The organism is Flavobacterium sp. UBA4197 (genome assembly GCF_002379575.1).
GTDB classification, from domain to species: Bacteria; Bacteroidota; Bacteroidia; order Flavobacteriales; family Flavobacteriaceae; genus Flavobacterium; species Flavobacterium inviolabile.
This window is the reverse complement of the sequence record NZ_DFUB01000001.1, coordinates 115,344-173,014: the sequence shown is the minus strand read 5'-3', so window position 1 is coordinate 173,014 and position 57,671 is coordinate 115,344. Positions and strand designations below refer to the sequence as shown.

The window sequence follows — 57,671 nt, the reverse complement described above, 5'->3', positions numbered from 1 at the left end:
CATTATGTTTCGGTCCAAACGGATATTGACGCCCAAAACATCGAACTGAATATCAACACCGCTATTCCGTTAAGCCTTATTATTAATGAGATTGTCACAAATTGCTTTAAGCATGCTTTTAAGAAAACAACACAGGGCAGCATTAAGGTAACGATTAAAAAAGAGGCCCACGACTATGTGTTATGTGTTCAGGATAACGGTATCGGTTTTCCGGAAAATTTTAATCCGAAAGATTTGCATTCCATCGGTTTTGATCTTATTCAGGGGCTAACCAAACAATTAGACGGCGCATTTCAATGGAAAAGTAATCACGGAACCGAAATTATTATTACATTTAAAGAAATCGTTAACTAAATATCATGAACCAGCCTCTAAACATTCTTATTGTTGAAGACGAATACATCACTCAGAAAACTATTTCCATTTTTTTAAAAGAGATTGGTTACAATGTTATCGGTACTGCAATGAATGCCGAAGAAGCCCTGATATACCTGAAGGAGCATACGGTGGAATTAGCCTTGCTTGATATCACAATACAGGGCGATAAAGACGGAATATGGCTGGCCAATTATATCCAGGAGCATTATCGCATTCCTCATTTGTTCCTGACGGCTTATGTGGACGATACGACTATAAAAAATGCCATTGCAACAAATCCGTACGGTTACCTGGTAAAACCGTTTCAAAAGGCGGAGCTTTTTTCGGCTATTGAAATCGCCATTATGAATTTTAACAAATGTATGCCGTCTGAAAAAACAAAATTGCCGGACTATATTTTTGTCAAGCATCATGAAGTATTTGAAAAGGTAAGTCTTAACACGGTTTTATATGTTGAATGTCAAAAAAATTACCTGCTGCTGGTAACAACCGATAAAGAATACCGTTTCAGAGCTACCATAACCGATTTTCTATGCAAACTTCCGAATCAGTTTATCAAAACCCATAAAGGTTTTATTGTAAATACCCATAAAATCCAAAGCTTTAATTCCAGTACTATTATTGTGAACAATAAGAGTATTCCGGTATCCAAAACCTATAAAGAAGCTGTTTTACGTAAGATAAACATTTCATTTGTAAAAGCTTAGAATCCGATTATTATTTTTCATCCCTAAACAAACTGCTTATATCCCATTTTTTTTAAACAGTAATTGGTTTTAGTAATTTTTGTCCTAACAACTATTAAATATCAATGACTATTATGAAAAAAATACTTTTCGCATTATTGTTTCCAATGATGCTTTTTTCTCAGGTTGGCATTAACACCACTACTCCTCATGCCAGTTCAATACTGGATGTAACCGCAACCGATAAAGGTTTGCTGATTCCCAGAGTTTCCATTCCCAATCTCAATGCTGCCGCGCCGGTGAGCAGTCCGGCAACCAGTTTACTTATTTACAATACGAATGTCACAACCGGTATCGGGTTTCACTATTGGGACAGCAGCAAATGGGTGCCGATAAGCGGTGCGACCAACAGCCACTGGATACTTACCGGAAATGATTTACGCAATGGCAATTCCGGCAATGTTGGTGTGGGCACTACTACTCCAACGGCCAAATTTCATATTGAAAATTCCGCCGGAGCAGGCATTGTTCCTTTTGCAAACGGTTTTGAAAGCGGTATTGCTCCGTTTACCACTTCCGGCAGCGGCGGTTCCTGGACCACCACTACTGTAGCCGGGCAGTTTAATGCCGGTGCCACCGGAATAAAATCCGGTTCCGGAATAGCCAGCAGTACCTCAACACTGGAATTAAATGTATCGATTCCTGCCGGAGGTTCTCCTTATTCCTTTAATTACCGCGTAGATAGTGAGGCGAGTTATGATTATCTCCGATTTTATATAGACGGCGTGCAGACCAGCCAATGGTCCGGTGCGGTTCCCTGGGCAACATATTCCGGAACTTTAACAGCCGGAAATCACACTTTATCCTGGCGTTATGAAAAAGACAGTTCTACCAATACAGGTCTTGATGCTGCTTTTCTTGACCAGGTTTCCATTACCAATACCCAATCTTTATCTCCCGTTATACGAATTGTAGATGGTTCGCAGGGAGCCGGAAAGGTACTGACATCCGATGCCAATGGTTATGCCAGCTGGCAAAGTACCAATTTGCCCAACATTGCAACATTACAGGGTATGGTGATTCCGGTATGCGACAGTTATTCCAACGGGAGCTCCGGTTCCTTCACCATTCCGGTACGAGGAGTAAATACAACCGTTAGCTGGACAATTCTCGCAAAGCAAACCAAGAGTGGTTCGGCAGTTATATCCGGAAGCACCGTTGCGCTTGCTCCCATCACCGCAGAACGGTTACAGGTGCGCTACGATTTTTCGCCGCAATTGCCGTTTAATCCTTTGGGTATTATTTTTAATGCTTATAATTCCAGCGGTTACCCGGATACTTTCGTTTTGAATTATGCCAACAAATCGCAGAGTTCCATTACGGTGAACATTGCCCGTGCCGATCTTTTTGCCAGTCAGACAACCAACTGCTGGACCGGACAGTTTTATTTTGACGTAATGGTCATGAACTAAAATAAAAAAGGGAGCCAAACGCTCCCTTTTCCATTGTGTCTTGTTTCCTTATTTTCTGGCACCGGCAGCTTTTAAAACTTCGATGATATCGTTGTTTTTATACATTTCTGCCAATTTCAATACAGTACTTCCGTTTTGGTCAACAGCAGTAAGGTCTGCTCCTTTTTCAACTAATAATTTTACAACTTCAAGGTTGTTGTAACGTACAGCGAACATTAACGGAGTTAAGTTGTTTGTTCTTTCGTTTACATCTGCACCGTATTCAATAAATTTTTTGATTGTTGCCACATCACCTTTGCTGATTGCTGTGCAAAGTGGTGTAGCGTTTAAAATTGATACTGTCTGAACTTTTGTGTTCACAGTATTTGAAGCAACAGAAACATTTGTAAATGCTACTAAAGCCAGTCCTAAAATAATGATCGATTTTTTCATGATGATTGATTTTTAAATTATTTATTTTGATTGTTACGAGTTAGACGACCCAATCATTATTTCGTTACAGGAAAAATCTTATTATAACATTTTTTTAACATATCCGGCTGTAAGATGGCTGTAACCCATAAAAAAACCGGAGCCATAGCTCCGGTTTTTATTATTCGTGATTCCGAGATTATTTTACTTCTTCGTAATCTACATCTTGTGTCTGATCGCCATTTTGAGCGTCCTGAGGTTGTCCTTGCGGCGCTCCCTGACCATCAGCCTGTGCTTTGTACATTTCTTCCGATGCATTTTTCCAGGCTTCATTAATTTTGTCTAATGCCGGTTGGATCGTTACTACATCTTTTGTTTCGTAAGCTTGTTTCAATTCGTCTAAAGCACCCTGAATAGCTGCTTTATTTCCTTCTGACAATTTATCTCCAAACTCAGACAATTGTTTTTCAGTCTGGAAGATCATTCCGTCAGCTTCGTTAAGCTTATCAACTTTTTCTTTTACTAATTTATCTGCTTCAGCATTTGCTTCTGCTTCTTTACGCATTCTTTCGATTTCTTCCTGTGTTAAACCTGAAGAAGCTTCAATACGAATATCGTGTGATTTTCCGGTTCCTTTATCTGTTGCGGAAACTTTGATAATACCATTCGCATCAATATCGAAAGTTACTTCAATTTGAGGTACTCCTCTTGGTGCTGGCGGGATTCCGTCTAAGTGGAAACGTCCGATCGTTTTGTTATCGTTAGCCATTGGTCTTTCTCCTTGTAAAACGTGGATTTCTACCGATGGTTGGTTGTCTGCTGCTGTAGAGAAAACCTGTGATTTTTTAGTAGGGATTGTTGTATTCGACTCGATTAATTTTGTCATTACGCTACCCATAGTTTCAATACCTAAAGATAGTGGTGTAACGTCTAATAATAATACGTCTTTTACATCACCTGTTAATACACCACCCTGAATCGCTGCACCTACGGCAACAACTTCATCCGGATTTACTCCTTTTGACGGTTTTTTACCGAAGAATTTTTCAACTTCTTCCTGGATTCTCGGCATACGTGTAGATCCACCTACCAAGATTACTTCATCAATTTCTGATTTCGAAATACCAGCATCTTTTAACGCTTTCTCACAAGGAATCATTGAACGACGGATTAATTCATCTGCCAATTGTTCAAATTTAGCTCTTGTTAAGGTTTTTACCAAGTGTTTCGGTCCTGAAGCAGTAGCCGTTACATACGGTAAGTTAATTTCTGTCTGAGCAGATGCCGATAATTCAATTTTAGCTTTTTCAGCAGCTTCTTTCAAACGTTGTAAAGCCATTGGGTCTTTACGTAAATCCACACCTTCTTCGCTGTTGAATTCGTTTGCTAACCAGTCAATAATTACCTGGTCAAAATCGTCACCTCCTAAGTGTGTATCACCGTTTGTAGACAATACTTCGAATACACCGTCTCCTAATTCCAGGATAGAGATATCGAAAGTACCACCACCTAAGTCATAAACCGCAATTTTCTGATCTTTTCCAGCTTTATCCAAACCATACGCTAACGCTGCAGCTGTTGGTTCATTGATAATACGACGTACTTTTAATCCTGCAATTTCTCCGGCTTCTTTAGTAGCCTGACGTTGTGCATCATTAAAGTATGCCGGTACTGTAATAACCGCTTCCGTTACTGTAGTACCTAAATAATCTTCAGCCGTTTTCTTCATTTTCTGAAGTGTCATTGCTGATAATTCCTGTGGTGTATAAAGTCTTCCGTCGATATCCACACGTGGTGTGTCGTTATCACCTTTAACAACTTTGTACGCTACATTTCCTGCTTCTTTTTGGCTTTCTGAGTATTTGTTACCCATAAAACGTTTGATAGAAGCAATTGTTTTCGTTGGATTGGTCACTGCTTGTCTTTTGGCAGGATCTCCTACTTTGATTTCACCACCTTCTACAAAAGCAATTACAGATGGTGTTGTTCTTTTTCCTTCTGCATTAGGAATTACTACCGGCTCATTACCTTCCATTACAGAAACGCAAGAGTTAGTCGTTCCTAAGTCAATTCCAATAATTTTACTCATAACTAAGTTTATTTTATTATATCAATTTTGTCGTTTCGTTTTTTCAACTTGCTTGGTATAAGTCAATCATTGTGCCATTACAAAAAAGACATGAAAATTGTCATAATTCTATTTATTTTGATTTTCAAACACTGACAAGTTGACACTTTACCAGGCATAACAACACTGTCATTCTTTTAAACGATATTGGTATAATGCCGGATATCACACTGTTGCAAGTCTAATGTGTGATCCTTTTTATAGGCATTCCAGGGAGTATTGGCAAAAAAGTATATTTGCTTATCCTGTACTGTCATTAAAACCGGCTCGTTAAATTCCGGTCTGTTACTATCCAGAACTTTACAGCCGGTTATTGTTTTTTCGCCATCATCGAGCGTGTACTGCATCAGCCTGACCGGCTTTATACCATTGTGAATGGCTATTAAGGATTGCTTATAATATGCCAGCCCGTCTATCCCCTTCCCTGTAGTTCCTTCCGGGAAGGATAGCCATTTCCGGTTATTATTCTTTATATCGACAGCCAGTATGCCTTTTAAGTAATCGGCAACAAACAGCTTTGATGCTGCGGTATTGAGCGTTATTCCCTGCAAATTAAACGCTTCCTGTGACAAATCGAGGAAAACGTCCATTGTATTGTTTTCAATTTTATAGAGTACCGGCTGTGCACTATCCGATACATATACCGTTCCTTCCCGGGTAACTGCGAGATCTCCAAACAAATGATTCCCGTTAACCGAAAACCGTGCGGTGATTTTCTTCCCGGCAATATCAATTTTCAGTATTACCGCCTTACCTTCCAGTTCCTTAGTGAACGATTGTGCTTCCGGAATGGCCGCTGTGGCAACCCATAAGTATTTTTCGTTTTTATCCGGTTTCATGGCAAAAACAGCAAATCCCTTGTCGGCTATAAACCAATCCGTACACACTCCTGTCTGGCTGTCGAAAGCAATTATTTTCCCTTTATGGATACTGGCTGCCAGCCATAATTTTGCTTTTGGCAGATACGTCAATCCTTCCGGATGCAAGTCCTTTTCCTTTAAAACCACAACTTTTCCGGAACCGGTTACGGTCTTGTTTTGCTGCTGCTTTAATGCTAAAATACGCTGGTAGCCGGGCTTACTCCTCACTGGTTCAAAATCGGCGTCCTGATCAAAATCGACTCCGTTATCCATCAGGATACTTTTTGCCATTACCGGCAAAGCTTCTTCTGTTTTTCCGTTCAACACCAGAGCAGCCGCAAGATTATATGTAAAAACAGGATGCGAAGGACGAAGGCTGTCCAGCTGCTTCATTATTTTTAAAAACGATCCGTATTCTTTGTTCTCATAAGCCGATTTGCTTTTATTATGCATTTCCTGTAAATTTTGTGAATTTGCTTTAAAAACAAAGCTTATCAGCGCTATGAAAATGATGATATGACGCATGTTTTGAAGTATTTATACGATCAAAGATACCATAAAGCAGGTTATACTGATCAAAATATGTTTGGTCCGTTTTATTTATTGAATTATCGGGCTATCTTTGCTTTAACAAACTAAACATTTAGATTACTTTATGGAATGTATTTCTGTATTTGATATGCTTAAAATTGGTGTGGGACCATCCAGTTCCCATACTTTAGGTCCTTGGCGTGCAGCCGAACAGTTTCTTGTTGAAATCAGAAATCACAATCTTATTGACCACATTAACCGAATCAAAGTGGACCTTTACGGCTCCTTATCATTAACCGGAAAAGGACACGCTACAGATCTTGCTGTCATGTTAGGATTAAGCGGTGCCGATCCGGAATATATTCCCGTAGAAAGCATTGACGTTATCATTTCGGCCATTAAAAACAAAAAAGAGATCTTTTTAGGAAATGAAATTATCATTCCTTTCGATACGGAAACCGACATTGTTTTTAATAAAAATTTCCTGCCATTTCATTCCAATGGGATGACTTTTACCGTGTATACGGACAGTCAGGAATACAGCGCCACTTTTTATTCCATTGGTGGCGGATTTGTAGTAAAAGAACAGGCAGAAGAGAATATAGAAAAAGAAACAATCAAAAGAACCTTTCCTTTCCCGATCGATAAAGCCGAAGAATTACTAACCTATTGCCAGGCGGAGCAAAAAAAGATTTCGGAAATCGTATATGAAAATGAAAAATCCATGCGTACGGAGGAGGAAATTCACCATGAATTGCTTCGCATCTGGAATACCATGTTAGAATGCATGTATATTGGCTGTCATAGTGAAGGGACATTACCCGGAGGTTTAAACGTACGCCGCCGTGCTTATGACATGCACAAAAACCTGATTGGCGTTTTGCCGTATGACAATCCGCAATCCTGGCTGGAAATCATCCGTATGACAGAAGTAAAATTCCGCCAGATCCTGAAATGGGTAAGCTGTTTCGCTTTAGCGGTAAACGAAGTCAACGCTTCTTTAGGCCGTGTGGTTACCGCTCCTACCAATGGCAGCGCGGGTGTTATTCCTGCCGTGCTGATGTATTATATGGTTATTGAAGATCACAAAGCCAACGAAGACCAGATCAAACAGTTTTTAATGGTTGCCGGAGAAATTGGCAGTATCTTTAAAAAAGGTGCTACTATTTCGGCTGCAATGGGCGGATGCCAGGCAGAAATCGGCGTTTCTTCTGCCATGGCCGCAGGTGCTTTGTGTGAATTGATGGGCGGCACACCGGAGCAGGTTTTAATGGCTGCCGAAATTGCAATGGAACACCACCTGGGGCTAACCTGTGATCCTATTGGCGGACTGGTACAGATTCCTTGTATTGAAAGAAATACGATGGGTGCCATAAAAGCAATTAATGCTGCCGAATTAGCATTGGAAACCGATCCTAAAAATGCGAAAGTACCATTGGATAAAGTTGTCGATACGATGTGGCAAACCGCCAAAGACATGAACAATAAATACAAAGAAACCTCAGAAGGTGGTCTGGCTGTTGCCGTAAATATGTCAGACTGTTAAACCATTCTTTATAATACCAATAAAAAAGCGGAACTGACACAAGTATTCCGCTTTTTTTGCAACTAACAACTAATTAAGTAAAAAAACTCTAAACTTTATTTTTTAACAATTCCGTGTAAACTTAAAACGGTATAAGGAGGCGCTGTATTAGCCTCGACCACGATACTTTTTTCGGTTCTGCCTACCTGCTGCGGCACGAACGTAACGGCTATTTCAGCCGATTCGCCTTTCTTAATCTTTTCCCTGCTAAAGCTTGTGATCGTACAGCCGCAATTACTGTGTACGGCAACAATATTCAACACATTATCAGAGGTATTCTTGATTAAAAAAGTATGTTTTAAGGTATCTTTTAAATGCATGCTTTCAAAATCGAACGTGTTGGTAACTTCAATTGTTGCATTCGACAAACTGAAAACGTTATTCCATTCCCGGCATTTCCCGATATAACATATCGCAATTACCAATACAAGACAAACTACTGAAACTTCTATTATTTTCCTTTTCATGGTATCCATAGTTTATCTTATTTTCGGGCACAAAATCCATTACATATTTCTCCCAGCCACCATCCGCAGCCGGAATCGGCAGAGGAACAATAAAAAGAATAACAATCGCCGGTAACACACCAGCTATCGCTTGTATTACAGCCGCAATGTATTTCGGGCGGACCGGCAACAATGATTTTACTGTTAATGCTTGCAAAATTTGCAACCATTTCAGACGGTGTAAACAGGCTTAATCCTATCCGCTTCATCTGCGGCAGGTAACTGTTGTAATATTCTTTTGCGGTACGGGAACGTTCTTTTTCAAAAAAATCAACCCGAAGCGTTTCCTGTAATTCCCGGACAAAATGCTGTTGTTTGGCATTTAATTCACCGGTGCGCTGCAATATTTCCAGCTTGGTATTCCAAATGTAAAATTTGTCGGCGGCTGTCAGCATATTATATGCAATAATCTGGCTTTCCCCATTCATTGCGATTACACTCTTAATTTTATTCAGATCAATGGCGGACGATACGATCTCCTTAGAATCTTCTTTTACACAAGAGGTAAACAAAGTAAAAGTGAGAACACTGAACAATAAATACGGTAAAAAAAATCGTTGTTTCATGGCAGTTAATTATTTATGGTTTATAAAAATTTTTCCGTGGCAAAATGCAACGCTTTTGTGGCGGCAATAAATATTTGACTAACTTAAACAAATTATACCACAAAAACAAACTATATTCTATTTTCATAAACAAAATAACATAATACACACTATTTCACAATAAAAAAAACAATATTAAAATACAAACAATACTCTATTAATTATTTAATTTTTTAAAAATATCCACAAAAAAAAGACGAGTGCTTTACCCGTCCTTTTTTAAAATATATCCTAATTTAACTATTGCATCACCCGGCTGACACAGCATACACAAAAATTCCGAAAAGCAACAAGGAACTTATGCTATCAGCATTTCTGATCAATTGTTTTCTTTCCGTAAAATATAGCAGCACACTAATAACCGGCCTAATTAGTAACTGGGAACAGAACACTATAAAAATAATCCCGTTGGCCGGTTTTATATGGTTGAAATTACCGTTTAAAATGTCTTTAAAACTGGTTGTTAGTCCGCATGTTTTACAACTTGATCCTATTTCGGAATAGACACATTTAAACGAAACAACATTGCATTGAAGCAGTAAAAACATGGCCAGTATGACGGTCACAATGACAATGTTTAGGAGATGGTATTCCGCAAATTTAGAATTGAAGAGAATCTGCTTTACTTTTCTGAATGGAATCATTTTTTAAACTATCTTTTTCAAGAGCATTGTCCAGAGCTTCCTTCGTGATGGTTTCGAAGGCTTCGTCTGTGATCGCATTAATCTCATCTTTGGCTTCAAAAACCGATTTATAATTCACATACTGGAAGATACCAATCGAAATAGTAATAACCGCAATGATCATTCCTGCCAAAGGTACACTGCCGTTCTGCTTTTGCTGTCTTGAATATAAAAAAGCGATCGTACAAAAAACAAATGCTATAAAAGCGGGAATAATGGCATAAAATCCGATGCAGGGAATAATCGAAAATAGCAGTGAGAATATTGCAATAACCAATCCTATGATACCAAACGGTTTCGGGTTACCTGAAAATTGTGTTTCCATTTTTTTGTTTTTTTCAGTGCTCAATATATACCTAAATATTCGTTTTGAAAAAGAAAAATAGGACAAATTTTACAAAAACCAAACAGCCAAAAAACCAAACAGCCAAAAAGCGAATACCCAATTCAAACCCCATATATCATATATCAAACCTCATATACCATATATCGCATCTCAAATATCCCAAATCAAACTTCCTACTTCCTCCTCGTATCCACCACATAAATAATTTTCCAGCTGCCATTGTCCTTATACAGCTGAAACGAATTAACGCCATGATGACTTAACTTACCGTCAATATAAAACTCATACGGCGTCCAGACATGTGCCATCGCACCGTCGATCTGCGTATTAAATTTCAGCAGCCGCTCTTCAAACTTTTTATCGGAAGGAAAGGTGGCAATGGCTTTAAAGAAATCGGACGCTTTTTCATCCAGGAACTTTGTTCCCTTTGCCCCTTCCACAATGGATTGCAATATCATTTTATCATGGCAGACCGATTTGATTTTTAGGGTATCTTTTGCGTGAAAACCTTCAAAAAAGGTCTTTATCGTGTTTTCAACATCCTTTTGCTGTGCCTGTAAACCGAAAGACAAACCACATACCAACAGTATTAAAAAGTTTTTCATAACAAGGAATTTAGATACCTTATCAGTAGTATTAATCTTTATTATGTTACAGTATCCTAGAAATTATAGTACTTTTACATTTCCTAAAATTTTTAAAACTATGTCAGTTGCAAAAAAAGACTACAAAAGAATCACGACAAAATCATTGATTGAAATGAAAGCCAATGGTGAAAAAATCTCCATGCTAACGGCTTACGATTATACTATGGCTAAAATTGTGGACAGTGCCGGAATTGACGCTATTTTAGTTGGCGACTCCGCTTCCAATGTAATGGCCGGACACGAAACCACTTTACCCATTACCCTTGACCAGATGATTTACCATGCTTCTTCGGTTGTGAGAGCGGTAGAAAGAGCTTTGGTTGTTGTAGATTTACCTTTCGGTGCCTACCAGTCGGATCCGAAAGAAGCCTTGCGTTCTTCGATCAGAATCATGAAAGAAAGCGGCGGACACGCAGTAAAACTGGAAGGCGGAAGTGAAATAAAAGACAGTATCAAACGTATCCTGAATGCCGGTATTCCGGTAATGGGACATTTGGGTTTAACTCCGCAGTCTATCTATAAATTCGGGACTTATACCGTTCGTGCCAAAGAAGAAGCCGAAGCACAAAAGCTGATTGAAGATGCTAAAATGCTGGAAAAAATAGGCTGTTTTGCTTTGGTTCTGGAAAAAATCCCTTCTGCATTGGCTAAAAAAGTAGCCGAAAGCATTTCCATTCCGGTAATCGGAATCGGTGCCGGAGGCGGTGTAGACGGACAGGTCCTTGTTTTACACGACATGATTGGCATGACACATGAGTTCAGTCCGCGTTTTTTAAGACGCTATATGAATCTTTATGAGGATATGACCAAAGCCATCGGTCAGTATGTTACCGATGTGAAATCAGAGGATTTTCCAAATGCCAACGAGCAATATTAATTTACCGTTTAACCAACATTCTTTTTTGTGTCAGAAAAAATAGTTTCTACAAAAAATAATCTTCAGGTCATTTATGAGGACAATCATCTTATTGTCGTCAACAAACGCGTGGGCGATATTGTCCAGGGCGATAAAACCGGTGACAAACCGTTAAGTGACATTGTTAAAGAATATATTAAAGAGAAATACAACAAACCGGGTGAGGTTTTTTTAGGTGTGGTGCACCGTCTGGACCGCCCTACTACCGGAATCGTAGTGTTTGCGCGTACTTCTAAAGCGCTCACCCGCCTGAATGATTTGTTTAAAAACAGGGAAACCCAGAAAACATATTGGGCGGTTGTTAAAAACCGTCCTTCAAAAGAAGAAGACACTTTAGTCCACTTTTTAAAACGAAATCCTAAAAACAATACTTCAAAAGCACATGTAAAAGAAGTTCCCGACAGCAAAAAAGCCAGCCTTACCTATACTGTAATTAAGGCACTAAACAACTATTTTGCGTTGGAAATCGATCTGCATACCGGAAGGCATCATCAAATCCGCAGTCAGCTGGCAGCTATCGGAAGTCCGATAAAAGGGGATCTGAAATACGGCTTCGACCGCAGTAATCCGGACGGCGGTATTCACCTTCACGCCCGTAAGCTGGTTTTACAGCATCCGGTCACCAAAGAACCGTTAACATTAATTGCTCCGGTTCCTGATGATACTATTTGGAAAAGCATTTAATTTTTTTACTATTTTTAACATTTAAAAGTTAATAACACCCCATTTATGCGAAAAGTATTGATCATAACCTGCAGTTTATTTATTTCATCTCTGTACGCACAGGAACATTTCAGCGGTATTAATACAACACGCCGGACCGGTATCCTGAATGCATCTGTGAATCCGGCCGAACTGAGCAATCTTTCCAACCGGTATGAAGTGAATATTTTTAACACCAGCCTTAACGTTTCCAATAACAAAATCAGTTTTAAAGATATTGTCAAAGGAAACAATGTGGAAGATTTGATCTTTGAAGGCGATAAACCGGTGAACATGCGTCTGGATGCCGAAATTTTAGGGCCTTCATTTGCCATGAAAAAAGACAAATGGACGTTTGCGGTTACTTCCTCTGCCAAAGTAAAAGCCAATCTTATCGATGTGGATGTCAATCTGGGGAATGCCCTGAGAAACTCCTTTATCGGCTCGGCCATGATCGCTTCTGCGAACAACCAAAGAGTCAATGCGGTAACCTGGGGAGAGATTGGATTTTCCGCTTCGCGCATTGTTTTTGAAGACGATGTACACAAGTTTAGCGGCGGGGCTACTTTTAAATTATTGTTTCCGGGTTCTTATGCCAATATTTCTGCCGATAAGTTTACCGGTACCGTTACCAACGTTTTGGGTGATGTGGAATTAACCAATGCGCATGCCGCCCTGAATGTTGCCTATTCCGGTTCCCTGGCAGACGGATTTACCGACAGCAGTAATTTCAACCAGTTTTTCGGAAACGGTATAAACGGTTATGCTGTGGATCTGGGCGTTAATTACCAATGGAAAGACACCAGCGACGACAGTTATAAAATCAATGCCGGATTATCGGTTCGCAACCTGGGAAGCATGACGTTTAAAGCGGATAATAATGTGTCCCGCGATTACAGTTTATCCGTTCAGGGCTTACAGAGTTTCGATCTGAACCAGTTTGAAGGCGTTGACAACATCAAAGAAATTGAACAGATTTTATTGAATAGCGGCTATGCAACCGTAGTGGATACCAAAAAGGATTTTAAGGTAAAAACACCAACGGTTTTATCGGCTTATGCCGATGTGCGTTTGCATGAAAAATGGTATGCTACCGTTTACACCCAGCAAAAAATTGTAAACGACAGTGAAAACAATCTGGCAACCGCTCAAAATATTATTACAATAACGCCGCGCTTTTCGGCAGAAACCTATGAGATTTATTCTCCCTGGTCCAGTAATGAAATCTCCGGTTTAACGGGTGGTATCGGATTTCGTTATCAGGGATTCTTTATCGGTTCCGGTTCCATTATTACCGCATTGGTAAACGATACCAAACAGGCTGATGCCTATTTAGGCTTCCGAATCGGTTTTTAAACTACCCGCCTGAAATCAAATTTATTATTTAAAAATTATACGATGACAACTATTAAAAAAAGACTCGAAGAAATTAACCAGAAAGGATTACACCTGGATACGGGTGAACTGATTAACGAGAGTTTTGAAAATTATAAAAAAATAGCCTTAACTGCCGGTCTGGCTTTTCTTATCGTTACCGTTATTTTAGCAGCTCTTGTGATCAGCGGAATATCGGTATTTTACGGAATAGAGCGCTATGTTCAGGATTTTACACAAATCGAGCAAAAAGCGCTTTCGAAAGAATTCCTGTTAATTTCTGCCGGTGTCAACACGCTTATGTCGGCTATTATGGCTCCTTTTATTGCCGGTATCCTTAAACTGGCACATGATGCGGATATGAACCGGGAACTAAGCATCGGCACTACTTTTGACTATTACAAGTCCCCTAAATTCAAGAATATTTTCCTGGCAAGCTTTTTAATCGCGCTGCTATCGGTTTTAGCCAGCACCCTTTTACAGCTTGTTAACATGAATCTTGTAGGGACTTTTGTGAGCTTTATCATTAGTTTCCTGACCTTCCTGACCATTCCGTTAATTATTTTCGGAGATCTGAGCGTTAAAGATGCCATTACTATCAGTATTACTGTAATTAATAAAAAACCATTAACCATACTGTTAGCAATATTTGTTGCTGCGATAGGTTCATGCGTAGGTATAATTGCTTTCTGTTTAGGAATATTTTTTACAATTCCTTATATTTATTCTATGTATTATACGATTTACAAAAATATTTTCGGAGCAGAACAACACGAAATAGAAGAAATAGGGAATCACGAACATTTTTAATCTCTAAAATCTAAACATATGAAATGGAAAGGTCAAAGTAAGAGCGATAATGTAGAAGACCGTCGCGGGATGTCTACAGGTGGTAAAGTAGTTGCCGGAGGCGGAATTATTGGTATTATCGTTTTGCTTCTCAATATGTTTGGAGGCGAAAACGCTCAGCAATTAGCTCCTATTTTAGAACAATTACAACAAGGACAGTCCACAGAACAGGTGCAACAGCGGGAATTAACACCCGAAGAAATCGAAATGGGTGACTTTGCAGCGACAATGTTAGGAAATAATGACAGTATCTGGAATAAGGTTTTTAAAGAGAATAAAATGATTTATGAAAAGCCCGGAATGGTTTTGTTTACTGATAATGTTACAACAGCCTGTGGAAGTGCTACTGCTGCTTCCGGTCCTTTTTATTGTCCGGCCGACCGAAAAGTATATATGGACCTGGCTTTTTTTGAAGAATTGCGTACCCGTTTCGGTGCTCAGGGTGGTGATTTTGCCATTGCTTATGTTATCGCACACGAAGTCGGACACCATGTTCAGACCTTATTGGGCACATCCGGTAAGGTTCATAAACTGCAACAGGGCTTAAGTCAGACTGCTGCTAATAAATTATCGGTTTCCTTAGAGCTACAGGCTGATTTTTATGCCGGATTATGGGCACATTACAATCAGAAATATCTGGAAGCCGGCGATATTGAAGAAGCTTTGAGTGCTGCTCAGGCCGTAGGTGATGATGCTATCCAGAAAAAAATGCAGGGACACGTAACCCCGGATTCCTTTACACACGGAACATCAGCCCAACGAATCGAATGGTTTAAAAGAGGTTATGAAACCGGAGATATCCGTAAAGGCGATACCTTTGCCGAATTGAATTAAAATATAAAATTAACTTTATTCCAGTTCAAATGATAAAGAGTATTTTAAAATTAGATAATATTGTTGTTTTAACAAAAGAACAACAACGAAAAGTAGTTGGAAGTCTTCAAACATGGTGCAAACGAAGAAGTTTAAATATCGAAGATAACAGACCAGGTGCTCCAGCACCTGAAGCAGGATTTGAAAACGAATATGGTTGTTGGGTATATTCCGGAATGTCATGGAATTCACATCCAAATTGTCCACCAGGCAGCTCCTGCTATCTTTATGGGTAAACACAATAAAAAAACGTCCGGTAATACCGGACGTTTTTTTATCCCAGCCATCCTTCCCGGTCCAGGCTTCGGTATTGAATCGCCTCGGAAATATGAACAGATGTAAGCTGTTCCGAAGCCGCTAAGTCGGCAATGGTCCGGGCAACTTTTAAAATCCTGTCATAGGCACGTGCCGACAGGTTTAGACGTTCCATTGCTGTTTTTAAAAGGCTTAATGAGCTATCGTCTAAAACACAGTATTCGCGGATCTGCCGGGTCGTCATCTGTGCATTATAATGGATACTTTCCGAATCCCGGAATCTTTCCGACTGGATTTTTCTGGCTGCTGTAACCCGTTTCCGGATGCTGGTACTGCTTTCGGCATTGGTCGAATCGGCAAGCTTTTCAAAAGGAACCGGAGCAACTTCCACATGTATATCGATCCGGTCCAGTAACGGTCCGGATATTTTGCTTAAATAGCGCTGTATTTCGGCTGCCGAAGTTGTTACCGGTGCATCCGGATCGTTGAAATAGCCTCCGGGACTGGGATTCATACTGGCTACCAGCATAAAGGATGACGGATAGGTAATTGTAAATTTTGCTCTTGAAATCGTGACTTCCCTATCTTCCAGCGGCTGCCGCATGACTTCCAGTACTTCCCGTTTAAATTCGGGTAATTCGTCTAAAAACAATACCCCGTTATGAGCCAGTGAAATTTCACCAGGCTGCGGATAACTCCCGCCACCTACTAACGAAACGGCAGAAGAAGAGTGATGCGGACTTCGGAAAGGTCTCAGGCTGATTAATCCGGCTTCTTTTATCTTACCTGCCACACTGTGGATTTTAGTCGTTTCTAGGGCTTCCTTCATTGTCATTGGCGGCAATATGCCGGGCAGTCGTTTGGCGAGCATCGTCTTACCGGAACCGGGCGGTCCGATCAGTATAATATTGTGCCCGCCGGCAGCCGCAATTTCCATGCTTCTTTTAATGCTTTCCTGCCCCCGCACTTCTGCAAAATCAAATTCGGGATAATCCAGCGGTTTATAAAATTCGTCTTCTATATTGATCGTTTCCGGGAGTATAGTGCTTTTACCTTCAAAGAAATCCAGTACTTCCATCACATTTTCCACACCGTAAATATCGATTCCGCTCACCACAGCCGCTTCTTTTACATTCTGCTTTGAGAGAAAGAATCCTTTAAAACCCTCTTCCTTTGCTTTGATTGCAATGGATAAAGCGCCCCGGATGGGCTGTAAGCTTCCGTCTAGGGAGAGTTCTCCCATAATCATATACTGATCGATACTATCCGGTTTTATCTGACCGGAAGCTGCTAAGATACCGATCGCTATCGGCAGATCGTAAGCTGAGCCTTCCTTGCGCAAATCGGCCGGCGCCATATTGATGGTGATTTTCTTTCCGGGAAGTTGGTAGCCGTTGTTTTTTAAAGCAGCGGCAATCCGGTAACTGCTTTCTTTTATGGCATTGTCCGGCAGTCCTACCAGGTGGTAACCAATGCCTTTGTCGATATTGACTTCAATAATAATGGTCGTGGCGTCTACGCCAAAAACGGCGCTTCCAAAAACTTTTACTAACATGGCTTATACGTATTTATCAACTAAATATAAGCCTTTTCAAAAAAACTTAAAAATAAATCTGATTTTCAAAAATCTCTAATTGTTTCTTCTTTTGGGTATTTTACCGTTCTTAATCCTGATAATTATACTGTCATTATATAATTTTTAAATCTATTATTTTAAGTATTTTACCTAATAAGCTTTGGTTTTCCCCATTCTGTAATTGCGTCTTTTACAAACTGATCTCTAATCTTTTCACTTCCAATACAAGAAGTATCATCTAATAAATCATCAAATTTGAAAATCCTTATTTCATTAAAATTATATATCCCATTAACTAAGCTTTTCGAAGGATAATCAATTTTTACAAAGATGTATTTATCGTTTGAATATAGAATATCAAATGAACTATTCGGCTCTATTTTTTCAACTTTACAGATTAAATTTTCAATATTTCTAAGCTTATTAGGAAGAAAAAAGACTTCATGAAATCTTACAATTAAAAAAATGAACACAACAACGCAAGCAAATTGAAATATCACCTTAACAATTTCATAAAACATTTCAGAAATTGGACTAGAAATTGAGCTTCTAAATTCATTCAAAGCTTTTTTATGCGAACTATAAGCAGTTAAACAAATTAAAATATTTACGGGAAAGAATATAACCAGAATAATAAAGTCATCTATATTATCTATGACATATTTATTGAAGAAAAAAAATCCTATACAGCAAGCTATAAAAAGCAAAACAAAAAGAATACCATATATTTTATTTTCTTCCCCCTTCTTTTCTTCATTTTCAGAATTATCTTTTATTTGATATCTTTTGATCATAAATACCAATACTAAAGAAGGTATACTAAAAATTAAAATGAAAAGTAATATCAACAATCCATCAGGTATTATTTGGGTTACTGAAAAAAATCTTATGAATGAAAACGATATACTTGATAATTCAACTATTTGCCATAACCCACCAAGCAATGCAGGGATTATTACAATTAAACTAAGGTATTTATTGATATTGTCAAGATAATTTTTGAATTCCATATTCATAGGTATTTATAAATTAAATATCAGCTTTTTTAGCAAATCTATTCCGGTTATTATGCTTTACGGCTTCCGGTATTTTGCTTCTATAGCGGGTAAGTCTTTTTTATATTGTTCCGGATCCCATTTCATATTCCAGTGGGCAATATAATCGGCCAACGGCGGAAGTCCTACTTTCGCTCTTCTCCGGTCTACTTTATCCGGATTTTCAAGCGGCAGCATATAGTATTCATTTGTTTTCATATCCCAGCCCACCTGTGAGCCGTAAATCTGTTTTCGTCCCTGCCGCAAGGCCACGCGGTCTTCCAGCAGTGCCAGGCTGCTTCCTTTTGCTTTTTTCTTTTTTACTGCCTTTCGCATCAGCGGTAAGTATTTTTCCTGAGCTTCCAGGTCGGCATGCTGAATCACGAGAAACAAGGTACTGTTCCCCTCTTCTCCTACCTCATCGGCACCCAGCCAGCCGTAGGTATCCAAAATACGGCTTACTTTGATCAGGTTTATGGAATCGCTTTTGCGCATATTGGTCAACAATGCTTTCATCTCGGCAGAATTTCCGCCATATTTATCCTGAACAAATTCCATTTGTCCCCTTTCCAGCTGATCGCTATCCCTGATACCCGCGAGTTCCTTTATCAGCGCTTCATTGCGGGCGTTTTGTCCCGAAACTGTCATCGCAGTAAGCAGGAAAACTAAAGGCAAAAATATTTTTCTCATTTTATTCGTATTCAAGAGGATACCGCTTCTTATCACAAACATAATCATTCTCCCGGAAAAAAGCGGTATCGCGAAAAACCGATAAAACATTTCTTATAAAAGAAGGCCAAACATCAAATCTAATTTCTACATTTGGCGAGTTTTTATTCATACAGCAATTATGGGATTATTTAACGCCATTATGGGCAACGCTTCGGAAGTAAGCACAGAGAAAATAGCAAAAGAGTTCGACCCGATCTTAATTCAGGGGGAACATATCGAAAAGGCTTTTAAAGTGATCAGAGATATGTTTGTATTCACGAACAAACGTCTTATCCTGGTTGACAAACAAGGTTTAACAGGATCAAAAGTAGATTATCAGTCTATCCCGTATACCAGCATTAAAAAGTTTTCTAAAGAAAGTGCCGGATTAATGGATCTGGATGCCGATTTAAAAATCTGGATTACCGGTGAAGCGGCTCCGATTAAAAAGCAATTCGGTAAAGACAACAATATCAATGAAGTTTACCAAATATTAAGTCAGCATATCTTAAAATAAATTTTAGGCAATAGCTATCACATTTTGAAACGGGCAAAACAGTTGTAAATTAAGCTTTTACAACTGTTTTGCCCGTTTTTTTTCGATATTGCGTTTATAAACTTTAACACTCCTCAAAAAACCTATACTTTCGAAAGGTTTTTTGTTTGCTGATTTTGCAACTACATACATTTTTAACCATCAGGATGCCGGACTAAATTATACCCTTTATTTAACAACGGAAAGTACAATTCTTATTAATTTTGTATAGCAAAATACTATCCCCTTCTTTTCAATCCCCCCTTGAATATGTTTTTTTGAATACAAAAACAATACCGGCAGAAAAATTAAAACATAAAGATCATGAACGAGTTACCCGAAAATCAAACCGTAAGCCGTCAGATTAATGAGGCTGTTCAAGGACGTATTATCACCAAAGTGTGCAATGCTACCAAACTTCATAAAAATACATTCTGGTTTGGTGATCCGCTGACCTACGAAAAACTACTAACCGGAAAACGAATAGTATCTTCCGAAAGTTTCGGCATGTATGTTGATATTCTTATGGAAGAAGGAACAAAAATCAGTTTTGGAGACGGAACGAATCTAAGGCATGGGGTTATAACCCAAAAAATGCCGGCAAATTATCAATTACTGCTTACTCTTGACAATAATACCTATCTTGTATTTACTGTCGGAATGTTTGGCGCAATAGCAGCCTATAACGGAATTTATGATGACCCATACTACCAAAAAAGCGCAAACAGCATCTCTCCGTTGAGTGACGATTTTAATAACGCTTATTTTGATAGTCTTTTTACCCAAAATAAACCTGCATTACCCGTTAAACTGTTTTTGGCAGCAGAACAGCGCATACCCGGTTTAGGAAACGGGGTTTTACAGGATATACTATTCAATGCGGGTATTCATCCCAAACGACAGTTAAACACATTGACCGATACCGAGAAATCGGTACTGTTCCAATCTATAAAAAGAACCTTAAAAACGATGACCTCACTAGGCGGCAGAGATACCGAAACCGATCTTTTTGGAAACAAGGGAGGATACAAAACCATACTTTCCCGCAAAACAAGTGGTGATCTATGCCCACAATGTGGCAGCCGGATTGTAAAAGAAGCTTTTATGGGCGGAGGTGCCGTATATTATTGTCCTGATTGTCAAAAAATACAACCGTAGTGATACCAATATTCACCTTTGTCCGTGAGTACATAAATACGTTACCCTATATTTTTAAACTTATTTTAGGACGGGACATTTAAATAAAAAAAGCCACTCAATTGAGTGGCTTTTTTTATTTGTATTTGGCTATAGCAGTATCCAGCCATAGTTTATATTCTTCTGCATCCGGAGTATAGCCCACCGGTTCTGACAGTCTGTTTTCCTGATTGTCTAAAATAATATAATACGGTTGCGCATTGGCTTTATAATGGGTAATCTGGAAGTCACTCCATTTGTTTCCTACCGTTACGATTTCTTTTCCGGTTTCTTTGGAAACATATTGTTCGTTTTTAGGTAATTCACGCTTGTCATCTACATATAGCGAAATTAAAACCACTTTCTCTTTCAGTACAGCAAGTATTTCCGGTTTGGACCATACGAAGTCTTCCATCTTTCTGCAATTCACACAGGCAAACCCGGTGAAGTCCAGTAATACCGGTTTGTTTACCGATTTGGCATACGCCATTCCTTTTTCATAATCGGTGAATGCCATAATATCATGTGCCCCTAATTTAGCGCCATCCGGCAGTTTTTCACTTGCTGTGCTGCTTCCGCCTTTGGCATTACCAACACCATACGGGCTTTCACTATAGGTCATTGGCGGCGGGAATCCTGAAATCAGTTTTAAAGGCGCTCCCCAAAGTCCCGGAATCAGATAGACCGTAAACATTAATACCAAAAGTCCCATATACAATCTTCCTACGGAAATGTGCGATAACGGACTGTCATGCGGTAAGGTGATTTTCCCGAATAAGTATAGGGCAAGAACTCCGAAAATGGCAATCCAGATCGCTAAGAATACTTCTCTTTCCAGCAAATGCAATTGCAATACCAAATCGGCATTGGAAAGGAATTTAAACGCTAATGCCAATTCTAAAAATCCTAACACAACTTTTACGGTGTTTAACCAGCCGCCCGATTTTGGCAGGGAGTTTAACCAGCCCGGGAACATTGCAAATAGCATAAACGGTAATGCCAGTGCCAATGAGAATCCTAACATTCCTACAATTGGCGCGATACCACCTTTAGAAGCTGCTTCAACCAATAACGTTCCTACGATAGGTCCGGTACAGGAGAATGAAACAATTGCCAGTGCCAGTGCCATGAACAAGATTCCGATTATACCGCCTCTGTCTGCCTGGCGGTCTACTTTATTTGCCCATGAATTGGGTAACATGATTTCGAATGCTCCTAAAAATGAAGAGGCAAATACCACTAAAAGGATAAAGAATATAATGTTGAACCAAACGTTTGTAGACAGTGCATTTAGGGCATCTGCTCCAAATATTGCGGTTACTAATGAGCCTAATAATACATAAATCAAGATAATCGAGATACCGTAGATCACGGCATTTTTGATTCCCTGCGCTTTAGTTTTACTTTGTTTGGTAAAGAAGCTTACGGTCATGGGAATCATCGGGAATACACAAGGCGTTAGTAACGCTGCGAATCCGGAGAAAAAGGCAATGATAAAAATGGTAAACAGTCCTTTTTGTTCTTCTTTTTTACCGATTGGTTTTGCTGTATCAACTGCTGCTACGGTTTCTTTTACTGCTGCCGTATCCACTGTTGCTGCCGTTTGGAGTGTGTCTGATACGGAACCTGCTGTTGCTTCGGAAGCCGCAATCTTTAAAGCCGGAAGTACAAATTCGAAGGTTTTATCCTGCTGAATACAGGCTTCTTTACAAACCTGGTATGAAATTGCTGCTTTAACCGATTTTAAGTTCGGATTGGTTACTTTTATCGTTTGTGTAAAACGGGCTTTATTGGCAAAGTAATATTCGTCTACTTCAAAAACATCATTAAAGACTTTTTTATATTCGCTTTCTTTTGTTTTTCCTACTATTTCGTAGTTTCCTTTACTGTCTTTATAGGTAAAAACGGTTGGCAATGCCCCTCCATCCGGAGTGAACTGTGAATACATATGCCATTCGTTATCGATAGCGGCTTCAAATACCAGGACAACTTCATTATCGGATTTTTTCTCTACGGAAGTTTTCCATTTAACGGGGTCTAAAATCTGTGCCTGCGTACTTAAAAAAGTAAAAAAAAGAAGTAGTAAGGAGGTTAACTTTTTCATGTAATTTTTATTTGCTTTCGAATTACAGACAATCGCCTTCTTTCTTTTTTGGGCAATTACCATAAGCGTAATTCAATTTTTATAATGGTTTTGGTTATTGGTTCTACTTTAAATCTGCGGTCTGAACGTTTTCCGACAACCCATACAATCTGATTGTCTGAACATAAAAGCCAGCATTTTTCTTTATCTATTAACGAAAATTTTTCGTCTTTAAAGTATTTACTCAGTTTTTTCCGGCCATTCATTCCAGAAGGGTAAAAATAATCACCTTCTTCCCATTTACGCAAAACTAAGGGTAATTTTAACTTATCTTTATCAACAAAGATAACCCTGCTGTCTTCGTTATCTGTAACATTTGTTACGGACGCCATGATGATACTAAAATCATCGGGTTTTATTTCCTGATTTTCCGCAATTTCATAGGTGCGGTTTTCTGTTTTTTTCTGTTTTTCCAGGATTAAAAATTCACGGTCTTTCAGCAGGCGGTAACCGGCAGAAAACACCTGTTTGCCGGATTGTGCTTCCACTAAATCGTAAATATCATTCCAGGCGGTAAATCCGAATGGTTTTAGCCACTGATACAGATACGCATTATAGTCTGATAACAGTTTTAATTTTTCTATCGAAATGAGCTTTTGTTCTTCTTTTTCGGTTACGATCAGTTTGTACATCTGCGCAGCGGCATCTTTCATCAGGGTTTCTGCCTGCTGCAAATGCTGTAATGTTTCCTGAAAGCTGTTCAGGAAATTCGGGTTGAGTTCTTTCAGTACCGGAACAAGCTGATGACGCAGGCGGTTTCGCTGGTATTTGTCGGATGCATTACTGCTGTCTTCTCTCCACGAAATCTGATGTTCCCGGGCATGTTCTTCAATTTCTTTCCGGCTGAACGCCAATAAAGGTCTTATGATTTTATCGTTTTGTTTCGGAATTCCGGTTAGTCCTTCCAATCCGGTTCCGCGGGTCAGGTTGATCAAAAACGTTTCGATGGCATCATCTGCATGGTGCGCTGTGAGCAGGTAATCATAGCCTTCGTTTTCCAATAGCGTATGAAACCAGTCATAACGCAACTGGCGCGCGGCCAGCTGAATCGATAATTTATGCTGCTCTGCATATCCTGCCGTATCAAAACGCGTCGTAAAAAGCGGTATATCCAGCGCCTGGCATGTTTCCATGACAAAAGCTTCATCCCCGTCACTTTCCGCTCCTCTCAGTCCGAAATTGCAATGAGCCACGGCAAGCTGGTAATTAAGCTTATGAAATAACCGGATCATAACGATGCTGTCTACTCCTCCACTTACCGCAAGCAGCAGTTTCTTTTCCTGCAGAAAAGGAAAATCGGTTGTAATGATTTTTTGGAGTTTTGGCAGCATTATATTTTAAAATGTCAGGTTTTGAATGATAACAATGAATACAAATTTACAAAAAGATATCGGGGTTTGTTTGGCTCCTTTACAGGACTCATTCCCTGTTTCCTTCCAGTACTTCCCGCATGGCTCTGGCTTTCAGCAGGCATTCTTCATATTCGTCTTCGGGTAAAGCCGCTGCTGTAATGGCACTGCCCACAGAAAACGAAACATATTGTTCCGCGGCATGGTATAGAATACTCCGGATGACCACATTGAAATCGAAGTCGCCTTCGGGTGTAAAATAGCCTACAGCACCGCTATACAGTCCTCTTTTGGTTTCTTCGAGTGCTTCGATTATTTCCATAGCCGATATTTTTGGTGCTCCGGTCATACTGCCCATCGGGAAGGTGGTTCTTATTATTTCGACCGGTGAAATTGCCGTACTGACTTCCGAAACAACGGTAGAGATCATCTGGTGCACCTGTTTAAAGCTGTAAATTCCACAGAGTTCTTCAACTTTTACACTGCCTTTTTCGGCCGTATGGGATAAATCGTTCCGTACCAGATCGACAATCATGATGTTTTCTGAACGTTCTTTCGGATGCTGTGCCAGTATTATTTTAGCTTCGGTGTCCTGCTGTATATCAGTATGGCGCTTAGCCGTTCCTTTTATCGGTTGGGAAATTACTTTGGTTCCTTCTTTCCGCAGGTACCTTTCCGGTGAAGCCGACAAGAGATAATGGCTGTTATTTTTAAAAAAGACAGCAAATGGCGGCTGGGAAATGGCATTTAGCTTGCGGTACACTTCAAACGGTTCTATTGTTGCGTTTTCAGCAAAAAATTCCATACAGAAGTTGGCTTCATAAATATCCCCTCTTTGGATATGGTGCAGCATTGTACTAACCTTATCTACATATTCCGCTTTGCTGATACGCTGCTGAATACGGTTGTTTTGAGGAATTACCTCCTGATATTCCGTAACGGACTGTATGTCATCCCAATCGGAATCGATTTCATCATCACACATGTTCAGATAGCGGATTTCCAGTTCGTTTCCTTTTAACAAGAACAGTTTTTTAGGCTGAAAGAAAAACAAATCGGGAAAATGTAAGCCGTCATGATTGTTCGAATGCAGTTGTTCCGTATCGTTTTTCAGATCGTAAGCCAGATAGCCAAACAGCCAGTCTTTTGCCTGCGACTGGTATTGTCTTAAATCTTCAAAAGCATTCTGATAGTCGGTTTTGATGGACGTAAACGCATCTGCAGCCAGAACAGCATCATAACTACCGTATTGCTGCGGGTAATCGTTACTGTCTAAAAATATAATTTCCCGGAATTGTCGCGCCCAAAGTAATAACTGTCTTTTAAAGGCTTCCGGATTAGGGATCTGTTTTGCAATTGCTGTTCTCAAAAGTCGGTATTAAGATTCCAAAAGTACAAAAAACCTGACTGCCGTTCAACATCGTTTTTACCTGCTAGGCTTTATAGCATATCCTGAATTATCGCTGTGCTAAAATAATAAAGCCGTAAATAAATACGGCTTTGCTGATTATATTGTCATTTTTACTTTGTCGTTATGCTACATACGCATGATGTTTAAAAGAACAGGTTGGACCATCCCTCCCATCCGGACATGATTTCTTTTAAATGCTGATGGCAGTTGATCTTGGCATCACTGATGTTTTCTTCAGCAATGGTAATAATACATTTCTCCGCCTGTGTCATATAATCCGTTACCAGCATGTAAAAATCACTCACTGAGGTCGCGTCACTATTCTCAATAATTTTGTGAAGCTCGTTTTTTATTTCTATCGTTCCCATAACTGCTATACTTATTTGATTTGTAATATACGATAACTTCGGATAATAATCACTATTTCTACTGTTATCGTATATTTCCATTCCTATTTCCTACTCCCTGATCACTTTTTTGTAAAGCGTTTTGTGATTTTTACTTTTCCAATTACCAAACAATACGGCTATACTGTTTGTAATTTTATTCGTGCAATACTAAAATCGGTGTTTTGGAATGATACGATAATTTCTGAGTCAGACTTTGTCTGAACAACTCTTCAAAAAAAGAACGTTTATAGGTTACCATCGACAGGATATCAATATGCTGATTATCCAGAAAGTCAAAAATGGTTTGTTTGACATCGTCATCCGGAACGACGAAAAATTCAACCGGCTGCTTTTCAAATTCCTGTCGCCATTGTTCTATTAGTTCTTCCGTGCCTTCGAAATTTTTAGTTTTTACTGCCAGACATTTAATTTTCGCATTAAACATTTTGGCAAACTTAATCACCTCGTACAATCCTTCTTTATCCTGTTCTCTAAAACGTGTTGTAAACGCAATATTCCTGATAATATCAAATTTTGCATCATTGGGTACGCTTAGAATATTTTTGCTGACGTTCGTAATGGCACTTCCGGTATTGGATCCAAAAAAGGTTTCCTGCCAGCCGGTTGCTCCGGTTGTTCCCATCACCACCATGTCGATTTCTTCTTCTTTTACAACTTCTTTTATTACATGAATCAAATCGCCCTGTTTTAACAGATGCTGCATTTTGATATAGCCCAAATCGTTATCCTCCGCTATTTTTCTAAGGGAAGGTATCTGATCTTTAAAATTTTCAAATTTATCGAGCTCAATGGTTTCAAATACTTCTACAATAGCGGTGGCATGTCCTTCATAGGAAATGGGCGGTAAATCATATACATGCAAAACCAGTACTTCAGCCTGAAGTTTATTCGCGAATTTTAAGGCGTAAATAAATGCATTGTTAGCTGTTTCTGAAAAATCTGTAGGGAAAAGGATCTTTTTCATGGTTAATAGTTTTGAATTTATTTTCTATAAAGTTAGTAAAAGAATTACAAAAAACACCGGGCAAAAACCAGTTTCACAATTATTTAACCCTACAAAATAATGCTGTTGCTGCCGGTTTTGATTTCAACAGTATTTCTTTTGTACCTTTGCTGTCTTATTTCGTTTTTGAGCATACTTATGATTCCACAAGATACTATTGTTGCCCTGGCAACTCCTTCGGGAGCAGGTGCCATTGCCATTATTCGAATTTCAGGAAAAGAGGCGATCAGCATTGCAGCGTCTGTTTTTCAATCGGTTTCCGGAAAGGATATTACCCGGCAGCGTACGCATACCTTGCATTTGGGGCATATTGTTGACGGTGAAAAGGTATTGGACCAGGTATTGCTGTCTCTTTTTAAGGGTACCAATTCGTATACCGGCGAAAACACGGTGGAAGTTTCCTGTCACGGTTCTACGTATATACAGCAGCAGATCATCCAGTTATTGCTCCGCAAAGGCTGCCGTATGGCAAATGCCGGTGAGTTTACACTGCGTGCTTTTTTAAACGGTAAGCTGGATTTGTCGCAGGCAGAGGCTGTGGCCGATTTAATTGCTTCCGACAACGAGGCTTCCCATCAGATTGCGATGCAGCAAATGCGCGGCGGTTTTAGCAACGAGATAGCCAAATTGCGTGAGGAGCTGCTGAATTTTGCTTCCCTGATTGAACTGGAACTGGATTTTGCAGAGGAAGATGTGGAGTTTGCCGACAGAACACAGTTTCACGAGTTACTGAATCGTATCGAGTTTGTTTTAAAACGCCTGATCGATTCGTTTGCCGTGGGGAATGTGATTAAAAACGGTATTCCGGTAGCGATTGTCGGTGAACCGAATGTGGGGAAATCGACGTTACTGAATGCGCTTTTAAACGAGGAGCGTGCAATTGTATCGGACATTGCCGGAACAACACGTGATACCATCGAAGATGAGTTGGTGATTAACGGAATCGGTTTCCGTTTTATTGATACAGCCGGTATCCGTGAAACGGTCGATTATGTAGAAAGTATCGGTATCAAAAAGACTTTTGAAAAGATGGAACAAGCCCAGGTAGTGGTGTACCTGGTAGACAGTTCGGCGATCCTTGGCGAAAATCTGAATTCCGTTCAGGTTGAAATCGAAAAAATCCGCAACCAGTTTCCGTTAAAACCATTGGTAATCATTGGTAATAAAGCCGATAAACTAACCGCGGCACAAACCGCTCAGATACAGTCGGAAATTCCGGATATTTTACTAATCAGCGCCAAAGAAAATATTAGCGTTGAGGAATTAAAAGACAAGCTTTTATCGTTTGTAAATACCGGTGCTTTGCGCAATAATGAAACCATCGTAACGAATACCCGTCATTATGATTCCCTTTTAAAAGCCCTGGAAGAGATCCAAAAGGTACAATGGGGTTTACAGTCCAATCTGTCCAGCGACCTGATGGCAATCGATATCCGGCAGGCTTTATATTATTTTGGAGAAATCACCGGACAGGTAACGAATGATGAGTTATTGGGGAATATTTTTGCGAATTTTTGTATTGGAAAGTAAAAAGGTATGAAAAACACATAAAATCACAAACAAAACCAGTTAAAACACTTATAAAACAGCAGTTTAGCTGGTTTTTCATTTTATCGATAGTTTGCGATGTTTTGTGATTTTTGTATCAATTTTGTACCCCATTTTTAATTACCTTTGAAATCCATACATTAAGATTATCATAACATATAAAGTCAAAAGTTAAAATAGCATAATTGCAAAAGCTTTACATTTTAAATCTCGATATAAAATAAATGATATTATAATTGATAATGCATGTATTATTAGTGAAATCATAAGCATTCTTATCAATTAAAATATTGTTAAGATATTAAATATTTAAAATGTAATTTTTATATGGCTAATCCTGAAACTGCAAATATTAACTTACTTTCAGAAATAGAAAGCGTTCGTAGTGAAATAAAAACCGATAATTTTAGCATGGCTGTTAGGGAACTAATTCAAATCTTCAAGGATGGGGATTTGGAACTATTTCCTTCTTATCAAAGGCTTTTTCGTTGGGAAGATTCTCAAAAAAGCAGGTTTATTGAATCTTTGTTAATGGGTATACCAACACCTCCGATTTTTATCGCACAGAAAAAGGGTTCGAAATGGACTATTGTAGACGGACTACAAAGAGTTTCGACTATCCTCCAGTTAATGGGGTTATTTAAGGATAATAAGGGGTAGTGAAACCAACTTTTACTTTTACTGCAACTGAGAAACTACCATCCATTGAGGGCTTGAAGTGGGATCAGTTCCATGAAGATGTCCAAAGAATAATAAAGATGTCAAAACTGGATCTTAAGATTATTCTTGTTGAAGACAATATTACTGCTCAGTATGAGCTCTTCAAGAGACTCAATACAGGTGCCGTAGCATTATCAGCTCAGGAAATAAGAAATTGTCTTATTATCATGCTCAACGAAGAGTACTATAATAAGATCGATATTTTAAAAAACTATCCTCAATTTAAGAATGCTATAAAATTAACCGATGCAAAAAATGAAATCGAATTCCCTATGGAATTGATTTTAAGATATTTTATTTTAAAATTTGATAATATCGATTTCACAAAATACAATATGTCGTCCGATTTGCTTGCAGACTTTATCGATAAAGAAACAGCAAGAATTATTCAAAGTGAATCATTTGTATTAGATACCGAAATTGAAATTTTCAAACGAGTTTTCAATCTATTAGATGAAGTACTTTCTGATGAAGCATTCAGAAAATTTAATGTTGAGAAAGATGTATTTGAGGGTGCATTTCTTCAGACCAGCTTTGAAGGTATTGTTTCAGGAATTGCGCACAATATCGATTATTATGAGAATGATGGTAAAGATAGCTTGAAAGAAAAGATTAAAAACATGTATAAAGATGCGACCTTCATAGAGGCTGCTAAGAGAGGTAACAAAGCACTTCCAAGAATTCAGAACATGATTGCATTTTCAAACACTTACTTTTTACCAGATGCAAATTAAAGATTTTGAAGATTTACTGGTGGAAGATTGGACCTGGCGCAAAAAAGAAGTTTCAGATCTGATTTTGCTTGCCGAAAAGGAAGAAAACACAGTACTTTTAAAATCCATTATTCTATTACTATATGCACATTGGGAAGGCTATATAAAAAAAAGCAGTAAGACGTATCTCAAATATATTTGTGACAATAAGCATAAACTAAATGAATTAACAGATAACTTCAAAGCGGTAGCCTTAAAAGGATTGACAGGTGAAGTTATGAAAAGTGGTAATACGTTAAGCCTTCAAAATGAACTTCATTACATAAAGAAGTTTTCCGACTTGGATAATATTTCGATAGATCACCACATAAAAATTGATTTAGATAATGAAAAGGATAAAAATATCATTAATACGCATGATAATCTAAATCCGGAAATTTTTGGTAATATTTTAAAAATTATTGGGATTGATTACAAAGAACAATATGACGCCAAGGAAATTTTTATAAATACATATCTATTATCAAATAGGAACTCTATAGGACATGGTAGCAAAGAATTGTTTAAAGACGAAAATTTCGAATTTAAGATATCTTCCATGAAAAGGCTGAGAGATGTAATCCTAGTTATTGTAGAAAATTTTAGAGATGAGCTCATAGAATTTGCTCATAACAGTTTATATTTAAAAGTCAATAAGGAAAAGGCTAAACAATCAAAACAAAAATTTGAAACTCAATTAAAAGATGACTTTTCAGAAATTGACAAGGCTTATAATTAGTTTTAACAGTCCTTATTTATGACCATATCTTCAAGGTCACCCTCTTTAATTCTAACTTGAAGAGGATCCTCTACCAATATTGTGGCATGAAGATACTGAATATCAGGGCGTACTAAAATTTTTAGTTCTCCTTCGTCCTTAATATCTTTGGAAATTAGTTTCCATTTTATCTTTAGGTCATACTCTACAGCAAGTGGCTTTACATAGATTTCATCAGAAGTGTAGCTATCATCACCTACTAATATTTTTGTTTTGGGCAAAACTTTGCCCGAACTGCTCTCGTCGGATAAGACAAGGTCGGACCGATAAAAGGATGTTGAAATCGCTGCCAGGCCAGTGTGGTTTTCGTTTGTCTCCGCCATATCCTGAATGCCCTCTTCAATTTCGAAAAATAGCTTGAACTCCTCTATTGGGCTGTCACCCGTATTTTGTATCCTTAATGCAAAATGGAAATAGCTCAGATTCACTTCTGTAGTAGAAGTTACAGGATATACCAAGCCCTGCATCATTTTATTGACCCCCATAATATTATTAAGTGCTGCGGGATATATTGGTTGCGCAGGCACAATCTTTTGCCTATAGTGGATTGTCTCCTTTTTAAATTGCGGAACTACGGTCAGTTCTTTTGTTGAATCATGGAAGGTTACCGAAACGCTCTTGCTGGTCTTAAAGTTTTGGCTTTTCAGGTACCAGTCATGCGTATGGCGATTTTCATCGATCAGGTCCACCATATCTTCCCAAGAGAAGATATGAATCTCAAAGCTTCCTGCATTTTTATTCTCCAAATTCTTATTCCTTATATAGGCCTCTATGCCAGCATCCTTCACCGCAGTGGTTGCAAAGTATAGTTTTTTTAAAGGTGGGTCGAAATTTCTGGCCATTCCTATTTCCCTGTCGATCTCGGCTTCCGTAAACTGCTTGTTGGTGTATTCGTCCTTGCCCTTGCACTGGATACCAAAGTAGCCGTCCTCCCCAAAGGGAATGCCGTAGATATCAACCCCGTTCTGCTCCTGGCCTGCCCTTCCGTTCTTTTTTATCTCGGGGCAGTTCCATATTTCTCCCCACAATTTTTTGCACAGGGTTTCAAAATCTTGCCAGTTGGCGGGACGTCGTAATGATTTGGAAGCTTCCATCTTTTTCTTATAAAAGATTAGTGCTATGGTTCTCGCTAATCTCCCGATAAAGATAGCGATTGATTTTAAATTTGATTATTTTTGACACATGAAGAACTCGATTGCCAGCCGTAAAAATAATAGCACAACCTATTCCCTCTTACGGGAAGGCACATTGACAGCACTGCTGCCAGAAACAGATCCCTTAAAAACACTACATAGTGGGAGGATAATGGCAAAGGCGTGGGCAAAGGACTTGGCTGAAAACAAGAAATTTGACCTGGTTCAGAATTTTATAAGGCAGGTAATCGTGGTATACTGGCAGATCGTGCATGATAAACCAGTCACCTTAAAGAGGCTGCCTCCCTTTCAATATTCTTTCAGGAAGGCAAAATTGGACAACTCTGCAACAGCTGTCGCAAATGCCCTCGGGAGGGCGGTTGCAAGGTTTGGTGTTACAGAGGCTGCCTTCCATGTTGGAACAATATATACGTCCCTTCTACCTGACACATTGCGTTCCAAGAACGGGATATTTTATACTCCTCCATCATTGTCTTCTCGTCTTATTGAAATGTCTGAAGTTTCGGGAGTAAATTGGTCTACTGCAAAAGTGGCCGATCCTGCCTGTGGAGGTGGCGCCTTTCTGGCTCCAGTGGCCTTGAAAATGATGGAAGCGCTTCCTGATCTCAAGGGACTTCGGTTAGTGGAACACCTGGAAGCAAATTTACGTGGTTATGAAATCGATCCTTTTGCGGCGTGGATTACACAGGTCTTTCTTGAAGTAGCGGTAAAGGACAGGATTGTCGGAGCCAGAAGAAATGTCCGTAGTCTTGTAACCATATGTAACACGTTGGATTATGAATTTGGAGATGCAGAACAATATGATTTGGTAATAGGAAACCCGCCCTATGGGAAGGTTTCCATAAACGACGCGACAAAAGAAAAGTATAAGGAAAGCCTTTTTGGGCATGCCAACCTATATGGGCTATTTACCCATTTGGCAATTAATATGACCAAATCCAAAGGCATCGTAAGCTACCTCACTCCTACCAGCTTCCTTTCCGGAGAATATTTCAAAAACCTGCGAAGCTATATACTGTCAAAGGCTTCACCGAGTGAAATTGATTTCGTAGCGATAAGGAAAGGGGTATTTGAGGATGTCCTTCAGGAAACAATGCTTGCTGTCTATAAAAAACAGACAATGAAGCAAGCTCAGGTTGGTGTAAATGAGATCATCACATCGACAGAAGATGAATCTATCGTGGAGAGTTTTGGAACTTTTAACGTGAAAGCTTTCCAATCCAGTCCCTGGATACTGCCTCGCACGTCGGAACAGTCCAAGATTATCCCTGCTATGTCAAAAATGAGATTTCGCTTATCGGATTGGGGTTATAAGGTCAGTACGGGACAGCTCGTATGGAACAGGAATAAATCACAGCTCAGCGATACATATAAGAAAAATTCATTTCCGGTAATATGGTCTGAAAGTATTACACAGGAGGGTACTTTTGTGTTACGTGCGGAAAAAAAGAATCACTCTGCCTGGTTTCATTATAAGGGTGAGGAATATCTCCTGACAAGAAAGCCCTGCCTGCTACTGCAGCGGACCACTTCCAAGGAACAGGAAAAGCGACTGAATGCCGCCATTCTTCCTCAGGAGTTACTGGATAAAAGAAAAGCAGTCGTCGTTGAAAACCATATCAATATTATAAGCGGTTCGGATGAAAAAGCTAAAGTCGACCTAAAGGTATTATGCGTTTTCCTTAACAGCAAGGCGGTTAATGATGCTTTCAGAACAATAAGCGGAAGCGTTGCCGTCTCTGCTTATGAACTAGGGTCATTGCCGGTACCTTCACCGCAAAAACTGAAAAAATTAAAGGAGCTGGTTGATGCCAAATCCCACCCTTCTTTGATAGAGAAAGAGTGTCATGATCTTTATACCTTACAATAATGAGTAACCAACTACCACCATACATTACAAGGGAAGCAGTTTTGGAAAGGCTTCCAGCTATTTTTCCGGAAGGGACTCCAAACCGCAACTATTGCATAAGGCTGATGTCGGCCAGTACAATCTTTACCATGCTGTATATCGGAGCCGTTGATGGAAATGATGTCTACGCCGCTCCAAAACATATATACAGGATGACAGTCGAACAGGCTCAAGATGATACATCTGCGGGACGGACCAATTATAGGGCGAATTCATTGAAAAAAGGTGTGGACATCCCGGGAGTCCGATGGTATGCGGATAATACCAGAGAGCCTATACGGGATGAAACCTTAAGGGAAGGGCTTCAACGTGTGGGTGCAGTTATAGCGATACCAATTCCGACGACATCCAGCAAACCGCGCTATGCACTCCAACAGGACTTTGCGGCTCTCTTTAATCCTAATCTTACGGGAGATGGTCTGGCCAGGGCAATTGAGCAATGGCAACATAATAACTTGAGTGCTGGAGCCCTGATCCGAATATCGCTGGCCGGCAGGACTTCAGGTAGTACTACAGGAAACGTACTGGTTTCTCTTCCTAATGGTGAGGTGAGAAGTCTGAGTACCGGATTGAGCTCGGACATTTCTAAGGCGGTAATTGAAATATTCGCGCCAATATACCTGGTAAATCCCGCGGTACTGTGGATAAGTACCAGCGATGCGAAAGTTCCGTATCTGGATAAAAGGATTGCAAACTCTATCGGCCTAAACATAGAGGCGGATAAAGAGTTACCAGATATAATTTTAGCAGACTTGGCAGGGAACACTCCTACATTAATCTTCGTTGAAGTTGTTGCGACTGACGGTGCTGTTACCCCTAGGAGACAGGAGGCCATATATAATATAACTGAAGCTGCAGGACTGGAACGAAAAAGTATCGCCTTTGTTACTGCTTATCTGGACAGGCAAAGTCCTGGTTTTAAGAAAACTATTGCAAACCTGGCATGGGGCAGCTTTGCATGGTTTGTTTCCGAACCTGATAAAATAGTCCATTTTAGCGATGGAAGCTCTAAACTCATAGATATAATTTCTCCAATAAATCTTTAGGTAATTATATTTTTTGCAAGGAAGAAAAATTAAAGCCGAAAACATGATGAATACAGAAGATTTGGTTAAACCTGTTGTTACGCTACCGCCTACTCTAGGAGATTCTATGACATCATCTGACATCATAGCCTTATTTGCAACGTTAATTTCGATTTGTGCATTTGCAATAACTTTTCTAAGTTATCGGAGAGAACGCAGTAAATCAAACCAGGATTTAGTTTTTCAGGAAAAAATAGCTGCCTATAGGGAACTGTCACTTCATGCTAACAACCTCTTCGAATCATTTTTCGACCTTGTAGAAGACTTACAGGATCATGATGGGACAAAGAAAGAATGGACCAAACATCTTAAAAAGGAATGCGGTATCTATTATGATCAGGTAACAAAATTTCAGGAAGTTATTTTTGAATCGATTCCGATATTGCCTGATAAAGTTTACCGCGAATTGATTGAATTTGGTCTTGAATCAAGGCATTTTATTACTTCGGCCTTTAATGGAAATTCCTTGCTGACAATCAATTCACATGATAAGCTGGAGAAAAGCCTACGAAATATTATCAAATTGATAAGGAAGGATCTAAACGTGGATAAGGTAAATATTAACTTGAAGAAGCGGCTAAAATGAAAGTTTTGTAAGCCAACTCATTTGATCCTGATATACTGTGTTGTATCCTTTCAATCAATCCGTATAAAATTGGAAACCGTTATTCGCAGCAATCGAAATTAAAGGAGAGATGGCATCCTTCAACTGATCATAATTAAATTTAGGTTCACTTTGTTGTTTGTTAAACAAGTACACATATTCCTCCAGAAGTTTTGATTTTGGACTGACCTCTGAAACAATCTCAAATGCAGTCTTCTGCAGATTATAAAACTTATCAAAATGCAGATCCATAATTGGAAGCTTATCGCTCTTTATTGAATTATATATTACATCAATTGGGGCCAGATTCCAGATAAGGTCATGCGATACAAAGGCATGGGGCACGAAGTGATCCAGGGCATATTTGGTTATGCTTAATTTACTATCGGTATAAATACATTGGACTGTTCCTAGTTCCTTAAAAACAATATCCCAGTAGTTCTTCCTTTGATTTACAAGCGACCCTCTGAACGGAGGCTTGATTAGCTTTCCTGGAATATCCGAAACATTGGGATTACGGACCTGTAAAAAGTTGGAAAGGTTCCAGTAACAGTAATCTTTAAGAATCCTCGCATTATTCTTTACATAATCCATCCAGATTGGATTGATTTCAATGTGGTCTGCATGCAATGCATATAAAACCTGGTTATGGAAACGCTGGGATTCTCTATAAATTCTGTTCCTGTATTGCGTATAGTTTTCTCCCTTGCTTTTGCAGATCCAGGGGGTCAGGAACCAGTGGGGAACATTCTTATCAAAATGCCTCAATAGGGAAATTGTCTCCCTGTTTTGGCCGGTTAAAAGAACATTCATTAGCTGGTCTTTCCTAATATTTATTGGTATAGCTTCTGCTGTGGCTATCGTTTTTATTGCCTGTTGGATCAAATCCTGGTTGCCAAATGAAATATGGAAATAATTTACCGTATACCATGAGTTTGCCAGCATCTTAGCGAAAAGCTCCCGCTTTTCTATATTCGATTTTCCCTCCTCAACAGATTCGATGATGGAAAGAAGCCAGTAAAATTTATAAGTGGCAGACGTGCTATTAAAGGCAGATGCCAGAGGGGCGATATTCAAAGAGGTCGATAATGGCAGGCTCATGACAACGTTTTTGTTTATAAAAATAGGAAATCGGTATTCATTACCTTCAAAAATCCAAGCAGTTTTTGGAGGGTACGAAATATTTAGTTATCATGTTATATTTTTTTTTTATATTTCCCTTCTATTATAGCTAATAAAGCAAATTAATATGAATAATTTTCAATACACCTTCTACCGAGTTACTAATAACAAAACTTCAAACAAATTTGAAGATCTTTTCAAGGAAATAAAAAACCAGATCGAAATATATGAACGTCAGTACTCTTTGACCATCAATTCATATATCAAGGAGTGGAATCATGAAAAAGCAAAGATTGACGCTAACTATAAAAAAATAAAAGATGATGCCGACCGAGAATATGACGAGATTGTTGGTGATAGCACCGATGATGACACTCACCAGTATGCCATGCATCGATCTGGAGTAGAAGCTGTCCACTATAACCATATTGATGCTACTGAAGAAGTTGAGAAGGAATACATGGATTTTCTCGACCTGTATAGCAAATCTATAATGATTGCACTATATTCCTTAAATGAGAGCAGACTTAACAGCATTGCTACCGTTGCAGCCGACCTGTTTTTAAAAAAAATTAAGCTGGGCCATTTCAGCAAGAAGGACTACCTAAATTCTGTCCTAAATTATCTTGATCTTGTTGTCGAAATCAATATAGAAGCTTTAGAGCCTCACATCAGTAAATTAAAAGATATCCAGGTCTTTAGAAATAAAGTTGTGCATACTTTATCTGTCATTCCCGATAAAGAGGCGTCACAGATAATAAAGAAAAAAAATAGTTCCTTGTCTTATGATAAGGACACAGAAACTGTTAAGATTGTCAGTTCATCCTATATCAAAGATTTTTTTACACTACTGAAAGGTTTTTATGAAGATCTCGCCTGGCTAATAGACGAGAAACAAGATTACGAAATATTAAGAAACGGTTTCCGGCATTGGTTAGGGATATTAGATCGAAAATTACTTATCGAGGACTTGGTCGTAACACCATCAGCCAAGAAAAAGCTTATCACCTTTAAGGTCGTCAGTCCTAGCGACTCATTTCCTGATTTTAACTTTAAAATCGGTGTCAGCAAGGCGAAAGTTAAAGCCATAGATATCACGCCTCAAATCGAAAATGAAAAGATAAATGAACTGATAACGTATGAGAATAGTGTCTCTGGTTATAATATTTTCGAGGTATTAAAGCCTTTCAATTTCGATGATTCCCCTCAAAAACTTACCGTACTTATTTATGACAGTGGAACAGATCAGGTGGATAAAAAATAATACCTATCCTAAATGGCTAAATTAGAGAGGCTCGAAATTATAGTAAGAAAATACAAGGTCTGGAGGAAAGCTAACCCCGATAGGCATATTCTCCATTGTGCGATGCAAGAAAATCTATCTTCCGCAATAATGGTAGCCGCTGGGGCTGTCGATGTTTATGGGAAGATCCACAATCACCAAAGGCGTGTGGGCAGGAGTGTTCTGAATGAATTCGGTGTCATACTATCCCATGCTGAAGCAGAATTCTCGAAGGCCCAGTCCTTTGACGAAATTTTTGCAATAGTGTCTAAATATCGTTTTAGAAAAATTGGGAAATTAACGGTATATGATACCTCAATAAGGATTGGGGAATATTTAAAATTTTATCCGACTAAAGTTTACCTGCATGCAGGCACTGATGTGGGAGCCAGATACATTTTTGGTCCCCTAAAAGGTAGGAATCTTATTGAAGTGGATGAATTTCCGCCAGTGATCAGAAATCTTAATCTGACTCCTGGCGAGATTGAAGATATCCTTTGTATTTATAAGGATGAATTAAAGCATTTAAAATTTGGCATTTATATACTTGAGTGTACCAATCTATTATAATCTATTTTGACTTGATTTCCATTCAAATTATTATTAGAATTCAGTCTTAATTTAGTTATTGAGTAGATTTTTAATCTGGATTTTTTTATTAGTATATTGAAATATGTAAGCGTCTTTAAAAAGTGGTATATATGAAGTTTACGCCAGGGAAAGAAATGGTTGCGGTATCGACATCCAAGAAATTGTGTTATTGATGTATCCAAAATTCTTTACTTCTAATGGTGATGTGACAAATGATAGATGGCGTGTATTCATTATTCATGGTTAGAACCCGGTATAACCACTCACATTTTTGACCGCAGTGCTAAGCTCATCACTTCCTTTGGCAGTCAAGAAGTGGAGTTCATACTAAAAAGTGGACATGAAATGAAGGAGCTTTAGTGCGTTAAAAATGTTGAATGCAAAAACGGAGTACTAAAATCGTTCGTAATACTAAAAATAAGCAGAACTATAAGGTTTGAAAAAAGAACTAGCGAAAGTCAAACTATAAAGAGATAGGGCGAGGTCTGTGCTGTCCTTAAAAGTTTGTTCCATAGTAACAGCATGCTAAACGTTCAAAACGAACACTTTGCTTTAAAAGCGTTAAAGTCGAGGAACGCTATTTACTACCAGAATATTATGTCCAAATAATATCATTTAAGGGATAAAAAAATAATTTATAAAAGTATATTTGCTTGAAAATAAGTCCATAAGTTAAAAGTAAAATGGCCTGAGTTGATGGTTTTTCATGAAATGAAATATGCAATAATGGGCAATATTAAATGATGCGTCATCCCAAAATACTTACATATGATAGGAACAGAATTTATAATTAATTTCGAAAACAAGAAGGCATATCTAACTGAAAGGATTTTTTTGCCTCTTGCTCAGCTTGAATTGCCCGATATCTCCAAACAATCTATCTCTGTCGCTTCCTGGAAGATTAGGGTTCTAGGCTATGATTCCGATAGTAAAAGGATTTTTGTTGAAATTTTGTCCTATAACGCATCAAGACAGCCATTTTCTGAATATCAGATCACTTGTGAAAACGAGTTAGCGAAAGTAGAAAAAATTGGCTTCCGTGATATAAATACACTGGCATTATTACAGACACTAAAAACAGGTAAACAAGTATCCGTTTTTTCTCCCTCCAAAACAGGGAGTACCAATACCAGATATGAACTGATTCCTAAAAACTTTAGAGAAGTGGTTTCCATTCCATTGGATAATTTACATTTCGGATCCGGTTATGTTTCATTTGAAAAAAAAATTGGTGTTCTCCCAAAACCTGTAGAGTTCAGGGTAAAGAATGAACATATCCGAGAAGAGTTTGATGCGATAAAAAATTATTTCGGAAACGTTCTGAAGGCAAAGAAATTTCAATTTGATATTAATGTAAGCATCATTAATCAGGAAATTGAAAGCATACAGGTTAACTCCGCAGATCTCAATCGGATAGACGATTCGATTATTGAATGCGTAAAGTTGGAACTGGTCAATACTATCACAAATAAAAACTTTGAAGACGAAACACAGAAAACACTTTTGACTATCGATGACCTATTTGATGTTCTCACCGAAAATAAAGTGAAAGCTGAGATTTTTTTTCAAGACGAAAAATCACTCCTCGAAGACCTGCTAAAAGTATCCAATACAAAACACTACAGACATTTACGATTTCTATCTGAAAGGCACTCCTTTTCTATAATGAGGCTGAGGTTCATAATCAGGCCTTTCTCTTTTCTTTTTCTGATACAGGGAGAAAGTAAATTCCAGATTGTGTGGGAAACCCTGAATACTGAGGAAGCAACCTATGTCTGGAAAATAGAAAGAGACATTAACGCCTTGAAAACTGAGTTGAAAAAAATTGATGATACCGTTAGAGATATTAAAGTGCTTGGAAAGACTGATTATATATCGAAAAAGGAAGAAAATTTTAGTCGCATCTATCATGATTACTCAGATCCGTTGACAGGATTTGCCAAATGGAAGAATGAAATGGAGAAAGCGCTTAAATAATGTTGCTACAAGAACAACACACAGCACTTCTGCCCCTTTAGATCCTGCTACTCATTGCTGTATACCTTATCCCAAAATTTAATAGACTTTAGAATTCCCTCTTCTTCCCATATCAGATATTTCCTCACTTTCTGGCAGAATGGGACAGATTCAATTTCATCATTGTTGGGATTTGTATTTATAATAGTCATCGCGAACCAGAAGCGCACAAGTCCTTTTTTCTTTAGGTTTGACGCCCATATACTATCATCAACAATCAGAAGATTTTGAGATTCGCCGAAAACATCCGTATTGACCTTGTGGGTGATTCCAACTGTTGAATTTTTCTTGTCTAGATAGTTGCTTCCCTCCAATGCCACTATTCCCAATGTCTTTCTAGCCTGTTTGGAGGGCAGATAGACCGTTTCCTCTCCTTCCACATTTCTTCTTATTATCTTCGCAAGAGAAACATGAAATGTGATGCTATCCGTAAAGTGCCTTCTGCTTCCCTCCTCCCCGATCCAATCCATCCATACAATATCGGACGGATTCGAATAAATATCTGTTTTAGGGCTGGCATGGAATTGCAGGTCATCACGTAACTTTTTCTCATTAAAATTCTTTGATAGGTCTTCTCTGAAGGCTTCAAAGTCGCTCTTTTTAATAAAGCAGCAGTGTATCTCAATTGAGGACTGTATAGTCTTAGTTGAATTGTACAATCCTGTATAGTTATACAGTACTGATCCAGGTCGTTCATCTGTCAGAAAATCAAAATCCGACCTGTCATAATATATCCAATCCTTAAAGTTTAATATCGGCTCATTGTCCACGGCCACCTGAACTGATTCAGCTATGTCCTTATCATCTGGCAGCTCTGGAGCGAGCACTTCCCTGATCATCCATTTGGGTGGATTGAAATAGCTGTCCACCCTGTTCTCAAAGTCGTTGTCAAAATCTTCCCCTGGATTGTGGATTTCTATAATGACCGAATAATCTTTGATCCAAAATTTGTCATCATAATCAGTATATGGCAGGTAATCTGCCAGGTATCCTTTCAGAAAATTTACCGCAAGCCATGTATATTTTTCCTCATAGGTAAATTTTTTACTCTTGCTTCCCTTCCTCGCATCTGTATATCCACTTCCCTTGATACGATCAAATCCTAATGCTTTAATATATGCAAGTGCTGCAGCCATTGCCCATTCTCTGCATCCTATCTGAAACTCATTACCCTGCTCTGACTCATATTTCCTGATAAATGCCTCAGTTTCGCTGGTCATCCCGTCTTTGCCATAGCCTATCTCATAGGTAAGAAACTTGTCATACACATCCCTAATCACATACCAGGCAAGGTCATGCACTATAGGATAAAAACTCTCGCTTGGATTTTTAAGGTAGTACAGCTCAAGGGGAAGGTATACAAATTCGTCCAACTTACAGGGCCTTGCTTTGGCTACTTCGTACTTGTCAATCAATCGCATTTGGAAGGCTTTTTCCACAATGGCATTAAAGCCATATCTCACTATAGCATTGCGGTAGACGAGTTTGTTTTCAAAAATATTCTCCAAGCTCCAATTGGCAAGTTCCCCGATGGCTTCCTTATCTTTGCATCTGCCGGAAATGCCAAGCATTACAGCGGCAAGGTCCTCCTGAATCTGAGGGTCATTGCAGCCAAAAAGCTTATCCAGTAATTTGATGAACTCATGCGGAACCAGTACTGCCCACTGTGCAAGCTTAGTGCGAAGATCTCCTCTTAGTTTTTGGTCCAGCGTAGACAATCCCCAGGCATACATAAGTGGCCTTCCATCATGCTTTTCAAATTCATCAAGCCTGAGATAGGGACTCAGGACACTGCTCAAAGTCCACGAAGACTTGACCTTGCAGACTGTTTTTTCATAGCTGTCCAAGCCTGACCACAATTTATCACGGCTGAATGCGTCGGGAATATTATATAGGATATCATGCAAATAAAGCGCATTAAAAGGGGTGTCCGTCCTGTTGGCCAATGGGTAGACCAATGACTTTAGGATGATAAACCTCTTGTCATAGTCGTTCATAAACATTTCATTGATCCATTGTTCGAACTTCTTTGCCAGCCCGTACGGGGCCGTCGCCAGGGCTTCCAATTGCATCTCAAATATTTCTTGCCCGCTGAATCCTTTTTCCAAATATCCATCCAACCCTATCAATTTTCCCGTCCTCAAAAATATTGAATTGACAACATTCTGGATCAGCTGCTGGCTTGGGGTCTTATTGTATTTCCGTCGAAATTCGATAGGATTCATGTCAACAGGCAAGGCTAAATTTTGAAAGACAATCTCCGGGAATTCCTCCAGGCCTTCATTGATAATTGCTTCGGTGATATTATCGGAAAGCACAATCTCCAGGATGGACTGGTAGGTAATAGTATAGTATTTCTCATACTTTTTTATCATGCCTTTCGATTCCGATCTTTCAAATCGCGTCATGATACCATTTTCGGATAGGAATTGCAGCAGCAGCTCGATTTCAGAATTATCCAAATAATGTTGCAGATCGGGCGTAATTCCTTGTTTTATGAACTTATGGGACATTTCCGGAGAGCTATAGAACAGCTCTGAAATTAGCAGCAGGGCATCAATGACAGGATGCACATCCAAAGTTTTCTTTTTAACCAGCTGGAGGAATTCTTTATTCAATCGATTCAGCTTAAGATTCAGGAGAGTTCCCGTTGCGGTTTCAAAACTGTCCCCTTCTGTTATCGTTTTGCCTTTATATTCTTCACAAAACAGTCGCAAAGCGAAAAGACTATCAAGCCCCCTGAACGAATCCAAGTTTGGAATCGATATGCCATATTCATTAAGATATTTTGGCAGTACTTCAAAGATAGCCACATCTCCTTCCCTTGGTAAAGTAAGTTCATTCAAATAATCATCCTCAGGAATCTTGCTGTTATTGTAAAAGTAATCTCGTGCACTAAATACTATCCTTAATCTGGGAAATTTCTTTGAAATCTCCTCTACCTCACAGATCCTGTCATACCAATTATCCCAATTGGTTATGTCTTCCTCAAGGCCATCAATACAAATCAAAACCTTGGAAAGCTCAAATCCAGGCTCTATGCCAACCTCATTTTGACTGGACTTCCTCACATCATTCCTATGTGCCAAGGTTTCCAATGCTGAGAGCATCTCATTAAGATTCCAGTTGGGTAGCCCCAGCTCTGAACTTAGCAGCGATTCCCACCCTTTGGAGTCGGCCCCATAGGCACGTATTAAAATGGCGGGAGCTCCGGAATTCAGAGATTCCTCAACCCCGAAAGCCAACCCATGAGTCTTTCCTGTCCCTGCCCTCCCGTAGATAATACAGCAGGGCACAGTTTCCAATTCTGCACAGAGCTTCTCAAAACCAGACAGTAAATCAGACTGCAGGATATCGAGCTGCAGCACGAGCTTGTCATACGTTGGCTTTTCTAGGTTGGTGGGGATACTGTCCATTAACGACTGTCTTAACTCGTCAATGGTTTCGTAGATGTCTTGGTTGTGGAAAGACATATCCAAAGTGCCTTCAACAGCCCTGACTGCCATCAATTTAATCTGATCCAGATAGGCAAGAACGTATTTTAGAGAATCCGAAACGCTAATTACAAGGTTATAATAATTTCGACTCCCAGAGTGCCTAACCAGCGGATCGAGCAGGGATTCAAATTCAAATATCTCATCGTGAAGTTTGCTTGCTGTTGCAAATACTTCTTTTCTGAAAAGTGCTGAAAATATCTGCTTGCTGACCTGGGTCTGTATAAGTCCGCTGCTGTTAAGATTGGGCACGTATCTTTCCTTAAGCCAGCTGTTGGTCTTCTGCATCTGGAATCTTTCTGTCAGCATACTGAAAAAGAAAATCTCCCTTTCGAACCAATATTTGTGAACACCCTCATTTTCGGGCTTTTGAATTTCTGCCCTGAGTTCATGATCGAACCACCATGTGAGCTCCAAATCAGGGTAATGCCCACAGAGATCTTTTGTAAGATTATTGATCCTGAATTCCTCGGAATCTTTTATTGGCTTCTTGCCCTTACCTATCTTGAGGGAGTTTATGTTCCTTGGAATGCAGATAATGTATTTTTTTATTGTAGGCCTAAGTCCCATGGCTGTATGGACAGACTTCCTGATCTGGCCTATCTGCAGCTCTTCAAGATTATTCAGGAACCATTTGGATTGTACCGCCACAATCGAATCATCCTTTAGCAGACCATACGCCTCAATGCCCCCGTCTCCCCCGGAGCCATTTATGACCCTGAAATTAATAAGCATGTCTGAATAATTGGCCTGAAGGTACCTTTGAAACAATTGGTTGTTCATTGTTTCAAAAGCGTCTTCTGGACTAAGGTCATAAGTGTTAAAGGAGTTCCACATTGGTACTGTTTTTTAAACATAAAGAGGTATACTGGTCTTTAGTTTCTCACCAAGTTCGCTCTTAAAATTGTACTCGGTAAATTTAGCGAAATCATTGCTTTTACATGCGTCAAAAAATTCAAGAAACTCCAATTTGGCTTCCTGTTCAAGAAATCTATTATCGGCTACTGCATTCCTCAGCTCTATTGGATCTGCAAATATTTTGAGTATTGTGCGGCTGATGGTGTAGTATGATTTGTCCCTGGAATCTGCCTCGATACTCATCTTTAAAAAATGGATCGGATCATGTTCAGGTAAAATAGTCTTGATCTCTTCCGCCATCTTGTCCTCTATATGCCAGTACTTATGGCCCCTTGACGCGTCATCAGTAAGAGGCTCGAATTTTTCCTGTGAGGTCCAATAAAAGATATATACCGCATCCTGGGACAATCCATCCCTTTCAAGATGCCTTCTGAAAAATCCTATTTGGATATCAGTCAGCTGCTCATTTGAAAGAGCGAAGGGCCTTCCGTCCTGTTTTATGTGGTATACCAACTCATTCTGGAACAGGTACGGAAATGATGCGCCATCAAACACGGCCTCTGCCACCGCCCTGAATGCTTCAGGCTCATCACTGTAATATGCAATATGCGGATTATAGGAATAATTCCAGAACAGGCCAATGAGCGAGTCAAAGGGAAATGACCGTAATCCTTCCTGTTCAGCAAATTTCGGCCCGAGGTAGCATAGAGTATTCACCTGCAATTCAAACTGCTCCCTGCTCGAAACTTTAAGCTGGATGATACGTGCCCCGACCTGCCGTAGCATATTGCGCTCCTCGTGTACATCAATAAACTTGCGCATTCCAGCCAATCCTCCAGTCAACGCTGCAACAAAGGCTTTCTCCGATAGTTCCTTGCCTGCCAGACGGTATCGGAAATAGCGTTCAAAGAACATCGGGTAAATTATTGAATTCTTGGCATTCTTTATCCTTTCAAAAGGGAAGAACATATGGTGTAGCAGCCCGGCAATCAGCCCCAGCTCTTCCTCCGTATACCTTTCCTCTCCACGCAAGGTGCGTATAATGGTAATCTTGTTTTCCTCTTCATCTGTATACTTGTCCAGCTCGTAATATTGGGCATGCAAATTCGCATAAGCCTGGTTACTTATAAACTCCTTTTTATTCTCGTACAACCGGTCATATACGATAGGAAATCTGAATTTTAATAACTCCAGTACAAAAAGGCTTTCAAAAAAGACCTCATCCTTGAGCTTCTCATGTGTAATCTTGAAACCATTAATGAATTTTATAACATCACGGGACTGTCGGAATATCTTAGTATAAGTATATTCATAGTCGTGATGAAAACCAGTGGCGATTATATGCTCCTTGTAGACCTGAAGTTCCTCTTGATTTAAGAATAGTGCTAAGTGCCCTTCAAGTATAGATTGAAGGCTTTCTGTTTCCCTCTTAGGTAAGGGGATCTCCAATTGTATTATTTTATCTAGGAAGCCGCTGCCCACATTAGTATTCAGGGTAGCCACGGCCTTGTCAACATAGCCCCTGTCATAAGCAACGAGATAAAATATATTGGTAAAATTACCTGTGTTCCGGATTATGCGAAGGACTTCCAGTATCTCATCATTATACAATCGATCGAGATCATCTATTGCTACTACAATTTTCTTTCCCGAATTCTCAAGCAATTCATTAATAACTTGATAATCTTCGACATAATTTGTGTCATGAAAAAGGCTAGTCAGAAGGCCTGTCTGCTTAATAACTCTTGCAAGTGAGGATTCTGATCGTGCAAGCTTCCTGGAATAGTCGAGTATAAGGCCGGATATCTTTGGATCAATCTTATATAACCTAGTGGATAGGATATCGAAAAAGTCTTCCTGTATATTCGATTTTCCTTCGACACTCCAGGGATTGAACTCCATAAAAGATGTAGTGTTCACATCAAGCTGTGATCCTATCAGATTAATGAATGATGTTTTACCACTACCATATTCGCCAAGTATACCTATAGCAAATGACCTGCTGTTAGATGTATTGTTTATTCTTTTGGCAATATCCTTGGCCAGCCCACGTCTATTAAAACTGTCTTCTTCTTCCCCTTGAATTGGTTTATCCTCTATGAATCCTTTATCGGAATGTTGCGTTTCCTTCTTCTTTTGAGGAAAAATACTGATAACGGAAGGAAATGATAACGCAAAAACAATAATATCCCATATCCTAAGATGCGGAAAAAAACTAAGGGAATAGAATGTCCAGAAACCACTAGAAATTGTCAAGGCGTACAATCCAACTGCCAGGACAGCAATTTGTCTTACAAGCATTTTGCTTGCAAACAGAATAAGCAACAATGAAAGGCAAAGTGCAAAGGCTACTAGCAATATGCCGTTAAAGATTGTATTCTCAAAATGGGAAATAATTCCTTTTACAACGAGGGCGTTAAGACAACCATTTACAACGTCTCTGAAAAAAAATATCAAAGATATAAATACAATTGTCCACAGGATTCCGGAAGATTTCTTTTTGAAGTAAGGTAGGGTCATCTTTATTATACTTAGAATTACGGCTACAGAAAAACTCTTAGTATTTTCTAATCGCAATGAATACCAAATATAAAATAAAATCAGAAAGCGATAAGGTTGATGCTTTTATTCTTCAAGTTTTGTCTCTTCAGCTAATCTTGAAGCATCTTTCTAACGGTCTATAATAAGATAATATATTAATTTTGTATTTCCTTTTAATTTTAGACGATGGATATCTGCCTACTTTGTGATGAACCCATGCATAATAAGCCTAATTTAGGCATTGCACTGGATCCATCAAAAAAATACAAACATAAAGAACATATCATTCAGAACGCCATTGGTGGGAGATTAAAATCCAGCACCATTTTATGTGAAGCCTGTGGCGGCATACTTAACACCGAAATAGACATTGATTTTACAAAACTTTTTCTGCCTTTCACTGCTAGAATCAATGATTTGGCAAAAGATAGGAATGCTAAAGCCAATACCAGATTGCAAGGCACTCACATCGGATCCAATAAGCAAGTAAAGTACGTCAGCAAGACTCCTGTCCCCCTACGCCCAAGCAGAGAGATTAATGATGCAGAGGAAAAGGTTACTATATATTGCCCAAAGGATATCATTGATAATTTTCGAAAATCGGTAAATAAAGAGCTTGAAGAAGCACACAAACAGCACTATCGGATTGATGAAATTTATGAATTTTCTCAAAGCGAGCATGTTTGGATATCCTTTAGCAAGGATGTCAAAGATTTTAATGATAAATGGAAAATGGGTTTTATCAAGATTGCGACTGAATTTGCTTACATGCATGGAGTTCCGAAAGATCAGCTTATTAAAACCTTGGATATAACAGCAAAGAAACTCATCTTCTCTAATAACCTACATCCTTTTGTTCCCGTAACCGCAATCGATCATCTCCTTGAATATAATAGAAATATAATTGAGCGAAATTATCCATCGCATACCTTGCATTTATATACGCAGTCATACAGTGAGCATGACAAACATTTAATCTGCTACGTTGAATTATTCAGTACCTTCCAATACTATGTCGTGCTAACAGATACATACAATGGCCCTGAGGTTATGCAGTCATACAGCCAGAAGATTGTCACTGAAAAAAAAATAGATTTAGATATCAAGGAGCTTCAGCCGAAGGAACTAATGCAAGAAGCACGGTCGTTTGGCATAAACCTAAGTAATGCTCCTGATTCTTCAATGGAAGGTGTCTATGATTACTTTGAGAAAGAGTTTGCAAAGATTCAGCCCGTCTATGAACTCGACTTGAAAAAAGAACTATCGGCATCATTGGAACTTTTAAAAATGGCTATTTTAAAAGCAAATCTTCCAAAGTCCCCATCACAGTACGCAGGCCTCAACGATGAGTTAGCAGCATTCATAGCAAAATTTTCTAAAGAAGATAGGCGGAAAATCTTACTTGAAACTTTTGATTTCTTCTACAATAATGAAGACTATATTATCGAAAGATTTCGGAAATTATATTTTGAAAATGATAGCAACGGAAACAGGGATCGCATAAGCATGATTGCAAAGTGCATCCAAATAGCCGCTAAGGATATAAAACAGGTACAGGATTATGGTCATGAAAAATTTTCCTTTCTTTCCTACTTCCTAAACGTACAGCAGAACATAGAATAGCTGGAGTTCATACTAAAAGTGGACACCAAATGAAGGAATCTTGAGACTTATTCGCTTTCTCTTCTTTGTCTTTTACTCATTTTCCACAGCACGGCTTTAAGCATCTGTTTCTTAAAACCAACAAGATGAGATTGGCCCTCAGGGCATGTTAAGACTTGGTACATCTAGGTGGTAATAAAAATGCCACACGAAAGGATTCGTGTGGCAGTATGTGAAACTTCTAAGAAATTTCGCTTTTGCTTTTTAAGTTAAATTTTATTTGTTCAATGCTTTTTCTAAAGCAGCACATCTTTCCTTAAAATAAGCTAAATCTACATCTGGAAATAATTTAGGGAAGCGTTTAATGATGTTTTTCATTTGCAACAAAACACCCTCGACTGAGGTAGAAATAGTACCATCTCTCAGTTTATCATCAAATGCATGTGGGCCTTCCAGATATTGCCCTCCATGCTCTATAAAGACAGGTTTAAAATTACCTAGTTTCTTTACGATTTCTTCTGTGTCAATGTAAAAATACTGCCAGTAATAGACCGCCTTACATTGGAGCATAGTATTGTAATATTCTTCAAGGGTCATATTTAACTCAAACCAAATTCCTGAATCATAAAAATACATAGGACATGGATATACGCCTTCTTCTCGCAATATACAGCCAAAAGTACCATCACTGCCATGACCAGACCCGTTGATATAATTTAATTTAGGCAAAAAATCTTTCCAAATAGCCTCAGCCTCAGGCTGTGGATTATTTTCCCAAAAACGACGACCTTCATTATAAGGTTCCCAAAAATCAGAAGGGGATGATAATGCAGACGAAAAATTATGAAGCTGAAAACCACCCCAAAGATATGCTTCATCGGATTGATCAGTAACCGCATCCCAGTCTAGGCTTAAGGCACCTAAGTCTTCATATTCCCAATCTTTTTCCGGTACTTTTATTTTCATTTCTTCATAAACCTCTTCAAAATTTCCTTCTGCATCTCGGTATTTAAGTAATTCTCTATTATCTTCTACATTATCTTCTACATTATCTTCCCTAATTATAACAAAGGAATTATTTTTCAAATCAGTAATAAAATCTTCAAATTTTTCTAACATATCTTATTATTTAAATTTAAAAGCTGCAAGTTGGCTAGTTGTTGTTTTACTCATCGTATTACGTCAGTAATTCCCGCATCTCTTTCTGATTCTTTTCCAGTCCCACACTGCCGCACGATTGCATCGTGTAGTTTAATAATTATAATCTTTTAAAACATCCTGCAAGAGCTTATAATTACGACTCATCAATTATGTTTTTGATAAAGATAAAAACTTTTTGAAATAAAAATACCACACGAAAGGATTCGTGTGGTAGTATGGGAAACTTCTTTTAAAAAATTTCGCTTTTTAGTTATTTGACTTGAAATATTACTACACTATTCCAAATTCTGCTAAATCAGGTTTCAAATGAGGAAAGATTACAGGAAAAAAACGTTTCATTAGTTCGTAACTTGGTGATTTGTCTTTTAAACAATAAGTTAGATTCCAATAATTGAAACATTTAGCTTTATAAGCTAATTCTAAGTATTTTTCAAATGTAACTTTCATGTCGTACAATGCTTCGGGAAAACCGTCAAAACCTGTATACAGATAAATATTGTCTATTAATTTACCGTTTTCAACCTTCATACAGGCAACAGCAAATTCATTAGTATCGATAGGCCGTAAATCTCCTCCGTTTAATCCTACACTTATTGCAGCATCATACATTCCGGTTGTTTTTACATTCTCTAAATCTATAACATTTTTAAGTTGTGTTATATTTAAATTACCACTAAGCAATATTTTTACAGCTTCCCAACTATATCCATTATCTAAATACTCTTTCTTTATCCATGGATCTTCTTTAAATACCGCTTCTTTTTCTTTACCATTTTGAAAACTTTCATCGATGATTCTCCATACAAAATTAAGTTTAGCGGCTTGACTATAAAAATCTATTAAACTTTCAGGAAAAGTCAAATTTCTTTCTTTTAATATTTCTTCTAAGTCTTTTTGTGGTATAGCCTCGCTTGGCATATATACTGCACCTGAAGAGACTAAATAACCTGAATCATAAATTTCTTTGGACAAACTGCTCTTTCTATCTCTAAACTTTTTTTCAATGTCTATCATATATAATTATTTTCAATATATTAGTTTATTATTCCTTTCTAAATTTTCTAATTTATCAATATGGTCTTCTTTAGCAATACTATTCATACGCCTTTCAACCTCATTTATATCTCTAAAATTACCATTATCTTCTCTTTCTTAAATTAAATTTTAAAGAATCCTGTCATTCCTTTGACATTATTAGCTTTAGCAACCTGCTGTAGACGTCCCCGCTGGCGCGAGCTTTTAGCTCTGCAATTTATTTTTGTTTTTTATCATAGAATGCGCCAGCGTGGGGAACTTCTAAAAAATAGAAATTTCGCTTTTATAATTATTAAAGTTTGATAATATTATCCTTCGTTATAGTCTGCCATCCACGTAGGATGTTCAGGCTCGAAAACTCTTAATGTTTCTACTAATATACCGTCGTCTTTAATTGTGATATCTTCTATATAAGTATTAGATCTTTCATTATAGATCCATTCAATAACTTCTTCATTTCGTCTTCTTTCAGAATTTAGTTTTCTTTCTGTTACTATTTTTAGTTCGCCATTAACGATTCCAACACTTATATTATTTGGATATACATCAATTCCCATATCTAAATTTGCACCTAAAAAACAAGAAAAAACTATATCAGAATCCGTATTAAATATTCCTTTTCCAAATGAAGGTTCTTTATATTTACGTATTAGAAATAATTTTCTTTTTCGTAAATTTCTTTTCTTAATAGATAATTCTTCTTCATTCATTAAAGACTCATTTCTATACTTGTTAATTGTTGAGAAATAGCCATAACGATTACCATAATAACTTTCAAGTTTTTCAACTAAAAAATTCCATTTATCGGTATCTATTGAGTTATCATATGCTCCTAACCCATATTGATATTCTAATTCCGTAAATTCTAAAATAAAATTTTTAACGTCTTCCAATGTATAATTCATAGTTTTTTAGTTTTAAGTATTAAAAAGCAAAACTTCTATTCTTTAGAAGTTTTGCTTTTTTAAATTACCAAAATTATCCTTCGTTGTAATCTGCTTTCCAAGTAGGATGCTCAGGCTCAACAACTCTTAGTGTTTCAACTAATATACCGTCGTCTTTAATTGTAATATCTTCTATATATACATTAGATCTTTTATTATAAACCCATTCAACTTCATCTAAACCCTTATCATGATTTAGGGTTCTCTCTGAAATAACCGTTAACTCACCGTTAACGATACCGACACTTGTATTTCTAGCGTAAACTTCTGCTCCTATTTCCGTATTAGATCCTAAAAAACAAGAAAAAACTATATTAGAATCTGTATTATATATACCTTCACCAAATTTAGGGTTTTGATATTTTCTAATTAAAAACAATCTTCTTTTTTTAAGATTATTTTTATTATTATTGAATCTTTCTAAAGTCATTCTTGACTCATCTCGAATAGTATTGATAATTATGTGATAGCCTAATCCCGCATTATAGAAATTTTCAAGTTTCGCAACTAAAATTTGCCATTCTTCGTGATTAATTGAACTGTCATAAAAGCCTACTCCAAACTGATATTCCAGCTCAGTAAATTCTACAATGAACTTTTTAACGTCTTCTAAAGTGTAATTCATGATTTTTAATTTATTTCGTTCCTAAAAAATGATCCGGTCCAGTTTTAAACTCTTCGTTTAGAGTAATTTTTCGATTGTTTTTCAAATATAGCTTTAGCTATTTTATATATTACATATTTCTACTTATCTCCATGAATTCATTTGGTAGTCATAAAAGTTACATTCATATCTTCTATTCTTTCTTCAAGGGCTTTAATCCCAATCTCTAAATATTTTTCTTTTTCGTATTCATTCAAAATATAAAAAACATCAAATCCGGGAGCCGGCTTTGGAATTGGCACAGATAATCTGATGGTATTATTTTCTTCATAAACATAATAATGCCAATCTTTTTTTTCTAATTCTTTTTTTGTATTCATAATTCAAATCATTTCTTGGTAAAACTTTGGATAATATTGTTTCAACAAGAACACTTTCTTTTTCCCAAATATCAGGATTATTATTGTCAATAATTAGGTAATATTTTCAATTGGGGTTCGTATCAAAAAGTGAACAACAAAATTAAGAAACAGTTGAACTTAAATTTTCAGCTACTTAAAGATTCAATGGGCCTTCAAAAGAGCGGACTAGTACGACCCTCTAACCAATATGGAAAATCTACCATTTGAAAAATAGGAATTTCAACAAGTAAATCTTTTAATGGATCTGAATTTGTATCTTTGTAGATATAACCCGTCCTTCAGGTTATACATTCGATCTGTATGCTAACTAGTTGTTTTGTTTGTGATGTTTATCGTTAGTTTGATAAACTTTGTACCCTTATTGTACCTCACTTCCTTTAAAGCCTTGTAATCATTGGAAAGTTAATTTCTGCATCGGGAAGTAGTACCTATAAAACAAGCAAATAAAAACTATATAAAGCCCTATTAATGAGGGCTTTTTTATTATTAGATTTCATCAATACTGCAATACTATTTATCTATTTTGTAACCAAAACAACTTATTTTCACTAAATAAGAACACTTAATTAAGAAAATACACAAACAAACTTAACACAATAAACCAAGCGCTTTACTATATTTATCTTTTTAAAATCGCCAATTTTTAAACAATTCGACAAAAGTAATAGTAATATCTTAATTAAAACTGATAATCGTATATTTGAAAGTTATATGTGATTTTTCTTTACAAAACTTAAAAACAAACAAAATATTTACTACATTCATTTAAATAAATAAAAGTTTTATGAAAATTAGTGAAATCTTTGGCTTAAATATGTCACAAGCTGAATTAGACTTTGTTGACATTGATCCAACAGAAGACTTACCTTTATTTTTAGACCCTTTTTTTTTAAGCAAGAGAAATGATAACTGGTCAATTGAAGCTTCTTTGACTCTGAAGAGTTTTTTCCAAAACGTTATTGATGCAATTCGAAATGGAAATGAAGACGAAGCTAAAGAATTATTTGACCATTTACATGAGCCCAATTCTACTTGTTTAGGAATGTCGAGAGGAAATCCTCAAGGCAAAGGTGTTGGATTTGAAGATACAGATAAAATCTACGATAGTTTATTAAGTAGTAGAGCTATTCAAACCGGACTAATTCAAGATATTGAAGACAACATTCTTTTTGTCGAAAATTTTGGAAAGGACAAACTATCTGATATGACAACAAATATTATCACTAAACATCTAATTGAATATACTCAAACTCAATGTAATCTTTTAAATATACCTCTCACTTCAGGAATAGCATCAGAATATTTTTGGAATAGAGATGATGATGAATGGCAAACGGAGCACACTGATATGTTAGTTATAGAAGGCAAAAAAATATTATTAGTTCCTAAAGGAATTGTTTCATTTAGCAAAGCATATACTCCAGATACATATTATAATCGTTTCGTTTTAGAATATTTACAAAATGAGCATTTAAGAATGCGAACAGCTCTTGTAGAAAGAAGAAGAAACGGGACAAGGTTCGTAACAAAAAAACGCTTAAAAGAAGATTATCCACAAACCAAGAGCTTTTTAAGAACTTTTACTCAGGATCATCCAGAGGTCTTAGAACAATTTAAACATCAGACAAATATAGATTCATTATCTAATTCCGAGTTTTCAGATATAAATATTCGTGAAATTATTAGAGGCTTGATTAGACACTTACAAGGAATTCCTTCTGGTTCAGCTAATGCTACAGATTATCATAGGATGATGATTGGAATTCTCGGGTTATTGTTCTATCCAAATTTAATCAATCCTAAAAAGGAAAGAGAAATCCACTCTGGAAGAAAAAGAATTGATATCACATTTGATAACGCTGCAAAAGAAGGAATTTTTTATAGATTACCACAAAATCAGAGAATTCCTTGTCCTTACATTTTTGTAGAATGCAAGAATTATAGCTCTGATGTGGCAAACCCAGAATTAGATCAAATTGCAGGTAGATTTTCAATACATCGTGGTCAAGTTGGTTTTATAGTTTGCCGTAACATTGATAATTTTGCGCTTTTCTTAGATAGATGTAAAGATACTTTTAGAGACGGTCGAGGCTTAATAATTCCTTTGATTGATGAAGATATTATTACTTTACTCCAAAATTATAATGACAATAACTCTGATTTTATCGAAAAATTCCTATCTGACAGAATAAGAGATATAACAATAAATTAAAACCACACATAACGATGTTTTCAAGAAATTGTGGTTGGGTTTCTAATGGGACTTTGTATATTTACTTCAGTCCTAACGGAATGGTTTGGGAATAAAGAACCCCAACTTCTTAAAGCCGTCGGGAGATTTAGCTATGATTTAATTAAACTTTATGCCAAAATTTGAAAATAGACAAATTGCAATCGAGAGAACACTATTCATTGAATCTCTAACTTCAAAACTCATTAAACACATGATGGGTTTAGATTTGCATGGTAGTACAAAAACACTTGACAATAAGTCATCATCAATAAGTTTACGTGCAAAAATTGATTTGCTTAATGATTGTAGTAAAATTGACAAACAAACTTATACCAATCTATTACATATAATAAGTATTAGAAATCAATTCGCACACAATTTTGAATGCGATAATTTTGAAGATTTACCCAGATTCATTGATGGTATAGACAAACCATTACTCAAATATTGCCCTGAATTAACAAACTCAGCTGAAGAAAATTTAAAAGTTGGATTTTTAAATATGTTAGATCAAGCGTTTCAATTTATTAGAAATGAATTCAGATGTGTTACAAAAGAATATGAAATTGATGCAGCGAAAGTAAAAATACGAATTTCAGAAATTGAAGAGGGTTTATTGAATCAATATGGAATCGTCGGTGCTAGGAATAGAGCAATTGTTCTTGCTAAATTAAGAGAATTAATTAATGAGGATGGAAAAGATGAAAAAAATGCACAAATTGAAAAGCAAATTTCTGATTTTATCAAAGATAATCCTGATCTCAAAAATCACAACTAACAGCGGTTGCGCAATAGCAAGTTTATCTTTAACTTGATGTTTTTCTTCACGAAAAAGTTTATCTTTCATCGACTGGCTACACTACTGCGTCAAGCCAACTGGACATTAGCTGATATTAATTCAACATCAATCTATAAACATGATATTTGAAATTCCTGTTTTAAAAAATTCAACATATGATTTATCTAAATTCGATTTTTCTGTCGCGTCAATTCGAATATTAGATATTCAATCTGATGAATTCAAAACCTACATAAGAAATCTTAACCCTAAATTTCAAGTTGCCAATTTCAACTTCTTTACTTCAATTATAGAAGATATTCATCATAATGTTGACAAAAGATTTGCAGTAATAAAAGACGACTATACTCAATTTTCAAAACAACAAATTTACAATGTCCATTCCTTGCCAACATAAAAACAGTTACTTTATCATCACTTCTTCGTAAACCCTTTTCTGGTCATTTCGCCCCAGCCTTTGGTACCCATAACTTTTTCTTTATACCCTACCAAGGCGGAATAAACCGTTATCGGGTGAAAATATAACGGTTCTATAAAAGCGGCCAGTAACAGCTTTACAAAATCGGCTTGCTTGGGGTATTTGTGGTACGTACGTTCTTCACAGTACAGTGCGATAACGGAAAAGAAAATAGCAAAGGAATAGACAAACAATACCAGTAAAAAGAAGAAATGCCAGTTGAGCATACCGGATATCAGGAATATTACCGTCATGATAAGTCCTATAAACTCTATTGCGGGTGCCAGGAATTCAAACAGCGTCCAGTACGGCACGCTGATTAGTCCCAAAAGTTTATAATTCGGATTCAGGAACATTTTTTTATGAATGCTAAGGGTTTCGATCGTTCCCCGCATCCAGCGGCTGCGCTGCTTTTTGAATATCTTGAATTCTTCCGGTGCTTCGGTCCAGCACAGCGGATCGGGTATATAACTAACCGCATAAGGCAGTTTGTTTTCGAGCATATAGCGTCGCATGCGTACCACGAGTTCCATGTCCTCACCCACCGTTTTGGTGCTATAGCCACCAGCCAGTAAGGCTATTTCCTTGTCAAAGGCTCCAAAAGCCCCGCTGATTAATAATAATCCGTCAAGCCTGCCCCAGGCCATTCTTCCTAAAAGAAAAGCCCTTAAATATTCCAGAACCTGTATGCGGGACAGCATGCTATCCGGAACATTTACCTCAACCAGACGTCCGTTTTTAATGATGCACTGGTTCGCTATCCTCACTACGCCGCCGGTCGCAATAATGCGCTTGCCATGCGATT

General features: G+C 37.9%; 51 protein-coding genes (2 of these 51 cut by a window edge). 26 read left to right on the top strand and 25 right to left on the bottom strand.

The window, feature by feature from the left end:
• From B3394_RS00805 to B3394_RS00795, 3 genes are all read left to right on the top strand, one after another.
• Nucleotides 1–354, top strand: the final stretch of a protein-coding gene (locus tag B3394_RS00805) for a tetratricopeptide repeat-containing sensor histidine kinase (RefSeq protein WP_286911963.1). 1,605 nt of this gene lie to the left of the window's left edge; only the last 354 of its 1,959 coding nucleotides appear in the window; its start codon lies beyond the left edge, outside the window; the stop codon is at nucleotides 352–354.
• A 5-nt stretch (nucleotides 355–359) separates the two neighbouring features.
• Nucleotides 360–1,085, top strand: a complete 726-nt coding sequence (locus tag B3394_RS00800) for a LytR/AlgR family response regulator transcription factor (RefSeq protein WP_273246254.1) — start codon at nucleotides 360–362, stop codon at nucleotides 1,083–1,085.
• A gap of 113 nt (nucleotides 1,086–1,198) precedes the next feature.
• Entirely contained in the window at nucleotides 1,199–2,536 is a 1,338-nt protein-coding gene (locus tag B3394_RS00795; RefSeq protein ID WP_286911949.1) for a hypothetical protein, read from the top strand.
• A 48-nt stretch (nucleotides 2,537–2,584) separates the two neighbouring features.
• Here B3394_RS00795 and B3394_RS00790 read toward each other — a convergent pair whose 3' ends face one another.
• The 3 genes from B3394_RS00790 to B3394_RS00780 form a co-directional block, all read right to left on the bottom strand.
• Complete coding sequence (locus B3394_RS00790; RefSeq protein WP_286911940.1) at nucleotides 2,585–2,968, bottom strand: ankyrin repeat domain-containing protein; 384 nt, start codon at nucleotides 2,966–2,968, stop codon at nucleotides 2,585–2,587.
• A gap of 178 nt (nucleotides 2,969–3,146) precedes the next feature.
• Nucleotides 3,147–5,036 (bottom strand): molecular chaperone DnaK, encoded by a 1,890-nt coding sequence (gene dnaK, locus B3394_RS00785; protein WP_177734698.1) that lies wholly within the window; start codon nucleotides 5,034–5,036, stop codon nucleotides 3,147–3,149.
• A gap of 176 nt (nucleotides 5,037–5,212) precedes the next feature.
• Nucleotides 5,213–6,388 carry a hypothetical protein gene (locus B3394_RS00780; protein ID WP_286911937.1) on the bottom strand — a complete coding sequence of 392 codons (1,176 nt, stop codon included), beginning with the start codon at nucleotides 6,386–6,388 and terminating at the stop codon, nucleotides 5,213–5,215.
• A 202-nt stretch (nucleotides 6,389–6,590) separates the two neighbouring features.
• Here B3394_RS00780 and B3394_RS00775 point away from each other — a divergent pair, with 202 nt between their 5' ends.
• Nucleotides 6,591–8,012 (top strand): L-serine ammonia-lyase, encoded by a 1,422-nt coding sequence (locus B3394_RS00775; protein ID WP_177734700.1) that lies wholly within the window; start codon nucleotides 6,591–6,593, stop codon nucleotides 8,010–8,012.
• A gap of 95 nt (nucleotides 8,013–8,107) precedes the next feature.
• On the opposite strand, the gene B3394_RS00770 is transcribed toward B3394_RS00775, so the two are convergent.
• The 4 genes from B3394_RS00770 to B3394_RS00755 form a co-directional block, all read right to left on the bottom strand.
• A complete protein-coding gene (locus B3394_RS00770; protein WP_286911934.1) occupies nucleotides 8,108–8,518 on the bottom strand; it encodes a DUF1573 domain-containing protein in 411 nt (136 codons plus the stop codon).
• Nucleotides 8,519–8,535: 17 nt separating this feature from the next.
• Complete coding sequence (locus B3394_RS00765; RefSeq protein ID WP_273246264.1) at nucleotides 8,536–9,123, bottom strand: bacteriocin fulvocin C-related protein; 588 nt, start codon at nucleotides 9,121–9,123, stop codon at nucleotides 8,536–8,538.
• A 639-nt stretch (nucleotides 9,124–9,762) separates the two neighbouring features.
• Nucleotides 9,763–10,170, bottom strand: a complete 408-nt coding sequence (locus B3394_RS00760) for a hypothetical protein (protein ID WP_177734703.1) — start codon at nucleotides 10,168–10,170, stop codon at nucleotides 9,763–9,765.
• Nucleotides 10,171–10,364: 194 nt separating this feature from the next.
• Entirely contained in the window at nucleotides 10,365–10,796 is a 432-nt protein-coding gene (locus B3394_RS00755) for a nuclear transport factor 2 family protein (protein WP_286911931.1), read from the bottom strand.
• Between the two features lie 100 nt (nucleotides 10,797–10,896).
• Here B3394_RS00755 and panB point away from each other — a divergent pair, with 100 nt between their 5' ends.
• The 6 genes from panB to B3394_RS00725 are packed head-to-tail and all read left to right on the top strand — an operon-like array spanning nucleotide 10,897 to nucleotide 15,788.
• Nucleotides 10,897–11,715 (top strand): 3-methyl-2-oxobutanoate hydroxymethyltransferase, encoded by an 819-nt coding sequence (panB, locus tag B3394_RS00750; RefSeq protein WP_177734705.1) that lies wholly within the window; start codon nucleotides 10,897–10,899, stop codon nucleotides 11,713–11,715.
• Between the two features lie 27 nt (nucleotides 11,716–11,742).
• Nucleotides 11,743–12,438, top strand: a complete 696-nt coding sequence (locus tag B3394_RS00745) for an RluA family pseudouridine synthase (protein ID WP_286911927.1) — start codon at nucleotides 11,743–11,745, stop codon at nucleotides 12,436–12,438.
• A 45-nt stretch (nucleotides 12,439–12,483) separates the two neighbouring features.
• Nucleotides 12,484–13,812 carry a hypothetical protein gene (locus B3394_RS00740; RefSeq protein ID WP_177734707.1) on the top strand — a complete coding sequence of 443 codons (1,329 nt, stop codon included), beginning with the start codon at nucleotides 12,484–12,486 and terminating at the stop codon, nucleotides 13,810–13,812.
• 42 nt (nucleotides 13,813–13,854) lie between these two features.
• Complete coding sequence (locus B3394_RS00735) at nucleotides 13,855–14,640, top strand: hypothetical protein (protein ID WP_273246268.1); 786 nt, start codon at nucleotides 13,855–13,857, stop codon at nucleotides 14,638–14,640.
• 18 nt (nucleotides 14,641–14,658) lie between these two features.
• Entirely contained in the window at nucleotides 14,659–15,513 is an 855-nt protein-coding gene (locus B3394_RS00730) for a KPN_02809 family neutral zinc metallopeptidase (protein ID WP_286911925.1), read from the top strand.
• Between the two features lie 29 nt (nucleotides 15,514–15,542).
• Nucleotides 15,543–15,788, top strand: a complete 246-nt coding sequence (locus B3394_RS00725) for a hypothetical protein (protein WP_286911923.1) — start codon at nucleotides 15,543–15,545, stop codon at nucleotides 15,786–15,788.
• A gap of 38 nt (nucleotides 15,789–15,826) precedes the next feature.
• Here the strand turns inward: B3394_RS00725 and B3394_RS00720 are convergent, their stop codons facing one another.
• The 3 genes from B3394_RS00720 to B3394_RS00710 all read right to left on the bottom strand — a co-directional run bounded on the left by B3394_RS00720 (nucleotide 15,827) and on the right by B3394_RS00710 (nucleotide 19,107).
• A complete protein-coding gene (locus B3394_RS00720; RefSeq protein ID WP_286911921.1) occupies nucleotides 15,827–17,362 on the bottom strand; it encodes a YifB family Mg chelatase-like AAA ATPase in 1,536 nt (511 codons plus the stop codon).
• Between the two features lie 167 nt (nucleotides 17,363–17,529).
• Nucleotides 17,530–18,393, bottom strand: a complete 864-nt coding sequence (locus tag B3394_RS00715) for a hypothetical protein (protein WP_286911919.1) — start codon at nucleotides 18,391–18,393, stop codon at nucleotides 17,530–17,532.
• A gap of 63 nt (nucleotides 18,394–18,456) precedes the next feature.
• Nucleotides 18,457–19,107 carry a DUF6624 domain-containing protein gene (locus B3394_RS00710; RefSeq protein WP_286911916.1) on the bottom strand — a complete coding sequence of 217 codons (651 nt, stop codon included), beginning with the start codon at nucleotides 19,105–19,107 and terminating at the stop codon, nucleotides 18,457–18,459.
• 160 nt (nucleotides 19,108–19,267) lie between these two features.
• Between B3394_RS00710 and B3394_RS00705 the strand changes: the two genes are divergently transcribed.
• Together B3394_RS00705 and B3394_RS00700 are read left to right on the top strand one after the other, a co-directional pair.
• The gene (locus B3394_RS00705; RefSeq protein ID WP_177734713.1) at nucleotides 19,268–19,645 is read left to right on the top strand and encodes a PH domain-containing protein; all 378 of its coding nucleotides are present in this window, start codon (nucleotides 19,268–19,270) and stop codon (nucleotides 19,643–19,645) included.
• A gap of 342 nt (nucleotides 19,646–19,987) precedes the next feature.
• Nucleotides 19,988–20,821, top strand: coding sequence for a DNA-formamidopyrimidine glycosylase family protein (locus tag B3394_RS00700; protein WP_286911910.1), 834 nt, complete (start codon nucleotides 19,988–19,990; stop codon nucleotides 20,819–20,821).
• Between the two features lie 115 nt (nucleotides 20,822–20,936).
• On the opposite strand, the gene B3394_RS00695 is transcribed toward B3394_RS00700, so the two are convergent.
• From B3394_RS00695 to B3394_RS00675, 5 genes are all read right to left on the bottom strand, one after another.
• On the bottom strand, nucleotides 20,937–22,943 hold the full coding sequence (locus B3394_RS00695) for a protein-disulfide reductase DsbD family protein (protein WP_286911908.1): 2,007 nt from the start codon (nucleotides 22,941–22,943) through the stop codon (nucleotides 20,937–20,939).
• A 56-nt stretch (nucleotides 22,944–22,999) separates the two neighbouring features.
• The gene (tilS, locus tag B3394_RS00690; protein ID WP_286911906.1) at nucleotides 23,000–24,313 is read right to left on the bottom strand and encodes a tRNA lysidine(34) synthetase TilS; all 1,314 of its coding nucleotides are present in this window, start codon (nucleotides 24,311–24,313) and stop codon (nucleotides 23,000–23,002) included.
• A gap of 88 nt (nucleotides 24,314–24,401) precedes the next feature.
• A complete protein-coding gene (locus B3394_RS00685) occupies nucleotides 24,402–25,700 on the bottom strand; it encodes an anthranilate synthase component I family protein (RefSeq protein WP_286911903.1) in 1,299 nt (432 codons plus the stop codon).
• A gap of 185 nt (nucleotides 25,701–25,885) precedes the next feature.
• Entirely contained in the window at nucleotides 25,886–26,110 is a 225-nt protein-coding gene (locus B3394_RS00680; protein WP_177734718.1) for a hypothetical protein, read from the bottom strand.
• A gap of 175 nt (nucleotides 26,111–26,285) precedes the next feature.
• Nucleotides 26,286–27,116, bottom strand: coding sequence for a universal stress protein (locus B3394_RS00675; protein ID WP_273246284.1), 831 nt, complete (start codon nucleotides 27,114–27,116; stop codon nucleotides 26,286–26,288).
• Between the two features lie 177 nt (nucleotides 27,117–27,293).
• Between B3394_RS00675 and mnmE the strand changes: the two genes are divergently transcribed.
• From mnmE to B3394_RS00655, 4 genes are all read left to right on the top strand, one after another.
• Nucleotides 27,294–28,685, top strand: coding sequence for a tRNA uridine-5-carboxymethylaminomethyl(34) synthesis GTPase MnmE (mnmE, locus tag B3394_RS00670; protein WP_286911899.1), 1,392 nt, complete (start codon nucleotides 27,294–27,296; stop codon nucleotides 28,683–28,685).
• 345 nt (nucleotides 28,686–29,030) lie between these two features.
• Nucleotides 29,031–29,363 carry a DUF262 domain-containing protein gene (locus tag B3394_RS00665; RefSeq protein WP_286911894.1) on the top strand — a complete coding sequence of 111 codons (333 nt, stop codon included), beginning with the start codon at nucleotides 29,031–29,033 and terminating at the stop codon, nucleotides 29,361–29,363.
• Complete coding sequence (locus B3394_RS00660; RefSeq protein WP_286911892.1) at nucleotides 29,363–30,157, top strand: hypothetical protein; 795 nt, start codon at nucleotides 29,363–29,365, stop codon at nucleotides 30,155–30,157. Before B3394_RS00665 ends, B3394_RS00660 begins: the two co-directional genes overlap by 1 nt.
• Nucleotides 30,147–30,914: an MAE_28990/MAE_18760 family HEPN-like nuclease gene (locus B3394_RS00655; RefSeq protein WP_286911890.1), complete on the top strand. Its 768-nt coding sequence runs from the start codon at nucleotides 30,147–30,149 to the stop codon at nucleotides 30,912–30,914. The genes B3394_RS00660 and B3394_RS00655 overlap by 11 nt, the downstream gene beginning before the upstream one ends.
• A 2-nt stretch (nucleotides 30,915–30,916) precedes the next feature.
• On the opposite strand, the gene B3394_RS00650 is transcribed toward B3394_RS00655, so the two are convergent.
• The gene (locus B3394_RS00650; protein ID WP_286911888.1) at nucleotides 30,917–32,047 is read right to left on the bottom strand and encodes a hypothetical protein; all 1,131 of its coding nucleotides are present in this window, start codon (nucleotides 32,045–32,047) and stop codon (nucleotides 30,917–30,919) included.
• Between the two features lie 88 nt (nucleotides 32,048–32,135).
• Here B3394_RS00650 and B3394_RS00645 point away from each other — a divergent pair, with 88 nt between their 5' ends.
• From B3394_RS00645 to B3394_RS00635, 3 genes are read left to right on the top strand one after another with little or no spacing between them, the layout of a single operon-like run.
• A complete protein-coding gene (locus B3394_RS00645) occupies nucleotides 32,136–33,977 on the top strand; it encodes an HsdM family class I SAM-dependent methyltransferase (RefSeq protein ID WP_286911886.1) in 1,842 nt (613 codons plus the stop codon).
• Nucleotides 33,977–35,062 (top strand): BsuBI/PstI family type II restriction endonuclease, encoded by a 1,086-nt coding sequence (locus B3394_RS00640; RefSeq protein WP_286911882.1) that lies wholly within the window; start codon nucleotides 33,977–33,979, stop codon nucleotides 35,060–35,062. Before B3394_RS00645 ends, B3394_RS00640 begins: the two co-directional genes overlap by 1 nt.
• A 43-nt stretch (nucleotides 35,063–35,105) precedes the next feature.
• Nucleotides 35,106–35,687 (top strand): hypothetical protein, encoded by a 582-nt coding sequence (locus B3394_RS00635; protein WP_286911878.1) that lies wholly within the window; start codon nucleotides 35,106–35,108, stop codon nucleotides 35,685–35,687.
• Between the two features lie 54 nt (nucleotides 35,688–35,741).
• Here B3394_RS00635 and B3394_RS00630 read toward each other — a convergent pair whose 3' ends face one another.
• Nucleotides 35,742–36,806, bottom strand: a complete 1,065-nt coding sequence (locus B3394_RS00630; protein ID WP_286911873.1) for an HNH endonuclease domain-containing protein — start codon at nucleotides 36,804–36,806, stop codon at nucleotides 35,742–35,744.
• A gap of 148 nt (nucleotides 36,807–36,954) precedes the next feature.
• Between B3394_RS00630 and B3394_RS00625 the strand changes: the two genes are divergently transcribed.
• From B3394_RS00625 to B3394_RS00615, 3 genes are all read left to right on the top strand, one after another.
• Nucleotides 36,955–38,091, top strand: a complete 1,137-nt coding sequence (locus B3394_RS00625; protein ID WP_286911872.1) for a hypothetical protein — start codon at nucleotides 36,955–36,957, stop codon at nucleotides 38,089–38,091.
• 12 nt (nucleotides 38,092–38,103) lie between these two features.
• Nucleotides 38,104–38,679 (top strand): hypothetical protein, encoded by a 576-nt coding sequence (locus tag B3394_RS00620; RefSeq protein WP_286911871.1) that lies wholly within the window; start codon nucleotides 38,104–38,106, stop codon nucleotides 38,677–38,679.
• Nucleotides 38,680–39,468: 789 nt separating this feature from the next.
• Nucleotides 39,469–40,677, top strand: a complete 1,209-nt coding sequence (locus B3394_RS00615; protein ID WP_286911869.1) for a hypothetical protein — start codon at nucleotides 39,469–39,471, stop codon at nucleotides 40,675–40,677.
• A 47-nt stretch (nucleotides 40,678–40,724) separates the two neighbouring features.
• Here B3394_RS00615 and B3394_RS00610 read toward each other — a convergent pair whose 3' ends face one another.
• Both B3394_RS00610 and B3394_RS00605 read right to left on the bottom strand, forming a co-directional pair.
• Entirely contained in the window at nucleotides 40,725–45,047 is a 4,323-nt protein-coding gene (locus B3394_RS00610) for a hypothetical protein (RefSeq protein WP_286911866.1), read from the bottom strand.
• A gap of 12 nt (nucleotides 45,048–45,059) precedes the next feature.
• Complete coding sequence (locus B3394_RS00605; protein ID WP_286911863.1) at nucleotides 45,060–47,588, bottom strand: KAP family P-loop NTPase fold protein; 2,529 nt, start codon at nucleotides 47,586–47,588, stop codon at nucleotides 45,060–45,062.
• 207 nt (nucleotides 47,589–47,795) lie between these two features.
• Between B3394_RS00605 and B3394_RS00600 the strand changes: the two genes are divergently transcribed.
• Nucleotides 47,796–49,232 (top strand): HNH endonuclease, encoded by a 1,437-nt coding sequence (locus tag B3394_RS00600; RefSeq protein WP_286911861.1) that lies wholly within the window; start codon nucleotides 47,796–47,798, stop codon nucleotides 49,230–49,232.
• A 255-nt stretch (nucleotides 49,233–49,487) separates the two neighbouring features.
• Here B3394_RS00600 and B3394_RS00595 read toward each other — a convergent pair whose 3' ends face one another.
• The 5 genes from B3394_RS00595 to B3394_RS00575 all read right to left on the bottom strand — a co-directional run bounded on the left by B3394_RS00595 (nucleotide 49,488) and on the right by B3394_RS00575 (nucleotide 53,335).
• Entirely contained in the window at nucleotides 49,488–50,330 is an 843-nt protein-coding gene (locus tag B3394_RS00595) for a hypothetical protein (protein WP_286911859.1), read from the bottom strand.
• Between the two features lie 312 nt (nucleotides 50,331–50,642).
• The gene (locus tag B3394_RS00590) at nucleotides 50,643–51,386 is read right to left on the bottom strand and encodes a hypothetical protein (protein WP_286911857.1); all 744 of its coding nucleotides are present in this window, start codon (nucleotides 51,384–51,386) and stop codon (nucleotides 50,643–50,645) included.
• 329 nt (nucleotides 51,387–51,715) lie between these two features.
• Nucleotides 51,716–52,312, bottom strand: coding sequence for a hypothetical protein (locus tag B3394_RS00585; protein WP_286911856.1), 597 nt, complete (start codon nucleotides 52,310–52,312; stop codon nucleotides 51,716–51,718).
• 73 nt (nucleotides 52,313–52,385) lie between these two features.
• Complete coding sequence (locus B3394_RS00580) at nucleotides 52,386–52,976, bottom strand: hypothetical protein (RefSeq protein ID WP_286911854.1); 591 nt, start codon at nucleotides 52,974–52,976, stop codon at nucleotides 52,386–52,388.
• A 137-nt stretch (nucleotides 52,977–53,113) separates the two neighbouring features.
• On the bottom strand, nucleotides 53,114–53,335 hold the full coding sequence (locus B3394_RS00575) for a hypothetical protein (protein WP_286911853.1): 222 nt from the start codon (nucleotides 53,333–53,335) through the stop codon (nucleotides 53,114–53,116).
• An 826-nt stretch (nucleotides 53,336–54,161) separates the two neighbouring features.
• Here B3394_RS00575 and B3394_RS00570 point away from each other — a divergent pair.
• The 3 genes from B3394_RS00570 to B3394_RS00560 all read left to right on the top strand — a co-directional run bounded on the left by B3394_RS00570 (nucleotide 54,162) and on the right by B3394_RS00560 (nucleotide 56,806).
• A complete protein-coding gene (locus B3394_RS00570; protein WP_286911851.1) occupies nucleotides 54,162–55,589 on the top strand; it encodes a hypothetical protein in 1,428 nt (475 codons plus the stop codon).
• Between the two features lie 151 nt (nucleotides 55,590–55,740).
• Nucleotides 55,741–56,388, top strand: a complete 648-nt coding sequence (locus B3394_RS00565) for a hypothetical protein (protein WP_286911849.1) — start codon at nucleotides 55,741–55,743, stop codon at nucleotides 56,386–56,388.
• A gap of 139 nt (nucleotides 56,389–56,527) precedes the next feature.
• Nucleotides 56,528–56,806: a hypothetical protein gene (locus tag B3394_RS00560; protein ID WP_286911848.1), complete on the top strand. Its 279-nt coding sequence runs from the start codon at nucleotides 56,528–56,530 to the stop codon at nucleotides 56,804–56,806.
• A 17-nt stretch (nucleotides 56,807–56,823) separates the two neighbouring features.
• Here the strand turns inward: B3394_RS00560 and B3394_RS00555 are convergent, their stop codons facing one another.
• Nucleotides 56,824–57,671, bottom strand: the 3' portion of a protein-coding gene (locus B3394_RS00555; protein WP_286911847.1) for a glycosyltransferase family 2 protein. The gene runs 583 nt beyond the window's last position; 848 of the gene's 1,431 nt are visible here — the last part of the coding sequence; its start codon lies beyond the right edge, outside the window — the gene reads right to left on this strand; its stop codon occupies nucleotides 56,824–56,826.

Bases quoted from the DNA above. Each gene is read 5' to 3' on its own strand.
- B3394_RS00790 (WP_286911940.1), bottom strand. From the start codon at position 2,968: ATGAAAAAATCGATCATTATTTTAGGACTGGCTTTAGTAGCATTTACA.
- B3394_RS00570 (WP_286911851.1), top strand. From the start codon at position 54,162: ATGAAAATTAGTGAAATCTTTGGCTTAAATATGTCACAAGCTGAATTA.
- B3394_RS00765 (WP_273246264.1), bottom strand. From the start codon at position 9,123: ATGAAACAACGATTTTTTTTACCGTATTTATTGTTCAGTGTTCTCACT.
- B3394_RS00635 (WP_286911878.1), top strand. From the start codon at position 35,106: ATGATGAATACAGAAGATTTGGTTAAACCTGTTGTTACGCTACCGCCT.
- B3394_RS00630 (WP_286911873.1), bottom strand. From the start codon at position 36,806: ATGAGCCTGCCATTATCGACCTCTTTGAATATCGCCCCTCTGGCATCT.
- B3394_RS00640 (WP_286911882.1), top strand. From the start codon at position 33,977: ATGAGTAACCAACTACCACCATACATTACAAGGGAAGCAGTTTTGGAA.
- B3394_RS00720 (WP_286911921.1), bottom strand. From the start codon at position 17,362: ATGTTAGTAAAAGTTTTTGGAAGCGCCGTTTTTGGCGTAGACGCCACG.
- B3394_RS00725 (WP_286911923.1), top strand. From the start codon at position 15,543: ATGATAAAGAGTATTTTAAAATTAGATAATATTGTTGTTTTAACAAAA.
- B3394_RS00595 (WP_286911859.1), bottom strand. From the start codon at position 50,330: ATGTTAGAAAAATTTGAAGATTTTATTACTGATTTGAAAAATAATTCC.
- B3394_RS00730 (WP_286911925.1), top strand. From the start codon at position 14,659: ATGAAATGGAAAGGTCAAAGTAAGAGCGATAATGTAGAAGACCGTCGC.
- B3394_RS00625 (WP_286911872.1), top strand. From the start codon at position 36,955: ATGAATAATTTTCAATACACCTTCTACCGAGTTACTAATAACAAAACT.
- B3394_RS00735 (WP_273246268.1), top strand. From the start codon at position 13,855: ATGACAACTATTAAAAAAAGACTCGAAGAAATTAACCAGAAAGGATTA.
- B3394_RS00760 (WP_177734703.1), bottom strand. From the start codon at position 10,170: ATGGAAACACAATTTTCAGGTAACCCGAAACCGTTTGGTATCATAGGA.
- B3394_RS00655 (WP_286911890.1), top strand. From the start codon at position 30,147: ATGCAAATTAAAGATTTTGAAGATTTACTGGTGGAAGATTGGACCTGG.
- B3394_RS00650 (WP_286911888.1), bottom strand. From the start codon at position 32,047: ATGGAAGCTTCCAAATCATTACGACGTCCCGCCAACTGGCAAGATTTT.
- tilS (WP_286911906.1), bottom strand. From the start codon at position 24,313: ATGCTGCCAAAACTCCAAAAAATCATTACAACCGATTTTCCTTTTCTG.
- B3394_RS00620 (WP_286911871.1), top strand. From the start codon at position 38,104: ATGGCTAAATTAGAGAGGCTCGAAATTATAGTAAGAAAATACAAGGTC.
- B3394_RS00700 (WP_286911910.1), top strand. From the start codon at position 19,988: ATGAACGAGTTACCCGAAAATCAAACCGTAAGCCGTCAGATTAATGAG.
- B3394_RS00740 (WP_177734707.1), top strand. From the start codon at position 12,484: ATGCGAAAAGTATTGATCATAACCTGCAGTTTATTTATTTCATCTCTG.
- B3394_RS00775 (WP_177734700.1), top strand. From the start codon at position 6,591: ATGGAATGTATTTCTGTATTTGATATGCTTAAAATTGGTGTGGGACCA.
- B3394_RS00710 (WP_286911916.1), bottom strand. From the start codon at position 19,107: ATGAGAAAAATATTTTTGCCTTTAGTTTTCCTGCTTACTGCGATGACA.
- B3394_RS00795 (WP_286911949.1), top strand. From the start codon at position 1,199: ATGAAAAAAATACTTTTCGCATTATTGTTTCCAATGATGCTTTTTTCT.
- B3394_RS00580 (WP_286911854.1), bottom strand. From the start codon at position 52,976: ATGAATTACACTTTAGAAGACGTTAAAAAGTTCATTGTAGAATTTACT.
- B3394_RS00715 (WP_286911919.1), bottom strand. From the start codon at position 18,393: ATGGAATTCAAAAATTATCTTGACAATATCAATAAATACCTTAGTTTA.
- B3394_RS00800 (WP_273246254.1), top strand. From the start codon at position 360: ATGAACCAGCCTCTAAACATTCTTATTGTTGAAGACGAATACATCACT.
- B3394_RS00680 (WP_177734718.1), bottom strand. From the start codon at position 26,110: ATGGGAACGATAGAAATAAAAAACGAGCTTCACAAAATTATTGAGAAT.
- B3394_RS00780 (WP_286911937.1), bottom strand. From the start codon at position 6,388: ATGCATAATAAAAGCAAATCGGCTTATGAGAACAAAGAATACGGATCG.
- dnaK (WP_177734698.1), bottom strand. From the start codon at position 5,036: ATGAGTAAAATTATTGGAATTGACTTAGGAACGACTAACTCTTGCGTT.
- B3394_RS00615 (WP_286911869.1), top strand. From the start codon at position 39,469: ATGATAGGAACAGAATTTATAATTAATTTCGAAAACAAGAAGGCATAT.
- mnmE (WP_286911899.1), top strand. From the start codon at position 27,294: ATGATTCCACAAGATACTATTGTTGCCCTGGCAACTCCTTCGGGAGCA.
- B3394_RS00560 (WP_286911848.1), top strand. From the start codon at position 56,528: ATGATATTTGAAATTCCTGTTTTAAAAAATTCAACATATGATTTATCT.
- B3394_RS00755 (WP_286911931.1), bottom strand. From the start codon at position 10,796: ATGAAAAACTTTTTAATACTGTTGGTATGTGGTTTGTCTTTCGGTTTA.
- B3394_RS00565 (WP_286911849.1), top strand. From the start codon at position 55,741: ATGCCAAAATTTGAAAATAGACAAATTGCAATCGAGAGAACACTATTC.
- B3394_RS00770 (WP_286911934.1), bottom strand. From the start codon at position 8,518: ATGAAAAGGAAAATAATAGAAGTTTCAGTAGTTTGTCTTGTATTGGTA.
- panB (WP_177734705.1), top strand. From the start codon at position 10,897: ATGTCAGTTGCAAAAAAAGACTACAAAAGAATCACGACAAAATCATTG.
- B3394_RS00605 (WP_286911863.1), bottom strand. From the start codon at position 47,588: ATGACCCTACCTTACTTCAAAAAGAAATCTTCCGGAATCCTGTGGACA.
- B3394_RS00600 (WP_286911861.1), top strand. From the start codon at position 47,796: ATGGATATCTGCCTACTTTGTGATGAACCCATGCATAATAAGCCTAAT.
- B3394_RS00675 (WP_273246284.1), bottom strand. From the start codon at position 27,116: ATGAAAAAGATCCTTTTCCCTACAGATTTTTCAGAAACAGCTAACAAT.
- B3394_RS00665 (WP_286911894.1), top strand. From the start codon at position 29,031: ATGGCTAATCCTGAAACTGCAAATATTAACTTACTTTCAGAAATAGAA.
- B3394_RS00695 (WP_286911908.1), bottom strand. From the start codon at position 22,943: ATGAAAAAGTTAACCTCCTTACTACTTCTTTTTTTTACTTTTTTAAGT.
- B3394_RS00645 (WP_286911886.1), top strand. From the start codon at position 32,136: ATGAAGAACTCGATTGCCAGCCGTAAAAATAATAGCACAACCTATTCC.
- B3394_RS00575 (WP_286911853.1), bottom strand. From the start codon at position 53,335: ATGAATACAAAAAAAGAATTAGAAAAAAAAGATTGGCATTATTATGTT.
- B3394_RS00610 (WP_286911866.1), bottom strand. From the start codon at position 45,047: ATGTGGAACTCCTTTAACACTTATGACCTTAGTCCAGAAGACGCTTTT.
- B3394_RS00705 (WP_177734713.1), top strand. From the start codon at position 19,268: ATGGGATTATTTAACGCCATTATGGGCAACGCTTCGGAAGTAAGCACA.
- B3394_RS00585 (WP_286911856.1), bottom strand. From the start codon at position 52,312: ATGAATTATACATTGGAAGACGTTAAAAATTTTATTTTAGAATTTACG.
- B3394_RS00590 (WP_286911857.1), bottom strand. From the start codon at position 51,386: ATGATAGACATTGAAAAAAAGTTTAGAGATAGAAAGAGCAGTTTGTCC.